The sequence below is a fragment of the Sphingomonas sp. genome, assembly GCF_026460985.1.
Classification (GTDB): domain Bacteria; phylum Pseudomonadota; class Alphaproteobacteria; order Sphingomonadales; family Sphingomonadaceae; genus Sphingomonas.
The window spans coordinates 1-51,725 of record NZ_JAPKNM010000077.1 but is presented as its reverse complement, the minus strand read 5'-3'; the positions used below and the strand labels follow the sequence as shown (position 1 = coordinate 51,725).

Genomic DNA, 51,725 nt, shown 5'->3' with positions numbered 1-51,725 from the left:
TCTATCGTCCGACAGTTCGCGTTCCCCTCCCTGCAAGGGAGGGGCCAGGGGTGGGTAGCGGCGGACGGGGCTCGATGCCCCGTTCGGTGCTTATGTCTGGGCGATTGAGTCTTGTGGGCGCGCAGACGCGCGCACCCACCCCCAGCCCCTCCCTGCAAGCAGGGAGGGGAGTTACGCGTCAGCCTACCAGGCGCTGGCTGGTGACCGCGACCGGCGTTTCGGCCGGCGTCGAATGGCGGAGCAGGCGGCGTTCGGCGAGCAGGCGGCGGACGCTCGCGGTCGAGAGCGGCTTGCCGTAATGCCAGCCCTGCGCCTTGGCGCAGCCGAGCGCGCGCAGCCGCGCCTCGATCTCCGCGTCCTCGACGCCCTCGGCGGTGATCGGCAGGTTGAGGCTCTCGCCCAGGCTGATGATCGCGTTGACGATCGCCGCGGAATCCGCGCTCTCGTTCAGCGACATGATGAAGCTCTTGTCGATCTTGATGCGATCGAAGGGCAAGGCGCGCAGGTGCGCCAGCGACGAATAGCCGGTGCCGAAATCGTCGAGCGCGAGCTGCACGCCCTGGTTCTTGAGGCTGCCGACGATCGACTGGGCGAGCGCGAGATTGTCGAACAATGCGCTCTCGGTGATCTCGACCTCGAGCCGATTGGCCGGGAAGCCCGTCTCGGTCAGCACCTTGATGATCTTCTGCGCCAGCCACGCGTCTCGCAGCTGCCAGGGCGAGATGTTGATCGAGACGTTGAGCGAGGGATCCCAGTCGCGCGCGGCGAGCAGCGCCTGGCGCATGATCGACAGCGAGAGGTCGCCGATCATGCCGGTCTCCTCGGCGATCGGGATGAACAGCTCGGGGCTGATCATGCCGCGCTGCGGATGCTCCCAGCGCGCGAGCACTTCGAAGCCGTGGAGGCGGCCGGTCGAGAGATCGATCTGCTGCTCGAAATAGGGGACGACTTCCTGCCGCGGGATGGCGAGGCGGAGGCCCGATTCGAGCTCGTTGCGGAGCTGGAGCTCGCGCTCCATCGAATGATCGAACCAGGCGAAGCGGTTCCGGCCGGCCTTCTTGGCCTGGTACATGGCGATGTCGGCGGCGCGCATCAGCGCGTCGATCCCGGCGCAGTCGAAGTCCGAGCGCGCGATGCCGAGCGAGCAGCTGATATGGAGCCGGAGCCCCTCCGCCTCGAAGGGCTGCGCCATGCGGCTGATCAGCTTCTCGGCGATGCGCTCGACCGTTCCCGGCTCGTCGGCGTCGAACAGGAAGCCGCAGGCGAACTCGTCGCCGCCCAGCCGGGCGGTGAGCGCGATCGGGGGCATGAAGTGCGCGATCTCGCTCGCCACCGCACGGAGCAGCGCGTCGCCCACGGCATGGCCGTGCATGTCGTTGATCGTCTTGAAGTGATCGAGGTCCAGCATCACCAAAGCCATCGCCTTGCGGCGGCGCTGGGCGCGGACGAACATCGCTGCGCCCTCTTCGGCGAGGCTGCGGCGGTTGAGGAAGCCGGTGAGCGGATCGCGGCTGGCGAGCTGCTGGGCGCGTTCCTCGGCGGCGGAGCGGATCTGGAGCTCGTGGCTCAGCTCCGAATGACGGCGCCAGCCGAACAGGATCAGCGCCACGTTGAGCAGCAATGCGATGACGAGCGGCTGGCTCGGCGGCTCCGCGCCCTGGAAATAATGCTGCAGCGACTGGGACAGCACCGAGCTGCCGATCCCGACGAACAGCAGGATGGCGGCGATGCTGATCGCGCCGGTGATCACGTTGGTGCGCGGACCCCGCCCCTGCATCATGTCTTCCTCGAGATCCAGCGACATGGCCGATGCCCGCCCCCTAATTGACAAGCGCGTGTTTTCGTCGGTGAGGGTGTAGATCGGGTTAAATGCGGAGCTTTCCGAAACCTTACCCGTCCGATGCGGACCCTTGGGTTGCGCGATCCGCCATCCGGCGCTATGTGCGGCTCCGACCGTTCCCGTGGAACGCGAACATTGTGCACCCCGAGGGGTGACGCCGGCCGACGAGGTTTCGTCCGCCGGCGTGTTTTGCGTTTGGCGGATCGGCTCGTGATTTTGGAGTGATCTTGGTCCCATGTTCGACAGTCTGAGCGATCGGCTAGGCGGCGTCTTCGAGCGTCTGCGCGGGCGTGGTGCGCTCAATGAGGGCGATGTCCGCACCGCGATGCGCGAAGTGCGGATCGCGCTGCTGGAGGCCGATGTCGCGCTTCCCGTGGCGCGCGACTTCGTCGACAAGGTGACCGAGCAGGCGATCGGCCAGCAGGTGCTGCGCTCGGTCACGCCGGGCCAGCAGGTCGTCAAGATCGTCCATGACGCGCTGATCGACATGCTCGGCAGCGACACCGCCGAGCTCGAGATCGGCGTCACGCCGCCCGCCGTGATCATGCTCGTCGGCCTTCAGGGCTCGGGCAAGACGACGACCACCGCCAAGCTGGCGAAGCTGCTGACCAAGGCGCAGGGCAAGAAGGTGATGATGGCGTCGCTCGACGTCAATCGCCCGGCCGCGCAGGAGCAGCTCGCCGTGCTCGGCACCCAGACCGAAGTGGCGACCCTGCCGATCGTCGCGGGCCAGACCCCGGTCGAGATCGCCAGGCGCGCGCTCAGCTCGGCGAAGCTCCAGGGCTTCGACGTGCTGATGCTCGACACCGCGGGTCGCCTCCACGTCGATCAGGCGCTGATGGACGAGATGAAGGCGGTGGCGGACATCGCCAACCCGGCCGAGATCCTGCTCGTCGTCGACAGCCTGACCGGCCAGGACGCGGTCAACGTCGCTTCCAGCTTCTCCGAGCAGGTGCCGCTCACCGGCGTGATCCTCACCCGCATGGACGGCGACGCCCGCGGCGGCGCGGCGCTATCGATGCGTGCGGTCACCGGCAAGCCGATCAAGTTCGCCGGCATGGGCGAGAAGCTCGACGCGATCGAGCCGTTCCATCCCAAGCGCGTCGCCGGTCGCATCCTCGGCATGGGCGACGTGGTGTCGCTGGTCGAGCGCGCTGCCGAATCGATCCAGCAGGAAGACGCCGAGCGCATGGCGAGCCGGCTCGCCAAGGGCCAGTTCGACATGAACGACCTGCGCAGCCAGCTCCAGCAGATGCGCCGCATGGGCGGGCTGGGCGCGCTGGCGGGGATGATCCCCGGCATGAAGAAGGCGCAGGCGGCGATGGCCTCGGGCGCGGTCGACGAGAAGATCCTGCTCCGCATGGACGCGATGATCGGATCGATGACGGTCAAGGAGCGCGCCAAGCCCGAACTGCTCAACGCCAAGCGCAAGATCCGCGTCGCCAAGGGCAGCGGCACCACCGTTCAGGACGTCAACAAGCTCCTGAAGATGCATCAGGAGATGCAGACGGCGATGAAGCGCTTGAAGAAGATGGGCGGCCTCAAGGGCATGCTGGGCATGCTCGGCAAGGGCGGCCCCGGCGGCGGGATGGCGGGCGTCGGCAACGCGCTCGGCGGTCCCGAGATGGGCGAGATGATGGGCAAGATGGGCGGCGGGCTTCCCGGCCTTCCTGGTGGCGCCAACCTCCCGCCCGGTTTCGAGAATTTCTTGAAGAAGAAGTGACGCCCCGCGTCATCCTGGCGAAGGCCGGGATCTCGTGAGGCAAGGATCAACAATTGGAAAGATCCCGGCTTTCGCCGGGATGACGATGAAGGAAGTGAAGTAATGGCTCTCTCTATGCGTCTTTCGCGCGGCGGTTCGAAGAAGCGTCCGTACTACCGGATCGTGATCGCCGATGCGCGCTCGCCCCGTGACGGCAAGTTCATCGAGAAGATCGGCACCTACAACCCGCTGCTCGCCAAGGACGACGAGAAGCGCATCGTGCTCGACGGCGACCGCGCCAAGCATTGGCTGAGCGTCGGCGCGCAGCCGACCGACCGCGTCGCCCGCTTCCTCGACGTCGCGGGCGTCAAGGAGCGTGCCGCGCGCAACAACCCGAAGAAGGCCGAGCCGGGCGAGAAGGCCAAGGAGCGCGCCGAGGAGCGTGCCGAGAAGCTGAAGGCCGCCGAGGAAGCCGCTGCCGAGGCAGCCGCCGCGCCCGCGCCCGAGCCGGTTGCCGAGGAAGTGACCGAGGAAGCGGCTCCGGCTGTCGAGGCTCCGGCCGCCGAAGCGACTGCGGAAGAGGCTCCGGCCGAAGCCGCCGCCGAAGAAGCCTCGGAAGGCTGAGGCACTTGCCGGCCATCGTGCGTCTCGCCGGACGCGATACGTCCCGAGCGCAGGATGGCCAGCAGACCCGATGCGCGGCATTGGCGCTGACGGGGCGGGGGGCATGAACGCCGACCGCCCCGTCACGCTCGCCGCGATCATCGGCGCGCACGGCATCGCCGGCGAAGTCCGCCTCAAGGTTTTCGCCGACGATCTCGCCAGCTACAAGAGCTTCAACCAGGGCGCGCTGACGCTCAGGAGCCTGCGCTCGGGCTCGAACGGTGCGATCGCGCGCTTCGCCGAGATTGCCGACCGCAACGCCGCCGAGGCGCTGCGCGGCACCCAGCTCACCGTCCCGCGCTCGGCGCTGCCGCCGCTCGGCGAGGGCGAATATTATCATGTCGACCTGCTCGGGCTCGCCGCGGTCTCAGACGCGGGAGATGTGCTGGGCATTGTGGTCGCGATCGACAATTACGGCGCCGGCGACGTGCTCGAGATCGAGCGCCCGAACGGCAAGCGCTTCATGGTGCCGATGCGCCCCGAGGCGGTTCCCGAATGGAATGACGAGCGGCTGGTGGTGGCCGCGGGCTTCGTCGAATGAGCCGCATCGCGGTTCTTTCGGACATCCATGGCAACCTGCCCGCCCTCGAAGCGGTCGTCGCCGACGCGGAGGCGCGGGGCTGCGCGCGCTTCCTGAACCTGGGCGACATCCTGTCCGGCCCGCTCTGGCCGGCGGAGACCGCGGCCTATCTGATGGCGCGCGACTGGCCGACGATCGCGGGCAATCATGAGCGGCAGCTGCTCCGCCTGGCGCCCGAGCGGATGAACGCTTCCGACGCTTTCACCCGGCCGCTGCTTTCGGACGCGCAACTCCGCTGGCTGGCGGCACTGCCGGAGATGCTGGCGCTCGAAGAGCTGTTCCTGTGCCACGGAACCCCCGGCAGCGACGTCGAGCATTTCCTCGAGACCGTCGAGCCCGCCGGGCTTCGCCGGGCCACGGAGGCCGAAGTCGCGGACCGGCTGGGCGGCCGGGCCGAGCCGCTCACGCTTTGCGGGCATTCGCATATTCCGGGATTCCGGCGGCTGGCGGACGGGCGCGGCGTGGCGAACCCCGGCAGCGTCGGCCTGCAGGGCTTTCACGACGACCACCCTTTTCCCCATGTCGTCGAAGGGGAAGACGCACGGGCGCGCTATGCGATCGTCGAGGGTGGGGAAATCGCTTTTCACGCAGTGGTTTACGATCACGCTGGCGCCGCCGTGAAGGCGGAGCGCGAGGGGCGGAGCGATTGGGCGCGGGCCCTGGCTACGGGGAAGCCGTAGACATCGCCGCTTGCGGCTGAATGTCCATTATGCTAATGGATATTCAGATGCGAAAGGCCCCTGGTCTTACCGCTGATGCCCCGGACCACCCGCTCTGGTCGGCGCTCTCCCATTACACTTTCGGCCCTCCCGACGCGGCACTGAGCTTCGCCGAGCGCCTTGCGCGCGAGAATGGCTGGCGCACCGCGCATGCCGAGCGGGTGATCGAGGAATATCGCCGCTTCTGCTTCCTCGCGGTCACCGCCGGCCACCCGGTCACGCCCTCGGACGCGGTCGACCAGGCCTGGCACCTCCATCTGACCTATAGCCGCGACTATTGGGAGCGCTTCTGCCCGGTGCTCGGGCGGCCGCTCCACCATGGTCCGACCGCGGGCGGCGCGGCCGAGCACGACCGCTATTTCCGCCAATATGCCGAGACGCTGCGGAGCTACGAGGCGGTATTCGGTACGCCGCCCGAGGATATGTGGCCGAGCGCCGCGCGCCGGCTGATCGAGGATCCCCGGGCGCGGCGCGTCCATCCGCGCGACGTCTTCATCATCCCCCGCCGCGCCGTCTGGGCGGCGCTGGCGGTCGTGGCGGGTGCATTGCTCGTCGCATCGTGGATCACTCTCTAGGAGGAGATAGGAGACCTTATGTCACTGGGACCATTCGACCTTACTGGCGGGCCCTTCCTGGCATTGTACGGGGTGCTGCTCGTCGTCACGATCGTATCGGGGTGGCTCATCCCCAACTGGCTGCGGCCCGATGGCGGGCGCGTCCGCGCCGTCGATCGCGACCAGCTCGCCATCCTGACGGGCGGGAAGGCGCGCTTCGTCGACACGGTCGTCGCGCGGCTGCTGGCCGGGGAACAGCTCAGGACCGGCGGCAAATATTTCTGGACGGGCGAGCGCGACGGGCGCAGCGAGGTCGAGCGGCAGGCCCTCGCGCTCACGTCGCCCATCAAATGGCAGACGCTGGAGGGAACGCTCGGCCGGGCCGCCGAGCCGGTGGAGCGCGGGCTGATCGATGCCGGGCTGCTGCTTGACGGGGCGACCAGACTGCAGCTGCGCTTCTGGCAGACCTCGCCCTATCTGCTGCTGTTCGCCTTCGGCGCCACCAAATGGATGATCGGCGTCGATCGCGAGCGGCCGGTGGGCTTCCTGACGGTCCTGCTCGCGGTGACGGCGGTCCTGGCGGTCATCCGCTTCGCCGCGGTAGACCGGCGGACCCGGGCGGGGCAGGCGGCGGTGGCGGAGGCGCAATCGGGGGGAAGCCGGTTGCGGCGCGCGCCCGCACCCGACGAGGCCGACCTGGCTGTGGCGCTGTTCGGCACCGCGGTGCTCGCCGGCTCGCCCTGGTCCGACTATCACGAGATGCGGAGGTCCAGCGGGGACGGAGGCTCGGGCGGCGGCGACAGCGGCGGCGGTGGAGACGGCGGCTGCGGCGGCGGGGGGTGCGGCGGCTGCGGGAGCTAGGATCCGGACTCCCGGATCACCTCCGCGCCTCAACGCACGCCGCGCCGTTTCAGGGCACCCGGCGGAGTCCGATAGACCTGCTGGAAGGCGGCGTTGAACGACCGCACGCTGCCGAAGCCCGCCGCCAGCGCGATTTCGGTCATGCCGAGATCGGTGGTGTCGAGAAGCCGCTTGGCGCGCTGGATCCGCGCGGTGCGCGCCGCGGCGAGCGGCGTGGTGTCCAGATAGCGCCGGAACAGCCGCGTGAGATGCCGCGCCCCCATGCCCAGCCGGCCGGCTAGCGCCTCGACTCCCGCTTCGTCGAGCGCGCCTTGCTCGATGAGCCGGAGCGCGCGGTCCACGGTCGCCCGCGTGCCGTTCCAGGCGGGCGAGTGCGGCGCGGTCTCGGGCCGGCAGCGGAGACAGGGGCGGAACCCTGCCGCCTCGGCCGCGGCTGCGCTCGGATAGTAATGGACGTTGCGGGTCAGCGGTTGCCGCACCGGGCAGACCGGGCGGCAATAGATCCGGGTCGACTTGACCGCGATGAAGATCACCCCGTCGAACGCCGGGTCGCGCGCATATCGCGCCTGCTCGCAGGTGGCGAAATCGAGTTGGGCCTCCGGATCGATCGGCTGCGTCATTCGCTGCATCATAAGTGCTTTCCTGGTGCTTGTCGTTCGGCGGCGATGATCGCGTCCGATTTCTGCCAGCGGCGGTGGTGGGCGGACGCTACGCCTGCTCGCGACATTTCAGCGGAGTGAAATTCATGGCATCGCTTCACCACGAGGTCTTCATCGCCGCCGACCCCGGCACCGTCTGGGGCGCCGCGCGCGAAGTCGATAGGCTGCACGACCGATTGGTCCCTGGCTTCGTCGCAGCCACCGAGATGCTGGACGTCGAGGGCGCGCCGGTGCGCCGGGTGACGTTCGTCAACGGCGCGGTGGCTGACGAGACGATCGTCTCCGTGGACGACGCCCGCCGCCGCTTGGTGTGGGCGATCAAGGCGTTCGAGCATCACAACGGCGCGCTCCAGGTCCTGGAGGCGCCGGAGGGCGCCCGGGTGGTCTGGACCGCCGACCTGCTGCCGGATTCGCTCGCCGATCGAGTCTCGCCGATGATGGCGCAGGGACTGGCGTGCATGAAGGCGCATCTGGAGAGCGGGGCCGGCCGCGGCTGACCGCTTGCCAAAGCGGCGCGCGGGCGCGAAACGCGCGCATGGCTTTCACCGCGACGATCCTGACGCTCTACCCTGAGATGTTTCCCGGGCCGCTGGGCATTTCGCTGGCCGGGCGGGCGCTGCGCGAGGGGCTGTGGAGCCTCGAGGCGGTGCAGATCCGCGATTTCGCCACCGACAAGCACCGCTCGGTCGACGATACGCCGGCCGGGGGCGGGGCGGGGATGGTGATGCGCGCCGACGTGCTCGCCGCCGCGCTCGACAGCGTTGCGCCGGGCCGGCCGGTGCTGGCGATGACGCCGCGCGGGCGCCCGCTCGCCCAGGAGCGCGTACGGGGGCTGGCGGACGGTCCCGGCGTGACGATCCTGTGCGGCCGCTTCGAGGGGATCGACGAGCGGCTGTTCGAAGGGCGCGAGATCGAGCAGGTCTCGATCGGCGACTATATCCTCTCCGGCGGCGAGATGGCGGCGCTGACCCTGCTCGACGCTTGCATTCGGCTGCTTCCCGGAGTAATGGGCGCGCCTTCCAGCGGCATGGACGAGAGCTTCGAGACGGGGCTGCTCGAATATCCGCAATATACCCGACCTGCTACATGGGAAGGGCGCACGATCCCCGAAGTGCTGCGATCGGGGGATCATGCGAGGATCGAAGCCTGGCGACGCGCTCAGGCCGAGACCGACACACGGCTAAGGAGGCCGGACCTTTGGGAGCGCCACGAGGGCGCTCGGGTCCAACCTCCCTCTGGCGCGCGGCGACGAAACAGGAACGACTAGTCATGAACGTCATCCAGACGCTCGAAGCCGAGCAGATCGCCAAGTTCAACGAGGCGAAGAAGATTCCGGAATTCCGCCCGGGCGACACTCTCCGCGTCGGCGTGAAGGTCGTCGAAGGCGAGCGCACCCGCGTCCAGAACTATGAGGGCGTGTGCATCGCCCGTGCCAACAAGGGCATGGGTTCGAGCTTCACCGTTCGCAAGATCTCGTTCGGCGAGGGCGTCGAGCGCGTCTTCCCGCTCTATTCGCCGAACATCGATTCGATCGAGGTCGTCCGCAAGGGCGTCGTCCGTCGCGCCAAGCTCTATTATCTGCGCGGCCGCACCGGCAAGTCGGCACGTATCGCCGAGCGCCGCGACGTGCGCCCGACCGAGGTTGCCGCCGCCGAGTAACAGCTTCGGTTCTTCCGAGACAAAGCGAAGGGCGCGGTGGCGATGGCCACCGCGCCCTTTTCTTTTGCGCATATGAGCTCCCCTCCCTGCAAGGGAGGGGCTGGGGGTGGGTGCGCGGCGCAAGCCGCGCTCCTGTCGCTGCAGCCGAGCCGAGGCATCGAGCCTCGTCTCGGCTCACCCACCCCTAACCCCTCCCTTGCAGGGAGGGGGATCTGTTGGCCGCCCGTGGCTACCCTCACGCGTAGCTGACGATCTCGAACTCGGTGCCGTCGTGGTCGAAGAAGTAGAAGCGCCGGCCGGGATCGTAATCGGCGTGCGCGAAGGGCACGAGCCCGGCGGCGATCACGCGCCGCTCGATATCGTCGAGATCGTCGACGAGGATGCCGACATGGTTGAGCGGGCGGCCCTTCTCGAAGACGCTGTCGTCGGGAGCTTCGGGCGGGGTGTAGACCGCGAGATAGGTGCGTTCGTCGCCGACATGGATCGTGCGGCCGTTGTCGCGCGCCGGGCCTTCCCAGCGGATATGCCAGTCGAACAGATCGGCAAGCAGTTGCGCGGTGCGCTCGGGGCTGCGGACGGTGAGGTTGACGTGCTCGATATAAGGCTGCGGCATGGGGTCCCTTTCCCGGTTGGAGGCCATGCGACAAGCAGCTACAACCTCAACCTAAGTTGAGGTCAAGCGTCAAAATCGGAGACGGGAATGAACCGCGGGAACGAGCTGCTGACGATCGGCGAGCTGGCGGCGCGCACGGGGCTGTCGGTGTCGGCGGTGCGCTTCTACGAGGGCAAGGGGCTGGTGCATCCGATCCGCACCGCGGGCAACCAGCGTCGTTTCCTGCGATCGGACATCCGCCGCGTCTCGTTCGCGCTGATCGCGCAGCAATTGGGCTTCACGCTGCCGCAGATCGCCGCCGAGCTCGGCAAATTGCCCGAGGGCAGGGCGCCGAGCGCCACCGACTGGAAACGGATCAGCCGCGGCTTCCGGCAAGTGATCGAGACGCGGGTGGCGCAGCTCCAGCGCACGCTCGACGATCTCGACGGCTGCATCGGCTGCGGCTGCCTGAGCCTGAAGAAGTGCGCGCTCTACAATCCGGACGACCGCGCGGCGCAGAACGGCACGGGGCCACGCTTCATCCTCGTCTCGCGCAAGGTCGCGCTCGATCTCGAATAGTAACAGGCTTTACCAAGCCCCCACGGCTCGCGATAAGGCGCGTTCGCCCGCGCTCGCCGGGTGCTGCCTCCGGAGAGAACGGGAATGCGTAAATGGTTGCTGGGACTGGCTTTGGTCGCGCTGGGAGCACCGCTGATGACCGGTGAGGCGGTCGCGCAGGGCAAGGACCTGACGCTCGAGCGCGTCTTCGCCAGCCCCGACCTGGCCGGCACCACGCCGCGCAAGCTGACGCTCTCGCCCGACGGCAAGTTCGTCACGCTGCTGCGCAACCGCGCCGACGAGAAGGAGCGCTTCGACCTCTGGGCGATGGACACGCGCACCGGCGAATGGCGGATGCTGGTCGATTCGAAGAAGCTCGGCACCGGCGCCGCGCTTTCCGAGGCCGAGAAGATGCAGCGCGAGCGCGCGCGCATCGGCGGGACCAAGGGCATCGTCTCCTATGACTGGTCGGCGGATTCGCAGTCGATCCTCGTGCCGCTCGACGGCGAGCTCTATCTCGCGCGGCTCGACGGCCAGGTGCGGAAGCTCGCCGCTGCGGCGGGCCCCAAGCTCAACGCCGTGGTGAGCCCGGCGGGCCGCTATGCGAGCTATGTCCAGGACCAGAACCTGTTCGTGATGGACCTCGCCACCGGTACGCCGAAGCGTGTCACCGAGGACGGCGCGGACACCGTCCATTGGGGCGAGGCCGAGTTCGTCGCGCAGGAGGAAATGGACCGGTTCACCGGCCATTGGTGGGCGCGCGACGACAGCCGCGTCGCGGTCGAGCGCTTCGACGAGGCGCCGGTGGGCATCGTCACCCGCACCGCGATCGGCGCCGAGAGCACCAGCATCTATCAGCAGCGTTATCCCAAGGCGGGCACGCCCAACGCGCTGGTGGAACTCCATGTGATGCGGCCCGACGGCAGCGAGAAGGTCAAGGTCGATCTCGGCACCGAGACCGACATCTATCTCGCGCGCGTCGACTGGTCGCGCGACGGCAAGACGCTCTACGTCCAGCGCCAGAATCGCGACCAGACGGTGCTCGACGTGCTCGCGGTCGATCCGGCGACGGGCAAGTCCGTGGTGCTGTTCAGCGAGAAGTCCGGGCCGAAGAGCTGGGTGAACCTTTCGAACGCGCTGACCCCGCTGGACGACGGCAGCCTGATCTGGTGGTCCGAGCGCGACGGTCACGGGCACCTCTATCGCTTCGCCAAGGGCAAATGGACCCAGCTGACCACGGGCGAGTGGGAAGTCACGCCCGACGTGGTCGGTGTCGACCAGAAAGCGGGCCGTGTCTTCTTCCTCGGCAACAAGGACGGGGTGCTCGAGCGGCATCTCTATGCGGCGAGCTATCGCAAGCCCGGCGCGGTCACGCGGTTGACCGAGACGGGTTGGTGGAACAGCGCGGTGATGGATCCCGAGGGCACACGTGCGATCGTCACCCGCTCCAACACCGGCCAGCCCACGCAGGTCTATCTCGCCGATACCGCGGGCAAGCGCATCGCCTGGGTGAACGAGAACGCCGTGACCGCGGCGGACCACCCCTACAACCCGTATCTCGCGAACCACCACGAGCGGACCTTCGGGACGATCAAGGGCCCCGACGGCAGCATTCTGCACTGGGAGATGGTCACGCCGAAGCGCGAGCCGGGCAAGCGCTATCCGGTGTTCTTCCAGCATTATGGCGGCCCGCACTCGCAGACGGTGAGCAAGGCCTGGGGCGGTGCGCTCCAGCAGTATATCGTCGATCGCGGCTATATCTGGTTCCAGATCGACAATCGCGGCTCGGCCAATCGCGGCAAGGCGTTCGAGGACGCGATCTGGCACGCGATGGGTTCGGTCGAGGTCGAGGATCAGGTCGCGGGCACCAATTATCTCAAGACGCTCGATTTCGTCGATCCGGCGAAGATCGTCACCTATGGCTGGTCGTATGGCGGCTATATGACGCTCAAGATGCTCGAGGCCGCGCCGGGCACCTTCGCGGCGGGCGTGGCCGGGGCGCCGGTAAGCAAGTGGGACCTCTACGACACCCATTATACCGAGCGCTACATGGGCGACCCGACCAAGGTGATCGAGGCGTACCGGCGTTCGGACACGATCGGCGATGCCGCGAAGATCGCCGATCCGCTGCTGATCGTCCACGGCATGGCCGACGACAATGTCGTGCTCGAGCACACCACCGCGATGGCGGCGACGCTCCAGCAGCGGAAGGTGCCGTTCGAGATGATGCTCTATCCCGGTCACACCCATAAGGTCGGCGGGCCGGGGGTGAGCGAGCATCTGTGGGGGACGATCTTCGACTTCCTCGACCGGCACACCGGGGCGGCTCCAGCCAAACCCTGACTCGACATATCGGCGCGTTGATATAGCTTTCCCTCGCTGAGCCAGCGGGGGAAAGACGGTGGAACAGGGGATCGGACTCGCGCCCGTGACGGGCAAGGCGCGGATCGACGTTCTGGACATGCTGCGGGGTTTCGCGATCCTCGGCATCTTCTTCCTGAACGTGCCTTTCATGGCGGTGCCGATCGCCAAATTGTTCCTCGATGCCGCCTCGGTCGGCTGGACGCCCGCCGACCAGGCGAGCTGGTGGACGCTGCAGGTGCTGCTCGAAGGCACCCAGCGTGGGTTGCTCCAATTGCTGTTCGGCGCGGGGATGATGGTGCTCGCGGCCAGGGCGATGACGCCCGACGGGCCGGTCGCGGTGGCCGACCTCTATCTGCGCCGCAATCTCTGGCTGCTCGGCTTCGGGCTGCTCGACATCTTCGTGCTGCTCTGGGCGGGCGATATCCTTCATGTCTACGCGCTCGCCGCTTTGCTGCTGTTTCCGTTCCGCAAGCTGGGGCCGAAGCTGCTGCTGGCGCTCGGATTGGGCTTTGCGCTGTTCGTGCTGATCGGCGGCGGGATGCGCTATGCCGAGCGCGCGGGCGTGGTCGAGCGATCGCAGGCGGTGGTCGCCAAGCAGGCGTCGGGCACCGCGCTCACCGCGGCCGAGAAGAAGACGCTCGACGATTGGAAAAAGCTGGTCGAGCGGCGGCGAACTGGCGGGCCCGAGATGAAAACGGTCGCCGAGCTCGAGAGGAAGGGGCATTCGGGCGGCCTGCTGGCCTATGCGGGTATGAACATCGGCTTCTACATGCAGTTCATCTATCCCCAGCTCCTCCCGACCATAGCCGAGGCATTCTGCGTGATGCTGATCGGTATCGCGCTGTGGAAATGGGGCGTGATCCAGGGCCAGCGCAGCGCGCGTTTCTATCTGCTGCTGATGCTCGCCTGCTACATTCCCGGCTTCGCGCTTCGGGCATGGGGGGCGTCGGAGCATCTGGTGATGATGCCGATGCCGCGGATATCCTGGTTCACCCAGGAGTTCGCGCGCATCGCGGTCTCGATCGGGCATCTCGCGATGATCAACCTGGCCGTGAAGTCGGCCGCGGGCCGCGCGGTGTTCGCGCCGTTCAAGGCGGCGGGGCGGACTGCCTTCTCGCTCTACTTCATGCAGCAGATCATCGGGCTCTGGATCCTGTTCGCGCCCTGGGGGCCTGGGCTGTGGGATCGCGTGGGCTGGGCGAGCATGGCCGGAATCGCGCTCGCGGTGATCGCGTTGCAGCTGGTGGTCGCGAATCTGTGGGTGCGCTATTTCGCCAACGGCCCGCTCGAATGGGCGTGGCGCTCGCTGGCCTATGTCCACTGGCAGCCCTTCCGGCGCCGCCGCGAACTGCCCGTATCCGCGACGCCCGAACCGGCATAGGCGGCGCTTTCGGATTTTTTCAAAAACGGGCCTCGCCACGCAGCTTTTGTTCTGTTAGGGGCGCGCCATGCTTCGAAAACCGCGAACTACCACGCGAATTACCAAACGCGCCTGAGCGTCAGGCGCGCAAAGCGCTGCTTTGTGTCGAAGCAACTGGAATGCGCTGGCATTCCGCCACATCTACCACCAATGAACCATTCGTCGCCGGACGTGCGACGATCCTGATGGAAGGACGAAAATGGGCTACCGTGTCGTGGTCGCAGGCGCCACCGGCAATGTCGGGCGTGAAATGCTGAACATCCTCGCCGAGCGGGAATTCCCGATCGACGAGATCGCCGTGCTCGCCTCCGCGCGCAGCCAGGGCGACGAGATCGATTTCGGCGATACCGGCAAGAAGCTCAAGGTCCAGAACATCGAGCATTTCGATCCCACGGGCTGGGACATCGCGCTGTTCGCGATCGGTTCGGACGGCAGCAAGACGTACGCGCCGAAGTTCGCCGCGGCGGGCTGCACGGTGATCGACAATGCGTCGCTCTACCGCATGGATCCGGACGTGCCGCTGATCGTCCCCGAAGTGAACCCCGAGGCGATCGACGGCTATACCAAGCGCAACATCATCGCGAACCCGAACTGCTCGACTGCGCAGATGGTGGTGGCGTTGAAGCCGCTGCACGATGCCGCGAAGATCAAGCGCGTCGTCGTCGCGACCTACCAGTCGGTGTCGGGCGCGGGCAAGGCGGGCATGGACGAGCTGTTCGAGCAGAGCCGCAACATCTTCGTCGGCGACCAGGCCGAGCCCAGGAAGTTCACCAAGCAGATCGCGTTCAACGTGATCCCGCACATCGACAGCTTCCTCGACGACGGTTCGACCAAGGAAGAATGGAAGATGGTGGTCGAGACCAAGAAGATCCTCGACCCGAAGATCAAGGTGACCGCCACCTGCGTGCGCGTCCCCGTGTTCGTCGGCCATTCCGAGGCGATCAACATCGAGTTCGAGGACGAGCTCTCGGCGGAGCAGGCGAAGAAGATCCTGCGCGAGGCGCCGGGGGTGATGCTCGTCGACAAGCATGAGGACGGCGGTTACGTCACGCCGATCGAATGCGTCGGCGAATATGCGACCTATATCAGCCGCGTCCGCGAGGATTCGACCGTCGACAACGGCCTGAGCCTGTGGTGCGTGAGCGACAATCTCCGCAAGGGCGCGGCGCTCAATGCCGTGCAGATCGCCGAGCTGCTCGGCCGGCGGCACCTGAAGAAGGCGGCCTGAGATCCCTGTTTCCCCTCCCTGCAAGGGAGGGGATCAAGGGGTGGGTTTGGGAAAGGTCGGGGCTCGATGCCCCGGCCTTTTCCTTTGCGGGGAGCGTGGAAGGGCTCGCTTCGCTCGCCACCCACCCCCGACCCCTCCCTTGCAGGGAGGGGAGTTCAGGCTATTGCGCCGTTGCTGGCCCCGCGACTTCGAAGGCGTTGCGGCGCGCGCTTCGGGCATCGCCCTGCACCCGGAACGCCCGGGCGTGCTCGGCGAGGCGCTCGACCTGATCGGAGAGGTTGCGCGCGGCCGCCGAGGTCTCTTCGACCATCGCGGCGTTCTGCTGGGTCGAGCGGTCCATCGCGCCGATCGCGGTGCTGATCTCGCCGATCGCGGTCGACTGGGCGGAATTGTCGGTGGCGATCGTCGCGAGCAGGCCATGGACCTCGCCCACGGTGCCGACGATCTCGGACAGCGCCGAATCGACCTTTTCGACCGCGTCCACCGCAGCGCCGATGTCGGTCTGGGTGGCGGTGAGCTGGTCGCGGGCGCGTCCGGCTTCCTCTTCGGCACGCATGGCCAAGGCCGAGACGAGGTCGGCCACGACTGCGAAGCCGCGGCCCGCCTCGCCGGCGCGGCCGGCCTCGACCGCGGCGTTCATCGCGAGGACGCGGGTCTGGAAGGCGATCTTGTCGAGGCCTTCGATGACCGCGTCGATGCCCTTGGTGCTCTCGGCGACGCGGCCCATTGCCTGCACCGCATCGTCGGCGACCGCGCGGCCGGTATCGACCACCGTGATCGCGCGATCGGCGCGCTCGACGGTGCGGGTCGCGGCCGAGGCAGTCTCGCCGACGCGGCCGTTCATCTGGGTGACGGCGGCGGCGGTCTGCTCGAGGCTGGCGGCGGCGCCTTCGGTGCGGCGGGCGAGGTCCTCTGAAGCGGTGGCGATCTCTGTCGACCCGCTGCGGATCGCATCGGTGCTCTCGAGCACGGTGCCGACCAATGTCGAGAGGTTGTCGAGCGCATCGTTGAAGTTGGTGCGTAGCTCGGCGTAGCTGGTGGGGAAGCGGGCATCGAGCGCCGCGCTCAGATCGCCCTGCGACACGCGGCGGAGCGACTCGTTGAGTATGGTCATCGCGGCCTGGCGCTCGGCATCGGCCTCGCGGCTGCTCGCCTCGATGCGCTGGCGGGCGATCGCGGCGTCACGGAAGGAGACGAGTGCCGCGGCCATGTGGCCGATCTCGTCGCGACGCTCGCGGCCGGGGATGTCGATCGTGGTCGAACCCTTGGCGAGATCCTGCATCACGGCATTCATGGTGCCGAGCGGACGGAACATCGCGCGGCTCAGCGCGAAGATCCCTGCCGCGATCACCAAAGTCGCGAGGAGCACGCCGATCGCCATCGACCAGCGCAGCGAGGAGACGGCGGCCAGCGCCTCGTCCTTGGGAATGCCGACATAGAGCACACCGATCACGTTGCCGGCCTTGTCCTTGATCGGATCGTAAGCGGTGAAGAAAGCGCGGCCGAGGATGTCGGCGTCGCCGCGGAAGGGCATGCCTTTGCCGAGCACGGCGTCGCGCGCCGGGCCGGCGGCGAGCGTCGTGCCCACTGCACGGCTGCCGTCGGGTTTGGTGACGTTGGTGGTGATGCGCTTGTCGCCGCGGAACACGGTGGCGGTGCCGCCGACCAGGGTCTTCACCAGATCGACGGGCTGGGTCCAGTCGTTGAGCTTCTTGTCGCCGACATAGAGCAGCTCGCCCTCGGCGCGGAACTCCTCACCATGGCCGCGCAGGACGTCCCAGGCGACGCGCATGTTGGTCTCCTGACGCTCGGCCGCCTGACGCTCGGCATCGGCGGTGATCGAGCGGTCGGCGATCACGAAGATGGTGAGCGCCAGCGTCAGCAGCGCGGCGATCGTGAGCGTGGTCGTCTTGGTGGCGAGCGACAGGGCGTTGAACCGGGCGAGCATGGGACTCCTCGAAAGAGAGCATCGCCGCAAGGGCGCAGGATATGCCCTTCTTATAGAGGATCGCAGGACGGGACGGCCTGTCGGAGGGTTCCTTCAGTGTCCCGCCGCCGACGGGTCCGGCTTCTCCGCCGGGCCCTTCGGCCGCCGGAGGAACAGCACCAAGGGCACCGACAGCGCGGTGACGATCGCCATGCCCCAGAAATCGTTGAGATAACCGATCATCATTGCCTGGCGATTGATCTCGGCATCGGCCATCGCATAGGCGGCCTGGCCGATCCCGCCTAGCGCCTGGAGGAAATAGGGATCGAGCCCGTCGAGCGTCTGCGCCGAGATGTTGGGCGCGAGCGCGGCATGGCTGGTCTGTATGCTGCGCGCGAGCATCGTGGTGACCAGCGAGATGCCCACCGACGCGCCGATGTTGCGCGTCAGGTTCATCAGGCTCGAGCCCTCGGTGCGGTATTGCGGGGGCAAAGTGGCGAAGGCCATGCCCTGGAGCGGCATGAAGATCATGCCCATGCCCAGCCCCTGGACGAAGCCCGAGAGGATGATCGGGGTGGAGCCCATCTCGAGCGACCAGTGCGTCATTTCCCACAGCGAGAAGGCGGCGATGAGGAAGCCGGTACCCACCAGCCAGCGCGGATCGAAGCCGCGCTGCACGAGCTGCGCCGAGATCGCCATGGTCAGCACCACCCCGAAGCCGCGCGGCATCAGCAGCACGCCGGTGTCGAACACCGAATGGCCGTAGAGCGTCTGGAGCATCGGCGGGAGCAGCGCCATCGTCGCCATCATCACCACGCCGATCACCAGCATGAAGAGCACGGCGGTGACGAGGTTGCGGTTCTTCCACAGGTCGCGCTCGAACATCGGGTTCTTCGCGGTGAACATGTGCACCGTGAACATCCAGAAGGCGATGATCGCGACGAGCATCTCGATCCACACCTCGGTCGACTGGAACCAGTCCTCGGTCTGGCCACGGTCGAGCATCAGCTGAAGCCCGGCGATGCCCAAGGAGAGCATCGAGAAGCCGAAGATGTCGAAGCGCCGCTTGCGGATCGGCCGCGAGGGCAGCAGCCACCACAGGATCGCGATGCAGATCACGCCGAGCGGCAGATTGACGTAGAACACCCAGCGCCAGTTGAAATTGTCGGTCAGCCAGCCGCCGATCACCGGGCCCATGATCGGGCCGACCATGATCCCCATGCCCCAGATCGACATCGCCTTGGCCTGCCGCTCGGGCGGGTTGATGTCGAGCATCACGGTCTGGCTGAGCGGATTCATGAACGCTGCGGAGACGCCCTGGAGCAGGCGGAAGGCCACCATCTCCTCGAGGCTCTGCGCCATGCCGCACAGCGCCGAGGCGATGATGAAGCCGACGGTGGAAATGAGGAACAGGTTACGCGAGCCGATCCGGTCCGAGAGCCAGCCGGTGATCGGGATCGCGATCGCCGAGGCGACGATATAGCTGGTCAGCACCCAGGTGACGGTGTCCGCAGTCGCGCCGAGCGAGGTCTGCATGTGCGGCAGCGCGACGTTGGCGATCGTCGTGTCGAGGATCTGCATGATCGTCGCCAGCATAACGCCGAAGGTGAGCAGCCCGCGATTGGTGACCGGAAGCGCGGCGACGCCCGGCTGCGGCGCGGGCGGCGTTGCGGTGGGCTGGGCAGGGCGGGCGGCGGTGGCCATGGGTTTCGCCTCTCTACACGTCATCCCGGCGAAAGCCGGGATCGCGAGCCGCATCGCGCCGCCGCTTGAGATCCTGGCTTTCGCCGGGATGACGTTTGGTCACCTGCACTGTGCCCGCAGATCGACCTCGACGTCCGATGACAGGCCCGCGATCAGCGGGCGCGGGCTCTGCTCGTCGATCGCGATGCGCACCGGCACGCGCTGGGTCACCTTCACCCAATTGCCGTTGGCGTTCTGTGCGGGCAGCACCGAGGATTCCGACCCGGTGAGCGCGCCGATCGATGCGACATGGCCCTTGAGCTTGAGCCCCGGATAGGCGTCGAGGCCGACTTCGGCGCACTGGCCGACGCGCATCTTGTTGAGGTCGGTTTCCTTGAAATTGGCCTCGACCCAGGAACGGTCGCTGGTCACGATGGTCACCGCGGGAAGACCGGTCATCATCTGCTGACCGACCTGCAGCCGATCGGCCTGGCTGACCACGCCGTCGGCGGGGGCGTAGACCTTGGTGCGGCTGAGGTTGAGCAGCGCCTGCTCGCGCTGGACGCGGGCGGCGGCGATCTGCGGGTTCTCGCCGGGCACCGCGGCGCCCGTGGCGAGCTTCGAGCGCGCCTCGGCGGCATCGGCATTGGCGCGCTGGAGCGTGGCACGCGCCTGTTCCAGCGCGTGCTCGGACTGCTGGAGCCGGGCGCGCGTGGTGAAGCCGCTGCGCATCAGCTCGGCCTGGCGGGTATAGTCTTCCTGCGCCGCCTGGATCGTGTCGCGCGCCGCCTGGATGTCGGCGCCGGTGCCGGCATAGCTGGTCTGGAGCGTCTTGAGCTCGACCTGCGCATTGGCGATCGCCGCGTCGGCCTGCGCCACCGCGATGCGATAGGGCGCGGGATCGATCTCGAAGAGCAGGTCGCCCTTCTTGACCCGCTGGTTCTCGCGCACCGCGACGTTGACGATGCGGCCGGCGACCTCGGCCGAGACCGAGACCTTGTCGTGCTGGACATAGGCATTGTCGGTCGACGCGACGCGACCCGAGGTCATCCAGAACCAGCCGGCGATGCCGAGGATGATCAGCGGCACGCCGAACATCAGCAACGGACGCAGCCAGCGGCGCTTCGCGCGGGGCTCGGCGGCCTCCGGCGCGGACGCTTCTTGGGCAGGCTCGATGATGATCGCCTCCGCGGGCGCCTTTTCGATCTTGGGATCGGCATCAGCCATTTGCGGCCTCTTTGCTCTCTTGGGTCTGGGTCACGTTCGACCGGATCACGTTGAGGGACGCGATCAGCGCGTCGCGCTCAGCTGCGCTCAACCCCTGAAGCGCCGTTTCGATCATCGCGTCGGCGATGTCGCGGAGCTCGGCGAGCACGGGGCGTGCCTTGTCGGTCAGGAAGATGCGCCACGCGCGGCGGTCGGCTGGGTCGCGCCGGCGCTCGACCAGCCCGGCTTCCTCGAGCCGGTCGATCATCCGGCAGCAGGTGATCGGCTCGACCTCGAGCAACTCGGCGATCTGTCCCTGGTTCAGTCCCTCGTGTCGTTCGAGGATCTTGAGCGTTCGCCATTGCGTGCCGGTCGCGCCGCTCTTGCGCGCGCGCTCGTCGAAGCGGCGCCGCATCGAACGTGCGACATCGGCGAGGAGGAAGCCTATATTCTCGGGCATAGTGTGCACATAGTAAGCAGGCTTATCGATTGCAATCGAGGACCTGATTGCGTTGTGCGAAGCGGCAATTGCAGGGAGAGCAACATGGCGGAGGAAATGACGGGCGGGTGCCAGTGCGGGCGCGTGCGCTACCGCGCGACGATGCGCGACGACGAGGCGTATCTGTGCCATTGTCGGATGTGCCAGCGCGCGACGGGCGGCGTCTCGATCGCGTTCAAGAGCATCCAAAAGGCGGACGTGGAATGGGAGCGCGAGCCCGATCTCTACCGTTCGTCGCCGATCGCCGAGCGCGGCTTCTGCTCGGCATGCGGCACCCCGCTGACCTTCTGGTTCCCGGAGGCGCCGCATATGGACCTGACCGTCGGCAGCTTCGACGATCCCTATCGCTTCAAGCCGACCTCGCACTCGGGCTGCGAGAGTTGGCACCGCGACTGGCTTGACACCAGCCACCTGCCCGCGACACGGACCGACGAGAACCAGAACCTCGTTCGCCGCTGGATGGAAAAAGTTGGCAAGCTTCCCGACTGAGACGCACCGCTTCACGAGTTTCGACGGCGTCGAGCTCGCCTGGACCGAGATGGGAGAGGGCAGGCCGGTGGTGCTGATCCACGGCTATTTCTCCACCGCCGAGGTCAATTGGATCAAGTACGGCCATGCGGCGAAACTCGCCGCGCGCGGCTTCCGCGTGATCATGCCCGATCTGCGCGGGCATGGCCTCAGCGATCGGCCGCACGATCCCGCCGCCTATCCGCCCGACGTGCTGATGCGCGACGGGTTCGCTCTGATCGAGCATCTCGGGCTGACCGACTACGACCTTGGCGGCTATTCGCTCGGCGGGCGGACGACTTTGCGCATGCTCGTCCATGGCGCGAAGCCGCGGCGCGCGGTGCTGTGCGGCATGGGGCTGGCGGGTTTGACCGACACCGGGGGGCGGGGGACCTATTTCCGGCGGGTGCTCACCAATCTCGGCAGCTTCGAGCGCGGCAGCTCGGAATGGTTGACCGAGGCGTTCCTCAAGACCGTCAAGGGCGATCCCGAGGCGCTACTGCTGATCCTCCAGACCTTCGTCGACACGTCCGAGGCGGAGATCGCCGCGATCGACCTGCCGACCCTGGTCGTCACCGGGGCCGAGGATTTCGACAACGGGTCGGCGCAGGAAGTGGCGGACCTGCTGCCGCAGGGGCGCTTCGTCGAGATTCCGGGCAACCACATGAGCGCGGTGATGAAGCCCGAACTGGGCGATGCGATCGTGGCGTTTCTGGCCGCTTGACGCCCGCCGGACGGCGCGCGACTGTCGCGTCATCCAAGGTCCTCAGGGGTTCCTCACATCATGATCCGTACCGGCATTTCGATGCTCGCGCTCGCCGCGTTCCTGGCGGCGCCGGCGGTCTCGCAGACTGCGCCCACAACGACGCAATCCACGCCCACCGCCGCCGAGGCGCAGGCCTTTCTCGATCGCGCCCAGAAGGAAGTGACCGAGTTCAACCTGATCAGCCAGCGCGTCCAATGGGTCAACGCGACCTTCATCACCGACGATACCGACGCGCTGGCCGCCGAATATGGCGCACGGGGTACCGAGATGTCGGTGCGCTATGCGACCGAGGCGGCGCGCTTCCAGAAGGCGCCGGGGCTCTCGGCCGAGCAGAGGCGCCAGCTCGACATGCTGCGCACCGCGATCACCTTGCCGGCGCCGACCACGCCGGGCGCCGCGAACACGCTTGCCGAGCTGTCGACGCGCCTCGGCTCGATGTACGGCAAGGGCAAGGGTACGCTGAACGGCAAGCCGATCAGCGGCAGCGACATCGAGGCGGCGATGGGCGAGAGCCGCGATCCCGCGGCGCTCAAGGAGATGTGGGTCAGCTGGCACGATCAGGTCGGCGCGCCGATGCGCGGCGACTATGCGAAGATCGTCGGCATCGCCAATCAGGGCGCGACCGATCTCGGCTTCGCCGACACGGGCACGATGTGGCGTTCGGCCTATGACATGCCGCCCGAGGAGTTCGCCAAGCTCACCGATAAGCTCTGGGCCGATGTGAAGCCGCTCTATGTGGCGCTCCACACCTATGTCCGGCGCAAGCTCAACGAGAAATATGGCGACGCCGTCCAGGCGAAGACGGGGCCGATCCGCGCCGACCTGCTCGGCAACATGTGGGCGCAGGAATGGGGCAATATCTACGATGTCGTCGCGCCGCCCGGCGCGGGCGACCTCGGCTTCGACACCGGCGAGCTGCTCAAGGCCAAGGGCTATGACTGGAAGAAGATGGTCCAGACCGGCGAGGGCTTCTATTCCTCGCTCGGCTTCGCGCCTTTGCCCGAGACCTTCTGGACGCGCTCGCAGTTCCTGAAGCCGCAGGATCGCGAGGTCCTGTGCCACGCCTCGGCGTGGAACGTGGACGAGAAGGACGATTTGCGCATCAAGATGTGCATCAAGGTCAATTCCGACGACTTCGTCACGATCCATCACGAGCTGGGGCACAATTACTATCAGCGCGCCTACAAGGATCTGCCGCAGCTCTACCGCAACGGCGCGAACGACGGCTTCCACGAGGCGATCGGCGACTTCGTAGCGCTTTCGATCACGCCCGAATATCTCGTCCAGATCGGGCTGCTCGACCGCGCGCAGGTGCCGAGCGCCGACAAGGATATCGGGCTGTTGCTGCGCCAGGCGATGGACAAGGTCGCCTTCCTGCCGTTCGGGCTGCTGATCGACAAATGGCGCTGGGCGGTGTTCGACGGATCGATCCCGGCGGGCAGCTACCAGGCTGGCTGGGACAAGCTCCGCCGCGACTATCAGGGCGTGGCGGCGCCGGTCGCGCGCGACGAGACGCGGTTCGATCCGGGCGCGAAATACCATATCCCCGGCAACGTGCCCTATACGCGCTATTTCCTCGCGCGGCTGCTCCAGTTCCAGTTCTTCAAGGCGGCATGCGACCAGGCCGGCTGGAAGGGGCCGCTCCACCGCTGCTCCTTCTACGGCAACAAGGAAGTCGGCGCGCGGCTGAACAAGATGCTCGAGATGGGCGCCTCCAAGCCCTGGCCCGACGCGCTCCAGGTCTTCACCGGCACGCGTGAGATCTCGGGCAAGCCGATGATGGAATATTTCGCGCCGCTCAGGAAGTGGCTCGACCAGCAGAACAAGGGCCAGCCGCAAGGCTGGTGACCGACTCAAAAAGGGGAAACGGAATGATGAGATACGCAATCGCGCTGGGAATTCTGGCGGCCCCGCTGGCGGCGCAGGCACAGACGGCCACCGGGCCGGTCTCGGTCGAGATCGTCAGCAACGGACAGGTTCAGGTGCCGGCGCAGCGCTACCGCCTTTCGGTGACGCTCACCGCCAAGGGCAAGGACGAGGCGGCAGCCGGCGCGACGCTTGCCGCGAACAAGACGAAGCTGATTCAGGCGCTGGCAGGGCTCAATGTCCGCGAGGCGCAGGGCGAAGTCAGCACGACCAATTCGTTGATGGGCCTGCTCATGAGCTTCGGGAGCATGAAGTCGAAACCCAGCTTCACTCTCGACACGCCCGAGGAGGATAGCGACGAGACTCCGCAATCGACCGCGACCGAGACCCTGACCTTCGACGCGCCGACGCGCGCCGCGGTCGAGAGCGTCCGCGCGCCGATCGAGGCGAATGGCGGCAAGCTGGACGACGACGTGATTCCGCTGCTCACCGACTATGTCGGTCCGACGCGCCAGGCCAAGGCGGCGGCGATCAAGAAGGCGCAGGGCGAGGCCGACGCCTATGCCGCGACGCTGGGGCTGCGGAAGTCTGCGATCACCAAGGTCAGCGAGAAGCAGGATCCGACCGCCGGGGCGCTCGCGCTGATCGGCGAGGTCGTATCGATCGTCGCGCCCAAGAAGGACGGTGCCGCCGACACTGTCACGGTGAATGCCAGCCTCGTGGTGGAGTTCCAGCTCAGCCGCTGAGGCGGCACCCCGCCAATTCCGTCATCCCGGCGCAAGCCGAGATCTCGTGCCGTCGGCCGTTCGCTTGCTGCCTGGGATCCCGGCTTTCGCCGGGATGACGATCAGCGGAACGGCGGCTCGTTGAATGCGCGGAGTTTCCGGGAGTGCAGCTTCGCGCCCTCGCGGCGGAGTTCCTCGACGGTCTCGATGCCGATGCGGAGATGCTCGTTGATCGCGCGCTCGTAGAAGCGGTTGGCCTGGCCGGGCAGCTTCAATTCGCCGTGGAGCGGCTTGTCCGAGACGCAGAGCAGGGTCCCGTAGGGCACGCGGAAGCGATAGCCCTGCGCGGCGAGCGTGGCGGACTCCATGTCGACCCCGACCGCGCGGCTCAGCGAGAAGCGCAAGGCCGTGCGGGAATAGCGCAGCTCCCAGTTGCGGTCGTCGGTGGTGACGATCGTGCCGGTGCGCAGGCGCTGCTTGAGTTCGTCTCCCGACTGGCCCGAGACGGTCTCGGCGGCGCGGGCGAGCGCGAGCTGGACCTCGGCGATCGCTGGGATCGGGATCTCGGGCGGGAGCACGTCGTCCATGATGTGATCGTCGCGCAGATAGGCGTGGGCGAGGACATAGTCGCCGATCCGCTGGCTGGGGCGCAGTCCGCCGCAATGGCCGATCATCAGCCACGCCTCGGGGCGCAGCACCGCGAGATGGTCGGTGATCGTCTTGGCGTTGGACGGGCCGACGCCGATATTGACCAGGGTGATGCCGGTGCGGCCCGGCGCCATCAGGTGATAGGCAGGCATCTGGTGGCGGCGCCACGCGCTGTCCGAGATCAGCCGGTCCATCTCCTCGGCGCGCTCGACGACGATCCCGCCCGCGCCCGAGACGCCGGTGAAGCGGCTCGGTTCACCCTGTTCATTGGGGCCGAGCTGCGAACAGGCCCAGCGGACGAACTCGTCGACATAGCGGTGATAGTTGGTGAACAGGATGTACTGCTGGACATGCTCGGTCGGCGTGCCGGTATAGTGGCGGAGACGCGCCAGCGAGAAATCGGTGCGCAGCCCGTCGAACAGCGCCAGCGGGCGGGTGCCGTCGTGCGACATCCACAGGCCGTCGGCGATCTCGTCGCCGATATGCGCGAGCTCGGTCGCGGGGAAGTGGCGGGCGAGCTCGGTCGCCGAGACTTCGTCGAGGCTGAGCGCGTGGCCGGGATCGAGCACATAGGCGAAGGGGATCTCCTGCCGCCCGGTGGTCGCGTCGACCTCGACGTCGTAATCCTCCATCAGGAAGGTGAGCTGCTCGACCAGATAGTCGGAGAACATCGCCGGCTTGGTGACGCTGATGCGATATTCGCCGGGATCGACCAGCCGGCCGAACGAGCGGCGCGGGGCGGGGCGATCATGGCCGCCGCGATAGGTAAGCCGGATCTCGGGATAGGCGAAGGAGCCGTCGGTGCGGCTCGAGGGGGCCGGCGGCGTGCCGTCGGTCAGATAGCGGGTGAGGGCGGCCTGAAGGCGTTCCACCGAGGCGCGATAGAGGCGGTCCAGCTCGGCGACGATATCGGATGCTTGAGTCATCTTCGATCGCTAATGCGCGAAGATGACTCTGGCAAGACCACCGGCTCCCTTCCCCGTGGAAAGGAGCCGATCGGCTTATTCCTTGGCCTGCGCGCCCTTGTCGCCGCCCAATTGGGTAGCCGCATAGACCGCGCCGCCGACCGCGGCGGCTGCACTGGCGGCGACCGCGGCCGCGGCAACCGGATGATCCTTCACGGCCTGCACCGTGGCATCGACCGCGCCGGCGACCGTTTCCTGCGCGCTGGCGAGGAACGACTTCTCCGATGCCTGGCCCTGGCTCGCGCTCTCGTTGCCGGAACCGTTGGTGCTGTTGCTGCTATCGCTGTTGGCCATGACGCTTCCCTTTCAAAGAAGTTACAGGGAACAACTCACGCACCCGCACGCCAGTTCCGTTACGGGCCCGGCGCTTACAGCCGGGCGAGCAGATAATCGGCCGAGCTGACCTCGAACTGGCCGGGCGCCTCGACATGGAGCTGCTCGACGACGCCGTCGTTCACCAGCATCGAATAGCGCTTGCCGCGGATGCCGAGGCCGAAGCCACTGCCGTCCATCTCGAGATCCACTGCCTTGGCGAAAGTGCCGTTGCCGTCGGCGAGCATCGTCACCTTGCCGTCGACGCCTGAGGCCTTGCCCCAGGCACCCATCACGAAGGCGTCGTTGACCGCGGTGCAGGCGATCTCGTCGACGCCCTTGGCCTTCAATTCGTCGGCCTTCTCGACGAAGCCGGGAAGGTGCTTGGCCGAGCAGGTCGGCGTGAAGGCGCCGGGCACCGAGAAGAGCGCGACCTTGCGGCCGGCGAAGAACTCGTCCGAGCCGATCTGCTCGGGGCCGGCTTCGGTCACCTTGACGAACTGAGTGGTGGGGATGCGGTCGCCAACCTGGATGGTCATGGTCTTTCTCCTGCTTCCGTTCGGCCTGAGCTTGTCGAAGGCCCGTACTGGTTCGGGCTGGGCGGTAGAAGAAGAACGCCCCTTCGACAAGCCGGGGCGAACAGCCCCTCGACGAGCTCGGGACAGGTTTCCACCATTCGATTTTCAAGCGTGGCGGACCCGAAACCCAGGCGATAAGTTGTCGGGGCATGGATTCGACGCCTTATCTCACCGGCCAGTTCCTCCTCGCGATGCCGGGGATCGGCGATCCGCGCTTCGAGCGCGCGGTGATCGCGATGTGCGCGCATGACGACGAAGGCGCGCTCGGCATCGGGATCGGCGAGACGATCGAGGGGCTGGGGCTCCACGAATTGCTCCGGCAATTCGAGATCGATCCGGGCGACGTGCCTGACGCCCCGGTCCATTTCGGCGGCCCGGTCGAGCCGCGGCGCGGCTTCGTGCTCCACTCGACCGACTGGGGCGGGCAGGACACGATCGACGTCGGCGGGCGCTGGGCGCTCTCGGGCACGATCGACGTGCTCAAGGCGATCGCCGAGGGGACGGGGCCGAGCCGCTGGCTGGTCGCGCTCGGCTATGCCGGCTGGGGCGAAGGGCAGCTCGACGAGGAGATGACCCGGCACGGCTGGTTCAGCACCAGCGGCGACACGCGGCTGCTCTATGAAGTCGATGCCGGGCGGCGCTGGGCGAAGGGCTTCGAAGCCGCGGGGGTCGATCCGCGGCTGCTGGCGAACAGCACCGGGACGGCGTGAGTCGCCGCCGCGCGGAACAGGGCAGCGAAAGGGTTTCGCTTTGGCGATGGTTAGCGTTAACATGCGCTCGCGACCGAACCTGATTTCGGCGAAGCGAGAGGGGCGGAGGATGCGGCACTTCCTGATCGCATGCGCGATGGCGCTGTGCGCGTCCCCGGCGGCGGCGCAGAGCGTCGGGATCTTCGCGAACCATGCCGATATCGGCGAGACCGCCACTCCGGGCAGCGTTGCCCATGATGCGGGCCGCTACCGGATGACCGCTGGCGGTGCGAACATCTGGGGCGAGAAGGACGCGTTCCATTATGCCTGGACGCAGCGCTCCGGCGACCTCCACATCGCCGCCGACATCGCCTGGGAAGGCAAGGGCAAGGATCCGCACCGCAAGGCGGGGCTGATGATCCGGCAGAACCGTACGCCCGGATCGCCCTATGCCGATGTGATGGTGCATGGCGACGGGATGGTCTCGCTCCAATATCGCGAGGTGCAGGACGGGCCGACGCGGCAGATCGTTTCGGCCGTCTGGCATCCTCGGCGGGTGCGGCTCGAGCGCGAGGGGGACTTCGTCTACTTCTCGGTCGCGGGCGCGGACGGTAGGCTTGCCCATGCCGGAGGCAGCTACCGGATCGCGTTCCAGGCTCCCTATCTGGTCGGGCTCGCGCTGTCGGCGCACGACGACAGCGTCACCGAGACCGCGACCTTCTCCAATGTCGAGATCGACGTGCCGCGGCTCGCTTATGTGCCCGACACGGGGTACGCCGCGAAGGTCGAGAGCACGCTCGAGGTGATCGAAGTGGGCGGCGTCCAGAGCCGCCGCGTCGTCCGCCATTTCCCCGGCAAGATCGAGGCGCCCAACTGGACGCGCGACGGCAAGGCGTTGGTGTACAACGCCGATGGACGGATCTGGCGGATCCCGGTGGAGGGCGGCGAGCCGGCGGGGATCGCGACGGGGCGCAACATCCGCAACAACAACGATCACGGCATCTCGCCCGATGGCAACAGCCTCGTGATCTCGGACCAGTCCGAGCCCGACAATCTCTCGCGCATCTACGTGCTGCCGCTCGCCGGATCGGAGCACCCGCGCGAAGTGGTGAGCGATCCCAGGGCGCGGTCCTACTGGCATGGCTGGAGCCCGGACGGGAAGACGCTTGCCTATGTCCGGGTCGGCACCGGGGATGAGAGCTACGACATATGGGCAAAGGACCTGGCCGGCGGGCCGGCACGGCCGCTGATCGTCGGGCCGGGGGTGGACGACGGACCCGAATATTCGCCCGACGGCAAGCATCTCTACTTCAACTCGACCCGCAGCGGGGCGATGGCGATCTGGCGCGCGAACGCCGACGGCAGCGATCCGGTGCAGCTCACCAAGGATCCAGAGCGGCGCGACTGGTTCCCGCACGTCTCTCCCGACGGGAAGTGGATCGTCTTCGTGTCGTTCGGGCTCGATGTCGCGCTGAGCGACCATCCGCCCAATCGCGAGGACGTGGTCCTCAAGATCATGCCCGCCGACGGCAGCGCGCCGCCAAAGGTGCTGACACGGCTGTTCGGCGGGCAGGGGACGATCAACGTGCCGAGCTGGTCGCCCGACGCGAAGCAGGTGGCGTTTGTGAGCTACCGGCTGGTGCGGTGAGCGCGGACTTCGATCTCGAACGGTTCGTGGCGGCCCAGGCGCCGGTGTATGCGGATGCGCTTACGGAGCTGCGGGCGGGGCGCAAGCGGACGCATTGGATGTGGTTCGTGTTCCCGCAGCTCGCCGGGCTGGGGGCGAGCCCGACCTCGCAATATTTCGCGATACGATCGCGGAAGGAGGCCGAGGCCTATCTCCGCCATCCGATTCTGGGACCTCGGCTGCGGGAGGCCAGCGCGGCGGCACTCACCAGCGGGCGGACGGCGGAGGCCGTGTTCGGTTATCCCGATCATCTAAAGTTCCGCTCGTCGATGACGCTGTTCGCCGAGATCGATCCGCCGGAGTTGGTCTTCGGCGAGGCGTTGCGGCGGCTGTGCGGCGGAGAGGCGGATCCGCGGACGATCGAGGGCTTGCAGCGCCTGGCCTAGCCGATCGGCGTGAAGCCCGTATCGCCCAGCTGCAGTCGGCGCAGGTCGATCCCCATCTCGCCCCGGAAGCGGGCGACCGCGGCATCGCCCAGCCGGCGCATCATCGCCTGGTCGCCGCGCTTGAACGCGTCGCCATAGGCGGCGTGCTGGACCAGGAAGTTGAGCATCAGGGTCTCGGCCATTTCCTGGCGCTGCGCCTCGCTCAACGCGGCATGGCGCGGGTTGGAAACGAGGATCGCGTGGACCTGATCGCGGACGGCAAGCACCTGGGTCTGATTGCCCTCTTTGCCGTTGGCCATGGTCCAGTTCAGGAGCCAATAGGCTGCCAATGCGTCCGCTACGTCGCCGCTACGCAAGCCGTCGCTCGTAACGATCCGCGACCAGCTGGCGATTGGATCGCCGCGCTCCATCACGGCGGCGAGCTGGCGGGCATTGGCGGCACCGACCCTTTCGCCCATCGTCGTGACGAACTGCCGGCGAACGCGCGCGCTCACGGCGGGCGAGGGGCGGTAGCCGGTCGTCGTGTCCGGGGCCTGGGAACGGACCGGCCTGCTCTTCCTGCTCGTGGACGCCGCGGGCAGCGTCGCCCGGGGCTGCCGCGTGCCGATCGACGCTTCGATCCGCTGCTTGTTGAGGATGTCGAGCAGCTCGTAATTGGAAGGGAGGACGGTCGGCATGTCCTGCGCGGCGGCGGGCGTGGCGAGGCTGGCGACGAGAGCAAGGAGCACGATGCGGGCGGGCATGGGGTCGAGTCCTCCGGACGGGCTACGTAGCGCCGGCCTATCGGAAACGCTGCGGACGATCGACGGTGTTCGGCGCATTTCCGGGGCGGCCCATCCCCGAAGATGCGGTGTAGCGGCGCTTTCGCGGGACGGGATGCGGCCGACCGCGGCTGGTCCGAACGGCGTCGCGACGGCATCATCGTGCTTCCCCTGGCCGGTCGATCGGAGAAAGTTCGGGATGCGATATCGCCTTGCAGCCATGCTCGCGGTCCTGTCTTCCGCCGGGGCGCCGGTGGGCGCGCAGGACTTCCCGGCGATCGGCAGCCAATATGTCGATTTCGGTGCCTCGATGGCGTCGGTCGGGCAGATGAACAACGTGCTCGGCGCGACGGTGCGGAGTCGGGGTGCCGATCGCTCGACAAGCCGACCGACCCGGACGGCGGCGGTCGCCAGCACAGGCTATCGTGGGTCGCCAGCGGTTTCCGCCAAGGTTCGCGGGCAATTCGCGGACTTCGTGGCGCGGGTCGACCCGGCCAATGCGGATCGCCTGCGCAAGGCCGTCCAGCAGCAGGACCTGTTGGGCATGTGGGAAAGGCATGTCGCCGTGGACGGGCTGCGGCGCGGCGACGTGGCGGACGCGATGGCGGCCTATTGGGTGCAGAACTGGCAGATCGCGAACAAGGTGTCCTTCGCCAGCCGCGCGCAGGTGCAGGCGGTGCGGGGGCAAGTGGCGCGGGCGCTCGGCGCGAGCCCGGCCTTCGCGAAGATGGCCGACGCCGATCGGCAGGCGTTGGCGGAGACGTTCATGCTCAACTTCGTGGCGCAGGGATCGGCTTATTCGGATGCGGCGCGGCGCGATGCTGGTGCGGCCGCGCGGCTCTCCGACGCGGCGGCGGCGCGCTTCCGCAAGGACATGAACCTCGATCTGCGCCGGCTCAGGCTCACCGAAGCGGGGTTGGTTGGTTGACGGGACATATAAAGATATCTTTATATCTGACTTGCGCATTCCCACCTGACGCGGTAGGGCGCGCCAATCGCGGCCGGCGATTCCGGCGCGCCAAACCTTTCACATGCTGGAGATGCAGCCCGTGGCTACCGTGCTCGACAAGAACGACTATGTCATCAAGGACATCGAACTCGCCGATTTCGGCCGCAAGGAGATCGAGATCGCCGAGACCGAGATGCCGGGCCTGATGGCGCTGCGCGAGGAATTCGGCGCGTCGCAGCCGCTCAAGGGCGCGCGCATCACCGGTTCGCTCCACATGACGATCCAGACCGCGGTGCTGATCGAGACGCTGACCGCGCTCGGCGCCGACGTCCGCTGGGCGACCTGCAACATCTTCTCGACGCAGGACCATGCCGCTGCCGCCATCGCCGCCGCGGGCATCCCCGTCTTCGCGGTGAAGGGCGAGAGCCTGGCCGAATATTGGGACTATGTCGGCGACATCTTCAACTGGGGCGCGGACGGCGACGGCACCACCGCCAACATCATCCTGGACGACGGCGGCGACGCGACGATGTTCGCTTTGTGGGGTGCCAAGCTCGAGGCCGGCGCGACGCTCGGCGAGCCGGAGAATGACGAGGAAGTCGAGTTCCAGCGCGCGCTCAAGGCGTTCATCGCCAAGTATCCGGGCTACCTGACCGAGACGGTCAAGAACCTGAAGGGCGTCTCGGAAGAGACCACCACCGGCGTCCACCGCCTGTACGAGATCGCCAAGAAGGGCGAGCTGCCCTTCCCGGCGATCAACGTGAATGACAGCGTCACCAAGTCGAAGTTCGACAACCTTTATGGCTGCAAGGAATCGCTGGTCGACGCGATCCGCCGCGCCACCGACGTGATGCTCGCCGGCAAGGTCGCTTGCGTCGCCGGCTTCGGCGACGTCGGCAAGGGCTCGGCCCAGTCGCTCCGCAACGGCGGCGCGCGCGTGCTCGTCACCGAGATCGACCCGATCTGCGCGCTGCAGGCGGCGATGGAGGGCTTCGAGGTCGTGACGATGGAAGAGGCGGTCAAGCGCGCCGACATCTTCTGCACCGCGACGGGCAATGCCGACGTGATCACCGCCGATCACATGAAGGCGATGAAGCCGATGTCGATCGTCTGCAACATCGGCCACTTCGACAGCGAGATCCAGATCGCGGCGCTCAGCAACTATGAGTGGACCGAAGTGAAGCCGGGCACCGACCTGGTCAAGTTCCCCGACGGCAAGCAGATCATCGTGCTCGCCAAGGGCCGCCTGGTGAACCTGGGCTGCGCGACCGGCCACCCGTCGTTCGTTATGTCGTCGTCCTTCACCAACCAGACGCTCGCGCAGATCGAGCTGTGGACCAAGGGCGACCAGTACAAGAACGAAGTCTATGTGCTGCCGAAGCATCTCGACGAGAAGGTCGCGGCGCTGCACCTCGAGAAGCTCGGCGTAAAGCTTTCGAAGCTCACCCAGAAGCAGGCCAACTATATCGGCGTGCCGGTGGAAGGGCCGTTCAAGCCGGATCACTACCGCTACTAAGTCCTTGCCAGCAGGTTCGGAAAAGGCCGCGTCTCCCTCCCGGAGGCGCGGCCTTTTTTGTTTGAGCGGATATCGGTGTGTTGCAACAATGCTACACTTTTGCGGGAACCGTACCAACATTGCGCCGGAACAAGGATCGGAATCACGCCGGAAGCGTAACGGAAGGAGGCGTTAGCCATAACCGTAAAAGGGGATAATGATGGCGTACCGTGTTTTCCGCTCGCGCGGACTGCTTACCGTTTCCGCTGCCGCGCTCTCGCTGGCATGTCTTTCCGCAAACGCGCAGACCGCCGCGCCCGGCCAGGCAGAGGACAGTGCTCCCGAAACCGCCGCCGCGCAGGATGCACCGCAGGAACCCGAAGCGACCGAGGTGGTGGTCACCGGCTCGCGCATCCGCCAGACGCCGGGCTTCGATACGCCCAATCCGGTGGTGTCGATCGGTTCCGAGACGCTCCAGGCCTCCGGCACGACCAACCTGACCGATTTCCTGACCGGCTATCCGGCGTTGCAGGGTTCGTCGACTTCGGGCGACAATTCAGGCGACCGCGCGGGCATCGGCTTTACCGGTCTCAACCTGCTCGACCTGCGCAATCTCGGTACCCAGCGCACGCTGGTGCTGGTCGACGGCCGCCGCCACGTCGCGGGCGTGCCCGGCAGCGCGGCGATCGACATCAACACGATCCCGAACGACCTGGTCGAGCGCATCGAGGTGCTCACCGGTGGCGCGTCGGCGATCTACGGCGCCGACGGCGTGACCGGCGTCGTCAACTTCATCCTCAAGAAGGATTTCGACGGTATCACCGCGCGCGCCCAGGCGGGCATCTCCGAATATGGCGATGCGGGCCAGCGGCTCTTCTCGATCACTGCCGGCAAGAACTTCGCCGGAGGGCGCGGCAATTTCGCCGTCTCCTATGAATATGGCATCGACGATCGGCTCCAGACGCGCGATCGCGCCAATCTGCGCGGCACCGATGCGATCGGCTTCTATCGCAATCCCAATGGCACCAGCCCGACCTATGTGCCGCTGAACAACATCCGTTATTTCGATACCAACCGCGAGGGCGGCATCGACATCGATCAGGATGGCTTCCCCGATTATCTGGTGAATGCGAGCGGTGCGGTCGTTCCGTTCGATCCGGGCACGTTCGTCCCGAATTTCTACCAGCAGGGCGGCAACGCCACGCTCGTCTCCGACTATCGCAACGACCTGCTTCCCAAGGTCGAGCGGCACGTGGTCAACGCGCTCGCGCACTTCGACGTTTCGGACGCAGTGACGATCTTCGCGGAGGCCAAATACGCCAATACGCGCAGCTTCTCGCTCGCTCAGCCGACCTTCGACTATTATCTGGTGATCCCCGAGGACAATCCCTTCATCCCGGCATCGCTGCAGCCGCTGGTCGCCGCCGAGGGCCTGGGGAGCGTGCTCGTCAACCGCGACAATTTCGACTTCGGCCAGCGTGGCGAGGACATTCGCCGCGAGACGTGGCGCGGCGTCATCGGCGTGCGCGGCGAGCTGAGCAGCCACCTCAACTACGAAGCATCGTACACCTATGGCCGCACCGATGTGCGCAACCGCTACGTCAACGACATCCTCGACGATCGCTTCTATGCGGCGATCGACGCGGTGCAGGGGCCGAACGGCCCCACCTGCCGCGTCAATATCGACCCGACCTGGACGCCGACCCAACCCTATAACTATACGCGCGAAGAACACGCGCCGACGACGTTCCAACCGGGCCAGTGCATTCCGATCAATCTGTTCGGCGAAGGGCTGAACAGCCAGGCCGCGCTCGACTGGATCCTCACCGACACGGTCGATCGGTCGCGCATCGAGCAGCATGTCGCCTCGGCCTATCTGAGCGGCGACCTGGGCGGGCTCTTCACGTTGCCGGGGGGCGCCGTCGGCTTCTCGGTCGGCGCGGAATATCGCAAGGAAAAGAGCCGTTTCACGCCCGACCCGCTGGCCGCGCAGGGGCTGACCTTCACCAACGCGCTGACCACCGACGCGGGCGAGTATGACGTCAAGGAAGTGTTCGGCGAGTTGCGCGTGCCGCTGCTCAAGGACCGCTTCATCCATCGGCTCGAGATCGGCGGCGCGGTGCGCTATTCGGATTATTCGACCATCGGCACCACGACGTCGTGGAAAGTCGACGGTGCTTTCGCGCCGATCCGCGACATCACCTTCACCGGTACCTACTCGAAGGCGGTACGCGCGCCGAACATCGGCGAGCTCTTCTCGGGCAATTCGCAGACGTTCGAGTTCATCACCGATCCGTGTTTGCCCGACGAGATCCAGTTCGGCACGCAGTATCGCGCGGCGAACTGCCAGGCGCTGCTGACCTCGCTTGGTGCCGACCCGGCGACTTATGAAGATGTGCGCTCGACCAACATCCCGGGCTTCGCAGGGGGCAACCCCAACCTCTCCGAGGAAGAGGCGACGACCTGGACCGCGGGTGCGATCATCCAGCCGAGCTTCATCCCGGGGCTGTCGCTGCGCGCCGACTGGTATGACATCAAGCTGAAGAATGCGATCAATACGGTGACGTCCGAGCAGCTCGCGCAGCTCTGCGTCGATCAGCCGACCCTCGACAATCCGTTCTGCCCCGGAATCGTCCGTCAGAATGGCGCCGCGGGCACGGCTCTCGCGGGCAATATCGTGGGCTTCACGGTGCTTCCGCAGAACGTCGCGAACTTCAGCACCGCGGGCCTCGACGTGAACTTCAACTACCGTCTGCGCACCGACAATCTCGGTACGTTCAACCTGTCGATAGTCGGCAACTATCTCGACCGGCTGGAGTTCATCGGCACCCCTGGTGCCGATGTGACCAACCGCCGCCAGGAAGCGCTGTTCCGGGCCCCGAAATATACGGTGAATGCCGATCTGACGTGGCAGAAGGGCGGCCTGACGGTGAATTATGGCATCCTGTGGTTCAGCAAGACGCTGCGCTACAGCAATCAGGAGGTGGCGGGCGACCCCGACATCGTCGCGCCTGAGTATCTGTGGCTCAAGGAACGCTGGCAGCACGACATCTATGCCAGCTACGACGTGAACGACAAATTCCAGATCTATGGTGGCGTCCGCAACCTCTGGGGCCAGAAGCCCGACCTCGGGACCAGCATCTATCCGGTCAACTCGATAGGCCGATTCGGTTTCGTCGGCGCGCGGGTGAAGCTGCCGAGCTTCTGAAGCCGGGTAGATTGCAGGAAAAGGGGGCCGGTGCGAGCCGGCCCCCTTTTCTTTGGTCTCGACACACTTCGAGTCGGCCGATCCGGTGTTTGCGTCAGATCGTCGCGAGACCGTGCTGGAGATTGCGGCCGGGCGGGCGCTGCTTCGTTTCACTCCCGGATCGTGAGTAACAACGAAGCAAATCCCGAAGCCGGGGCTGCACGTGAGAGGATCGGCGAGATCCTGCGTTCGGCCTTGGGCGCGCCCGAGGAAGAGGCGCTGGAAGACGAGACGCGGCGGCTCATGCTGCAGCTCTCGATCGAGCCGCTCGACAATGCGGGCGTGGATTTCCGGGCCGCGACGACGGTGTCGCAGGCGCGTCACCCATTGCTGCGCCGGCTGCTCGGCAAGAATGGCGGGGCGCCTCACGCCTAGCCGGTGCGCAAGCCGCTTTCCGATCGGCGGCGCTTTGCCTAAGGATTGCGCCATGATGGCGCAGCGAAGCCGCGGAGAGGCGGCTTGATCGAGATTCCGCAATCGGCGGCGATAGGGGCGGGGGCGGTGCTCGCGCTGCTGGTGCTCGGCGCGACCTGGATGCTGTTCGCGGGGCTGCGGCTCCGCGCCGAAGCCAGGGAAACCGCCGATCGCGACGCGCGGCTGGCGGCCCTGGTCGCCGGATCGCCCGCGCAGGCGATGATCGTGCGCGCCGACGGCCGCGTCGAGGTGCCGCGACGGCTGGCCGACTGGCTCGGCCTCGACCTGCTCCCGCGCGAGCTCGCCGACCTTGCCGGGATCGAGAGCGGGCTGGTCGCGGACGATGCGACTGCGCTCGAGGCCTATGTGATCGCGGCGCAGAAGGCCGGCCAGCCGTTCAGCCTGTCGGTGCGGGCGCAGGGCTCCGAGCGCGCGTTGCTGGTGATCGGCGAGCGCGCGAGCGACAGCATGCGCGCGCCGGGCGGCGTGGTGCTGTGGTTCCTCGACGCGACCGAGAGCCAGAGCGAGATCAACCGGCTGCAGCGCGAGGCATCGCGGCTGCGCGCGGCGTTCGACGCGCTCACCGCGTTGATCGAGGCGGCGCCGATGCCGATGTGGTATCGCGGGCCCGATCTCAAGCTGCTGATGGTCAATTCGGCCTATGTCCGCGCGGTCGAGGGCGGCGACAGCGAGGATGTCGTCGCGCACGGGCTCGAGCTGGTCGAGGGCGCCGGGCTCGGCGGTCCGCTCGCCAACGCCGCGATCGCGCGCGATACCGGCGAGCCGCAGACTGCCGCGATGCCCGCGACGATCGGCGGCGCGCGGCGGATGCTGCGGCTCCACGACGTACCGTTGCCGACCGGCGGCGTGGCGGGCTTCGCGATCGACATCGAGGAATTCGAGCAGCTGCGCGGCGGGCTCAAGCGCTTCGGCGAGGCGCAGCGCGCGATGCTCGACCGGCTCTCCGCGGGCGTCGCCCAGTTCGCGCCGGACCGCAGTATGGCGTTCTGCAACCAGCCCTTCCGCCGCATGTTCGCGATGCGGAACGAATGGCTGGCGGATCGCCCCGAGTTCGACCGCGTGCTCGATCGCATGCGCGAGGCGAACCGGTTGCCCGAGGTGCGCGACTATCCGGCGTGGAAGGCCGAGCGCCGCGAATGGTTCACGTCGCCCGATGCGGTCGAGGAGACGTGGAGCGTCGCGGGCACGCATCTGCGCGTGGTCGCGCAGCCGCTTCCCGAGGGCGGGCTGCTGCTGATCTTCGAGGACCGCACCCAGCAGTTCGAGCTCCAGCGCGAGCATGGCGAGATGCAGCAGGTGCGCACCGCGACGCTCGAGAGCCTCGCCGAGGCGGTGGCGGTGTTCGGCAAGGGGCGGCTGCAGCTGTGGAACCGCAAGTTCCGCCAGGTCTGGGGCTTCGAGGACAGCTTCCTCGACGGGCATCCGCAGATCGGGCAATTGGTGAAGGCGGCGGGCCCCAAGCTCACTAATCCGGGGCGCGCCGACGTGCTGGGCGACCTGATCCGGCTGGCCGCCAAGGACCGGCAGACGCGCGGCAGCACCATCGCCTTCGCCGACGGGCGCCATTTCGACCTCACCGCGGTTCCGCTCCCCGACGGCAACGCGCTGGTGACGATGCTCGACACCACTGATCATCACCGGGCCGAGCGTGCGCTTCGGGATCGCAACGAGGCGCTGGAAGCGGCGGACCGGGTCAAGACCGCCTTCGTCGCCAATATGAGCTACGAGCTGCGCACGCCGCTCACCTCGATCAAGGGCTTCACCGAGATGCTGCACGGCGGGTTCGCCGGCAAGCTGACCAAGAGCGCGGTCGAATATACCGAGGCGATCCTCACCTCGGTCGACCGGCTGAGCGCGCTGGTCGACGACGTGCTCGATCTGACCCAGAGCGAAGGCACGCCGATGGACCGGGTGCCGGTCGATCTCGAGCTGGCGGCGAATACTGCGGCCGAGGCGATCGCGCCGCTCGCCAAGGCCAAGAGGATCGAATTGGTGGTGGAGGATGCCGGCACCGCGGGGAGCGTGACGGGCGACCTCAGGCGGCTGCGGCAAGTGATCGAGCATCTGCTGCGCCACGCGGTGGCGTGCACGCCCGAGGACGGCCGCGTGCTGCTCCACCTCGACGGCAACGCCAAGGTCGCGCGGGTGATCGTATCGGACAATGGGCCTGGGATGAGCGCGGAGGCAGTGGCCAGGGCGTTCGACAGCTTCGCCCAGCACGGCATATCGCGCAGCGGCGAGCGCGCGCTGGGACTGGGCATGCCGCTCGCCAAGCAGTTCGTCGAAGCGCATGGCGGGCGGATCGAGCTGATCTCCGAGCCGGGCGAGGGGACGCTGGTGACGGTGGAGCTGCCGCGGTGAGGGGGGACTTTGACGAAATCCTCCCCCGGAGGGGGAGGGGGACCAGCGAAGCTGGTGGAGGGGTAGTCTCCACGGGCGATGTCGCTTGGGGCGCGCTACCCCTCCACCGCCTTCGGCGGTCCCCCTCCCCCTCCGGGGGAGGATTCTGATGCGGCTCGCTTCTCCCGAAGATTCGCTGGCGCTGGGCGCGTGGCTCGCGGAAATCGCCCGGCCCGGCGACGTGATCGCGCTTTCCGGCCCGCTCGGCGCGGGCAAGACGAGCATCGCGCGGGGGCTGCTCGCTGCGTTGGGGCTGGAGGAGGAGGCGCCGAGCCCGAGCTTCGCGATCGTCCAGCCCTATGCGCCGCCCGAGGTGCGCTTTCCGGTCCTGCACGTCGATCTCTATCGCATCGAGGATCCCGACGAGGCGGAGGAACTTGGGCTCGACGATGCGCGCGGCGATTCGCTGCTGCTCGTCGAATGGCCGGAGCGCCTGGGCATGGATTACTGGCGCGATGCGCTGTGGCTCACCCTGGAACCGACGCCGGACGGCGCGCGTGCCTTGACAGCGCAGGTCCCGGAGGCATGGAGAGGCCGATGGCCCCAAATCCTATAGCTGACATGAATCCGCCCCCCGCGGCGCCCGACTTCCTGATCGCCGCCGGATGGGACGGGGCCGAGATCCGGCCGCTCGCCGGCGACGCCTCGTTCCGCCGCTATTTCCGCGTCGTCCACCACGACCGCAGCGCGATTCTGATGGACGCGCCGCCCCCGCACGAGGACCCGCGCCCGTTCATCTCGATCGCGCGCTGGCTCACCGGCAACGGCTTCGCGGCACCGGCGATCCTCGCCGAGAACCTCGACCACGGCCTCGTGCTGCTCGAGGATTTCGGCGACGCGCGGCTGCGCGAGACCGTGGACGCCGCGCCCGAGAGCGAGCTCCGTTTCTATGAGGAGGCGGTCGACCTGCTGATCCGGCTGGGCCAGCATCAGGCGGCGGACATCCGCCCCTACACCCTGGCCGAATATCAGCGCGAGGCGGCTTTGCTGCCCGAATGGTACACGCCCGCGGTGGGGCTCAGCGTCGACATGCAGGGCTATGCCGATGCCTGGGATCAGGTGCTCGCGCCGGTGCTGACGGGTCATACACCGGTCACGGTGCTGCGCGATTACCACGCCGAGAACATCATGCTGATCGAAGGCAGCGAGAGCTTGGGCCTGCTCGACTTCCAGGACGCGCTGGCGGGGCATCCCGCCTATGACCTCGTCTCGCTGCTGCAGGATGCGCGGCGCGACGTGGCGCCCGATCTCGAGACCGCGATGCTCGACCGCTACAAGAGGATCACCGGAGCGGGCGATAGCTTCGACGTGGCCTATCACGTGCTCGGCGCGCAGCGGAACGCCAAGATCATCGGCATCTTCACCCGGCTGTGGAAGCGCGACGGCAAGCCGCGCTACCCGGGGCTCTGCCCGCGCGTCTGGGGCTATCTGGAGCGCGACCTGAAGCATCCGGCATTGAAGCCTGTAGCCGACTGGTTCGACGCGCATGTGCCGGCCGCGCTGCGCGGCGACCCGCTGGCGATCGTCGGCGAATGAGTACCAGCGCGGTCTATTCGCTGCGGCCGCAGCCTACGGCGCCCGTGCCCGAGACGGCGATGGTGATGGCCGCCGGGCTCGGCAAAAGGATGCGGCCGCTGACAGCGACGCGACCCAAGCCGCTGGTCGAAGTCCAGGGCAAGACGTTGATCGACTACACCTTTGATCATCTCCGCGTGGCGGGGGTGAGGCGTGCGATCGTCAACGTCCATTATCTCGCCGACCAGATGGAGGCGCATCTCAAGGCGCGAGTGACCGATATCGAGCTGCTGATCTCCGACGAGCGCAGGCAGTTGATGGAGACCGGCGGCGGGATCGTCCAGGCGCGGGAGATGATCGGCGACCAGCCGTTCCTCTGCGTCAACAGCGACAATCTGTGGGTCGACGGGCCGATCGACGCGATCCGTGGGCTCGCGGCGCAGTGGGATGACGACCGGATGGACGCGCTGCTGCTGCTGGTGCCGCTGGCGCGGGCGCACAGCCATCGCGGGCAGGGCGACTTCCGTCTCGACGCGCTCGGGCGGATCACCGAACGCAGGAAGCCCGGCCGACTCGCGCCCTTCGTCTATACCGGCGTGCAGATCCTCTCGCCGCGGGTGATCCGGGACTGGCCCGAGGGGCCGTTCTCGACCAATTTGTTCTGGAACCGCGCGCTGGAGGCGGGGCGGCTGTGGGGCGTGGTGCACCAGGGGCTGTGGTTCGACGTCGGCACCCCGGCGGCGATCGGCGCGGCGGAGGCAGTGCTGGCGGAGATGTGACGGCGCAGCTAGGCTCGCTCGACCAATGCCCGAACGCCTGCATCTCTACACCATCCCGCCGCACCGCGCCTTTGCCGATGCGCTGGCGATCGGGCTGATCCGGCGGTTCGGGAGCGACCCGCTCAAGCTGGCGCGCGGGCTGGTGCTGCTGCCCAACAACCGTGCCAAGCGGGCGATCCACGACGCGTTCGTGCGCGAGAGCGAGAACGGGCTGTTGTTGCCGCGGCTGGTCGCGGTGGGCGATCCCGAGCTCGACGAGGCGGTGTTCGACGCCGCCGACGATGCCGAGCCGATCCCGGCGGCGGTCGATCCGCTCCAGCGGCGGATGATCCTCGCGCGGCTGATCCAGGAGGCGGGCGCGCCGGTCGACGCCGCCGAGGCAGTGCGGCTGGCGGGCGACCTCGCCAACACGCTCGATCAGCTGCTGATCGAGGAAGTCGCGCCGCGCGCGCTCAAGGAGATCGAGCTCAGCCAGGAGCTTTCGGCGCATTGGGAGCGCTCGCTCGCGCTGTTCGAAGTGGTGCTGACGCGCTGGCCGAAGGCGCTCGAACGGCTCGGGCGGATCGATCTCGCCGAGCGGCGGCGGCGGCTGGTCGACAAGGTGGCGAGAAGCTGGCGGAGCGCGCCGCCTGCTGGGTTCGTCTGCGCGGCGGGGGTGACCGCCTCGGCGCCGGCGTTCGCGCGGCTGCTGCGCACCGTGGCGGGGCTGCCGCGTGGGATGGTGGTGCTGCCCGGGCTCGCCACCGGGATCAGCGATACCGAATGGGATGCGCTCGGGCCGCACAAGCCCGATCCCGTGACCGGGCGGCGGCGGCGCAGTCTCGAAAGCCACCCGCAATATCATCTCAAGCTGCTGCTCGACCGGATGGGCGTGCACCGCAGCGAGTTCGACCCATGGCGCGCGGCGAGCGAGCATGACGCGCCGCCGGCACGAAGCAAGGCGATCGCCTCGGCGATGGCGCCGCCCGAGCTGACGCATGGCTGGACCGCGCTTCCGGCGGCCGAGCGGCGGCTCGACGGGGTGCGCGCGCTCGACGTGGCGACGCCGGCCGAGGAGGCGCAGGGGATCGCGCTGGCGCTGCGTGAAGTGCTCGAGGCGCCGGGGCGGACCGCGGCGCTGGTGACACCGGATCGCGCGCTGGCGCGGCGGGTGGCGGCGCATTGCGCGCGCTGGGGGATCGTGGTCGACGATTCCGCCGGCCAGCCATTGTCGATCCTGCCGCCGGGGACCTTGCTGCTCGCGCTCGCCGATGCCGCGGCACAGGGCTTTGCGCCGCTGCCGCTGCTGACCCTGCTCAAGCATCCGCTGGTGATGGCCGAGCGGCGCGGCGAATGGCTCGAAGGCGTGCGGCTGCTCGACCGCGCGCTGCGCGGGCCGCGCCCCGCGCCGGGGCTTGCGGGGATCGACCGGCATCTGGCCGAGCAGGAGGGGCGGGACGGGCATCTGCGTCGCGCGGCGCTGCGTTGGTGGCCCGAGGCGCGAGGCCTGCTGGCACCGCTGGAGAATGTGTTCGCGAGTGGGGCGCGGCCGTTGCCGGCGTTGCTCGCGGCGTTGCGCGAGACGGCGCAGGCCTTGGGCGGCGATGCGCTCTGGGTGCGGGCCGAGGGACGTGCCGCCGCCGATCTGCTCGATGCGGCGGAGCGCGAGGCGGCCAACGGCCCGCCGAGCGCCGAGCCCGAGGCGCTGGCGCCGATGCTGCGCACGCTGATGGACGAGCAAGCGGTGCGGCCGCCGCAGGGCGGACATCCGCGGCTGGCGATCCTCGGTTTGATCGAGGCGCGGCTGCAGACCGCCGACCTGATGATCCTCGGCGGATTGAACGAAGGCGTGTGGCCCGGGCTGCCCGCGCCCGATCCGTGGCTGGCGCCGCGGATTCGCGCCGAGCTGGGCCTGCCGGGCCTCGAGCGACGGATCGGGCTTTCGGCGCATGATCTGGCGGGGGCGCTCGGGGCACCGCAAGTGCTGCTCACCCGGGCGCGGCGCGATGCGAGCGCGCCGACGATCGCATCGCGCTTCTGGCTGCGGTTGGAGGCGCTGTCGGGCGGGCTCGACCGGGCGCGCGAAGTCGAGGCGTGGCTGCGGGCGATCGATGATCCGGGCGAGCACCAGCCGGCCGAGCGGCCTGCGCCGCAGCCTGCGGTGGAATTGCGGCCCAAGGCGTTGTCGGTGACCGAGGTCGATCGGCTCAAGGCCGATCCCTATGCCTTCTACGCGCGGCGGATGTTGCGGCTGATGCCGCTCGATCCGGTCGACGCCGATCCGAGCGCGGCGTGGCGTGGCACCGCGGTGCATGCGGTGCTCGAGCGCTGGTTCGCCGAGGATGATTGCGCGCCCGAGAAGCTCCGCGCGCGCGCCGAGGCGATGCTCGCCGACGAGCGGACGCATCCGATGATGCGCGCGCTCTGGGCACCGCGGCTGATGGAGGCAGTCGGCTGGATCGCCGCGCAGATCGCTGTCGATCCTTCGCGCAAGGTGATCGCGGTCGAGAAGCGCGGGATGATCCCGTTCGCAGGCGTGGAATTGAGCGGCACCTTCGATCGCATCGACCGGATGGACGACGGCAGCCTCGCGATCGTCGACTACAAGACCGGCAAGCCGCCGAGCCTCGCCGCGGTGCGCGAGGGGTTCAGCCTGCAATTGGGGCTGCTCGGGCTGATCGCCGAGCGGGGCGGGTTCGAGGGGATCGCGGGGCGAGCCAAGCATTTCGAATATTGGTCGCTGTCGCGCAATCGCGGAGGCGGGTTCGGCTATGTCGAGAGCCCATGCGACACGCGGCGGCGGGACTATCTGCCGGCGGATGAGTTCATCGATCGCGCGGTGGATCAGTTCGAGGGCGCGGCGCGGATGTGGCTCACCGGGGACGAGCCGTTCACTGCCAAGCTGCACCCGGATTACGCGCCCTATGCCGAGTACGACCAGCTGATGCGGCGGGATGAGTGGTATGGGCGTGAGTGAAGTCCGTCCCCTGCACCGCCTCAAGGGCAATCAGCGCCGCGCGAGCGATCCGGCGCGGCATATCTGGCTGTCGGCTTCGGCCGGGACCGGCAAGACGCAGGTGCTTGCGGCGCGGGTGTGGCGGCTGCTGCTCGCGGGGGTCGATCCAGGGGCGATCCTGTGCCTGACCTTCACCAAGGCGGGCGCGGCCGAGATGTCCGAGCGTATAACCAGCCGGCTGGCGCGCTGGGTGCGGGCGAGCGATGCCGAGCTGGTCGCCGATCTCGAGGCGCTGGGCGAGAGCATCGCGCCCGAGGGGCGTGCGCGGGCGCGGACGCTGTTCGCCAAGGTGCTCGACGCGCCGGGGGGCGGGATCCGCATCCAGACGATCCACAGCTTTTGCCAGTCGCTGCTAGCGGCCTTTCCGGTCGAGGCAGGGCTCGTCCCCGGTTTCCGCCCGCTCGACCAGCGCGAGGAGGCGGTGCTCGCGCGCGAGGCGCTGGCCGAGATGCTGATCGATGCCGGGCGCGAGGGGCGGACGGCGCTGATCGACTCGGTGGGCGCGCTGAGCCTCAGGCTGGGCGAGGGCAAGGCCGAGGCGTTCCTGAAGATGTGCGCGGCCAATGCCGAGGCGATGGCGGGGCTGCCGAGCGGGATCCAACCTTTCCTGCGTAGGGCGATGGACTTGCCGTCGGGCGATATCGACGCCGAGATCGAGACGAGTTGCGGCGACGATGCGTTCGATCTGGCTGCCTTGCGCGAAGTCGCCGCGATGAACGCGGCCTGGGGGACCAAGTCGGGGCTGGCACGCGCCGAGGAGATCGCGATGTGGCTCACGCTGCCCCCGGGCAAGCGCGCGCTGCGGCTGGCCGATCTCCACTCGGTCTGGGCCACCGCCAAGGGCGAGCCGCGCTCGTTCGGCAAGGGACAGGCGTCGCAGGAGCCCGGCTATGCCGATCTGGCGATGCGGCTGCATGGGCGCTGTAGCGAGCTGATCGGGATGAAGGTCCAGGCCGATTTCGCCGACCTGCTCGCGCGCGGGCTCGAGGCGGGGCGCGCCTATGCCGACACCTATGCCCGGGCGAAGCGACGGGTGGGTGCGGTCGATTTCAACGATCTGATCCGCAAGACCGTGGCGCTGCTCGCCGAGCCGGGCATGGGCGAATGGGTGCGCTACAAGCTCGATCAGGTGACCGAGCATGTGCTGATCGACGAGGCGCAGGACACCAATCCGCAGCAATGGGCGATCGTCAGCGCGATCGCCGACGAGTTCTTCGCGGGCGAGGGCGCGCGCGGAGAGGCGGTGCGCACGCTGTTCACCGTCGGCGACTACAAGCAGGCGATCTTCGGCTTCCAGGGCACCGACCCGATCTATTTCCGCGCGGCGTTCGAGCGCTTCTGGCGAGCCTCGCGGGTGCAGGCGGAGTACGACGTCGAGGCGGCCGAGCTGGAATCGCTGTCGCTGACGCACAGCTTCCGCTCGACCCGGCCGGTGCTCGAATTCGTCGATGCGGCACTGGGGACGCTGCCCGCGCCGGGAATGGGCGATCTCAGTGACGCCGAGCCGCATGCCAGCGAAGTGCCGGGGCCGGGGACGGTCACGCTCTGGCCGGCGACCGTCGAGGGCGGGAGCGAGGCCGACGAGGAGGAATGGGTCGGCGACGCGACCCGCAAGCTCGCCGGCGATATCGCGCGGGCGATCAAGGCATGGCTGGCACAAGGGCTGATGCTCGAGAGCAAGGGCAGGGCACTGCGGCCCGAGGATGTGATGATCCTCGTCAAGCGGCGCGGCGAGCTGGCCTCGCTGATCGTCGCGCGGCTCTATGCCGAGGGCGTGCCGGTGGCCGGGGTCGACCGGCTGCGGCTCAACGCGCCGCTGGCGGTGCAGGACCTGCTCGCGGCGGTGCGCTTCGTGCTCCAGCCCGAGGACGATCTGTCGCTGGCGTCGCTGCTGGTCTCTCCGCTGATCGGGTGGAGCCAGGACGCGCTGATGGAAGCGGCGCTGCGGCCGAAGGGCGCGTCGCTCTGGGCGCATCTGCGCGCGACCGGCGGCGAACGGATCGCGCCGCTCGAGGCTTTGCTCAACCGCGCCGATTTCACCACGCCCTATCGTTTCCTGGAGGAGATCCTCTCGGGTCCGCTCGACGGGCGGCGCAAGCTGGTGCTGCGCCTGGGCGAGGAAGCGCGCGATCCGATCGAGGAACTGCTCAATGCCGCGCTCAATTTCGAGAATCTGGCGACGCCGTCGCTCCAGCGCTTCCTCGACTGGTTCGATCGTGGCGATGTCGAGATCGTCCGCGACGCGGCGCAGCCGGCGGGGGCGGTGCGGGTGATGACCGCGCATGGCGCCAAGGGGCTGCAGGCGCCGTTGGTGATCCTCGCCGACGCGACGGTCGATCCGACGCGGAGTCCGCGCGACTTCCTGCTCTGGGGTCCTGAGGATCATGAAGGCGCACCCTTCCCGATCTTCCGGCCGCGTGCGGCGGAGCGGGGCGGGGCGCTCGATGCGGTGCTTTCGCTCGCCGATGCGCGCGAGCTGCAGGAGCATTGGCGGCTGTTCTACGTCGCGGCGACGCGCGCCGAGGAGCGGCTGGTGATCGCGGGGGCGCTGGGGCCGATGGCCAAGGGCGTGCCGCCCGAGGCGAGCTGGTATGCGGCGTGTTCGCGGGCGTTCGACGCGCTTGAGGTGCCGGAGGGCGAACTGCGGATGTTCCGCGGGATCGCGCCCGCGGCACCGCTTCCGGTCGCGGCGAAGCAGAGCGGCGAGGTGGCGGAGCCATCGGCGCTGCCGGGCTGGATCGCAAAGCCTGCCCCGGCCGAGGCGCGGCCGCCGCGACCGCTTGCGCCCTCGTCGCTGGGCGAAGACCTTGCCGCCGATCCGCCGCCGACGCCGGCAATGCGCGTGGCGGCCGAGCGCGGGCGGTTGCTCCACGCGCTGTTCGAGCGATTGCCGGCGCTGGGAGCCGATGCGCGCGCGGAAGCGGCGGAGCGCTGGCTGGCGGGGCCGGGCGGAGTCGCGGACGCCGATGCGCGGACCGAGATCGCCGCGGCGGCGCTGACGGTGATCGGGGACCCGCGTTTCGCCGAATGGTTCGTGCCCGAGGCGCTGGCCGAGGCGCCGATCGCGGCGGTGGTCGAGGGGCTGGTGGTTTCGGGGACGGTCGACCGGCTGATCGTGACGCCGGACAGCGTGCGCGTCGTCGACTTCAAGACCGCACGGCGGGCACCGGCGAGCGTGGACGCGATCCCACCCTATCATTTGCGCCAGATGGCCGCCTATGCGGGGGCACTGGGGGTGATCTTTCCCGGCCGTCGGATCGAGGCTGCGTTGCTCTACACCGCGGGGCCGACGCTCCACCTGCTGCCGCCGGAGCTGCTCGCGGCGCAAAAGGCGGACTTGGTGGCCATGGAGCAAAGCTTGGCTTCGCGCGCTTGAGCCGGAACGATCGCGCACATAGATAAGACGCCAAGACGCTATCAGGAGAAGTTTCCATGGCCACTCAGGCTACCACCGACGCCAGCTTCGACACCGATGTCCTCCAGGCCGACAAGCCTGTCCTCGTCGATTTTTGGGCCGAATGGTGCGGGCCGTGCCGGATGATCGCGCCGGCGCTCGAGGAACTGGCCGACGAGCTCGGCGAGAAGGTCAATATCGTCAAGCTCGACATCGACGAGAATCCCGACGCGCCGACCAAGTATGGCGTGCGCGGCATCCCGACGATGATCCTGTTCAAGAACGGCCAGCCGGCCGCCACCCAGGTCGGTGCGATGCCCAAGAGCGGCATCAAGCAGTGGATCGAGCGCGAGCTCTGATCGCACGCCACTGACGAAGATTACCCCCGTCGTCCGATCGTGGACGGCGGGGGTTTTCGTATCTGCGTCAGCCCGCCGCCTTGGCGAGCCCGCGCGAGAGCTGCAGCGCGCCGTGGAGCCGCGCGGCCGGATCGGCCCAGGCGCGGTTGATCACCAGCCGCATGTCGGGGCGCAGCCGTGCGGTCTCGCCGAGCTTGTCGACATAGGCGAGCAGGCCAGGGACGTTGGGGAACTTGTCCTCGTGGAAGGTCACCAGCGCGCCCTTGGGGCCGACGTCGATCTTGGCGATGCACGCCTTCTTGGCGTTGAGCTTGGCCTCGATCAGGCGGAGCAGATTGTCGGTAGGCTCGGGGAGCTTGCCGAAGCGGTCGATCAATTCGGCGGCGAAGGCCTCGATGCCCTGCTTGTCCTCGACTTCGTTGAGGCGGCGATAGAGCCCCATGCGCAGGTCGAGATCGGGGACATAGTCCTCGGGGATCATGATCGGCGCGTCGACGGTGATCTGCGGCGACAGGTCCTTGGGGCGGATGTCGTCGCGCAGGCCGCCGGCCTTGGCGTCGAGGATCGCCTCCTCGAGCATCGACTGGTAGAGTTCGTAGCCGACTTCCTTGATGTGCCCCGACTGCTCGTCGCCGAGCAGATTGCCTGCGCCGCGAATGTCGAGATCATGGGAGGCGAGCTGGAAGCCTGCCCCCAGCGTCTCGAGGTCTGAAAGGACCTTCAGGCGCTTCTCCGCCGCCTCGGTCATCAGCCGCTCGGACGGGGTGGTGAGATAGGCATAAGCGCGGGTCTTGGAGCGTCCGACACGACCGCGGATTTGGTAGAGCTGCGCGAGGCCGAACTTGTCGGCGCGGTTGACGATCAGCGTGTTGGCGCTGGGGATGTCGAGCCCGGATTCGATGATCGTGGTCGAGACGAGCAGGTCGTAGCGGCGGTCGTAAAAGGCCGACATGCGCTCCTCGACTTCGGTCGGCGCCATCTGGCCGTGCGCGATGACGTAGCTGATCTCGGGGACGTCGTTGCGGAGGAACTCCTCGATCTCCGGCAGGTCCGAGATGCGCGGCGTGACGAAATAGGCCTGGCCGCCGCGATAATGTTCGCGCAGCAGCGCTTCGCGGAGGACGACCGGGTCCCAGGGCATGACATAGGTGCGCACCGCGAGGCGATCGACCGGCGGGGTCTGGATCACGGACAACTCGCGCAGGCCCGACATCGCCATCTGGAGGGTGCGCGGGATCGGCGTGGCGGTGAGGGTGAGGACATGGACGTCCGCCTTCATCGCCTTCAGCCGCTCCTTGTGCGTCACGCCGAAGCGCTGCTCCTCGTCGACGATGACGAGGCCGAGCCGCTTGAAGTCGATCGTCTTGGCGAGAATCGCATGCGTGCCGACGACCACGTCGATCTTGCCCTCGGCGAGCTTCTCGCGCGTCGCCTTGGCCTCGGCGGCAGGGACGAGGCGGGAGAGGCGGCCGATCTCGATCGGGAAGCCCTGGAAGCGCTCGACGAAATTGCGGTGGTGCTGGCGGGCGAGGAGGGTGGTCGGGCAGACCACCGCGACCTGCATCCCCGCCATCGCCGCGACGAAGGCGGCGCGCAGCGCGACCTCGGTCTTGCCGAAGCCGACATCGCCGACGATGAGCCGGTCCATCGGGCGGCCCGCGGCGAGATCCTCGAGCACGTCGCCGATCGCGCGGTCCTGGTCGTCGGTCTCCTCATAGGGAAAGCGGTCGACGAAGGCGGGGTAGCCGCCATGATCGGGCTCGGCGACTTCGGCGGGGCGGGTGGCGCGCTTGGCGGCAGTGGCGATGAGCTCGCCCGCGATCTCGCGGATCCGCTCCTTCATGCGCGACTTGCGGCGCTGCCACGCCTCGCCGCCGAGCCGGTCGAGCGTCGCGCCGTCCTCGCCCGCGCCGTAGCGGCTGAGCACCTCGAGATTCTCGACGGGGACGTAGAGCTTGTCGCCGCCGGCATATTCGAGCGCGACGCAATCGTGCGGAGCCTTCTGCACCGGGATCTGGGTCAGCCCGTCATAGCGGCCGATGCCGTGCTCGATATGCACGACGAGATCGCCCGGCGAGAGCGTGGCGAGCTCCTGGAGGAAGGCGTCGGTGTTCTTGCGGCGCTTCGAGCGGCGGACGAGACGGTCGCCGAGCATGTCCTGCTCGGTGAGCACCGCGACATCGGGCGCGGTGAAGCCATGATCGAGCGGCAGGACGATCAGGGCCACGCCCTTGTCGGCGGCGCCGAGCGCTTCCTGCCAGCTCTCCGCATTGCGCGCGCCCTTGAGGCCGTGATCGCCGAGCAGGCCGGCGAGGCGCTCGCGCGCGCCGTTCGAATAGCTGGCGAGGATCGGCTTCCTGCCGTCTTTCCGCACCTTGGCGAGGTGTGCGACCACCGCTTCGTAGACGTTCGATCCGGCGGCGCGTTCGGGTGCGAAATCGCGGGGACCGTCGACAAGGAAGTCGAGCACGGTGGCGGACTCAGGTTCGTGGAAGGACGTGGCGATATGGACCGGGCCATGATCGAGCGCGCGGGCCCATTCGTCGGGCGAGAGATAGAGTGTATCGGCGGCGAGCGGGCGATAGCTGCCCGGCGCGGTCGATTCGGCGCGGACGCGGTTCTGCTGATAGTCGGCGATCGCCTCGAAGCGCTGTTCGCCCGCACCCGCGGTGGCGGTGTCGCGGACGATCACCGCTTCGTCGGGCAAATGCGCGAACAGCGTATCGAGCCGTTCCTCGAACAAGGGCAGCCAATGCTCCATGCCGGCGAGGCGGCGGCCGTCGCTGATCGCCTGGTAGAGCGGATCGCCGGTCGCGGTGGCGCCGAACTGCTCGCGATAGCGGGTGCGGAAGCGCTTGATCGACTCCTCGTCGAGCAGCGCTTCGGAGGCGGGGAGCAAGGTGAAGCCGTCGACGCGGCCGATGGTGCGCTGGTCCTCGGGCGAGAAGGTGCGCAGGCTCTCGATCTCGTCGCCGAAGAAATCGAGGCGGAGCGCCTGCTCGGAACCTGAGGGGAAGAGGTCGACGAGGCCGCCGCGCACCGCGAACTCGCCCGAGTCGCTCACCGTGTCGACGCGGACATAGCCGTTCGCCTGGAGCAGCGCCGAGAGCTTGTCGAGGCCGATCCGCTCGCCCGGGGCGAGGCGCGCGACGAGCTGGCGGATGCGGAAGGGGGTGAGGGTGCGCTGGGTGGCGGCATTGACGGTGGTGACGAGCAGGCGCGGCTTGCCGGATTTGGACTGGAGCGCCTGGAGCGTGGCGAGGCGCTCGGCCATGACGCGCAGCGTGGGGCTGGCGCGGTCGTAGGGAAGGCAGTCCCAGGCCGGATAGGCGAGGATGTCGAGCTCGGGGGCGAAATAGGGCGCGGTAGACGCGATCGCGCGCATCGCCGCCTCGTCGGGCGCGATGAACACGGCCATGCTCCCCGCGCGGGCGAGGTCGGCCAGCATCCAGGGGAGAAAGCCGGTCGGGGCGCCCGCGAGGGTGAGGGGGCGGGTGGCGGAGAGGATGGTCTTGAGGTCGGGCATTCTATTCCTCTAGCCCCTCCCCTTCAG

Annotated in this window: 43 protein-coding genes; 31 read left to right on the top strand and 12 right to left on the bottom strand. The window is 67.9% G+C overall.

Translation table 11 applies throughout. The features are described from left to right. Positions 1-178: 178 nt before the first annotated feature. Positions 179-1,804: an EAL domain-containing protein gene (locus MT490_RS13025; protein WP_297388311.1), complete on the bottom strand. Its 1,626-nt coding sequence runs from the start codon at positions 1,802-1,804 to the stop codon at positions 179-181. A 271-nt stretch (positions 1,805-2,075) separates the two neighbouring features. Here MT490_RS13025 and ffh point away from each other — a divergent pair, with 271 nt between their 5' ends. The 6 genes from ffh to MT490_RS12995 all read left to right on the top strand — a co-directional run bounded on the left by ffh (position 2,076) and on the right by MT490_RS12995 (position 6,919). Further along, on the top strand, positions 2,076-3,563 hold the full coding sequence (gene ffh, locus MT490_RS13020) for a signal recognition particle protein (protein WP_297388309.1): 1,488 nt from the start codon (positions 2,076-2,078) through the stop codon (positions 3,561-3,563). Positions 3,564-3,665: 102 nt separating this feature from the next. Further along, positions 3,666-4,166: a 30S ribosomal protein S16 gene (rpsP, locus tag MT490_RS13015; protein WP_297388306.1), complete on the top strand. Its 501-nt coding sequence runs from the start codon at positions 3,666-3,668 to the stop codon at positions 4,164-4,166. A 103-nt stretch (positions 4,167-4,269) separates the two neighbouring features. Continuing rightward, the gene (gene rimM / locus MT490_RS13010; RefSeq protein ID WP_297388303.1) at positions 4,270-4,746 is read left to right on the top strand and encodes a ribosome maturation factor RimM; all 477 of its coding nucleotides are present in this window, start codon (positions 4,270-4,272) and stop codon (positions 4,744-4,746) included. After that, entirely contained in the window at positions 4,743-5,465 is a 723-nt protein-coding gene (locus tag MT490_RS13005; RefSeq protein WP_297388298.1) for a metallophosphoesterase family protein, read from the top strand. The genes rimM and MT490_RS13005 overlap by 4 nt, the downstream gene beginning before the upstream one ends. A 47-nt stretch (positions 5,466-5,512) precedes the next feature. Beyond that, positions 5,513-6,079: a hypothetical protein gene (locus MT490_RS13000; RefSeq protein WP_297388295.1), complete on the top strand. Its 567-nt coding sequence runs from the start codon at positions 5,513-5,515 to the stop codon at positions 6,077-6,079. A gap of 18 nt (positions 6,080-6,097) precedes the next feature. Beyond that, entirely contained in the window at positions 6,098-6,919 is an 822-nt protein-coding gene (locus MT490_RS12995; protein ID WP_297388291.1) for a TIGR04222 domain-containing membrane protein, read from the top strand. 29 nt (positions 6,920-6,948) lie between these two features. Here the strand turns inward: MT490_RS12995 and MT490_RS12990 are convergent, their stop codons facing one another. Next, positions 6,949-7,551, bottom strand: coding sequence for an Ada metal-binding domain-containing protein (locus tag MT490_RS12990; RefSeq protein WP_297388288.1), 603 nt, complete (start codon positions 7,549-7,551; stop codon positions 6,949-6,951). 113 nt (positions 7,552-7,664) lie between these two features. Here MT490_RS12990 and MT490_RS12985 point away from each other — a divergent pair, with 113 nt between their 5' ends. Genes MT490_RS12985 through rplS form a run of 3 tightly spaced genes read left to right on the top strand, consistent with a single transcriptional unit; the run spans position 7,665 to position 9,237 of the window. Beyond that, complete coding sequence (locus tag MT490_RS12985; protein WP_297388286.1) at positions 7,665-8,075, top strand: SRPBCC family protein; 411 nt, start codon at positions 7,665-7,667, stop codon at positions 8,073-8,075. Between the two features lie 38 nt (positions 8,076-8,113). Then, positions 8,114-8,845 carry a tRNA (guanosine(37)-N1)-methyltransferase TrmD gene (gene trmD / locus MT490_RS12980; protein WP_297388283.1) on the top strand — a complete coding sequence of 244 codons (732 nt, stop codon included), beginning with the start codon at positions 8,114-8,116 and terminating at the stop codon, positions 8,843-8,845. Positions 8,846-8,847: 2 nt separating this feature from the next. Next, entirely contained in the window at positions 8,848-9,237 is a 390-nt protein-coding gene (gene rplS, locus MT490_RS12975; protein WP_297388280.1) for a 50S ribosomal protein L19, read from the top strand. Between the two features lie 235 nt (positions 9,238-9,472). On the opposite strand, the gene MT490_RS12970 is transcribed toward rplS, so the two are convergent. Then, a complete protein-coding gene (locus tag MT490_RS12970; protein WP_297388277.1) occupies positions 9,473-9,850 on the bottom strand; it encodes a VOC family protein in 378 nt (125 codons plus the stop codon). Between the two features lie 87 nt (positions 9,851-9,937). Here MT490_RS12970 and soxR point away from each other — a divergent pair, with 87 nt between their 5' ends. The 4 genes from soxR (at position 9,938) to MT490_RS12950 (ending at position 15,399) form a co-directional block, all read left to right on the top strand. Then, the gene (gene soxR, locus MT490_RS12965; RefSeq protein WP_297388274.1) at positions 9,938-10,408 is read left to right on the top strand and encodes a redox-sensitive transcriptional activator SoxR; all 471 of its coding nucleotides are present in this window, start codon (positions 9,938-9,940) and stop codon (positions 10,406-10,408) included. A gap of 135 nt (positions 10,409-10,543) precedes the next feature. Next, positions 10,544-12,730, top strand: coding sequence for a S9 family peptidase (locus MT490_RS12960; protein WP_297388318.1), 2,187 nt, complete (start codon positions 10,544-10,546; stop codon positions 12,728-12,730). Between the two features lie 58 nt (positions 12,731-12,788). After that, positions 12,789-14,132, top strand: a complete 1,344-nt coding sequence (locus MT490_RS12955; RefSeq protein ID WP_297388271.1) for a DUF418 domain-containing protein — start codon at positions 12,789-12,791, stop codon at positions 14,130-14,132. 238 nt (positions 14,133-14,370) lie between these two features. Next, positions 14,371-15,399 carry an aspartate-semialdehyde dehydrogenase gene (locus MT490_RS12950; protein ID WP_297388268.1) on the top strand — a complete coding sequence of 343 codons (1,029 nt, stop codon included), beginning with the start codon at positions 14,371-14,373 and terminating at the stop codon, positions 15,397-15,399. 160 nt (positions 15,400-15,559) lie between these two features. Here MT490_RS12950 and MT490_RS12945 read toward each other — a convergent pair whose 3' ends face one another. From MT490_RS12945 to MT490_RS12930, 4 genes are all read right to left on the bottom strand, one after another. After that, positions 15,560-17,347: a cache domain-containing protein gene (locus MT490_RS12945; protein WP_297388265.1), complete on the bottom strand. Its 1,788-nt coding sequence runs from the start codon at positions 17,345-17,347 to the stop codon at positions 15,560-15,562. A 93-nt stretch (positions 17,348-17,440) separates the two neighbouring features. Further along, positions 17,441-19,030 carry a DHA2 family efflux MFS transporter permease subunit gene (locus MT490_RS12940; RefSeq protein WP_297388263.1) on the bottom strand — a complete coding sequence of 530 codons (1,590 nt, stop codon included), beginning with the start codon at positions 19,028-19,030 and terminating at the stop codon, positions 17,441-17,443. Positions 19,031-19,129: 99 nt separating this feature from the next. After that, complete coding sequence (locus MT490_RS12935) at positions 19,130-20,236, bottom strand: HlyD family secretion protein (RefSeq protein WP_297388260.1); 1,107 nt, start codon at positions 20,234-20,236, stop codon at positions 19,130-19,132. Next, on the bottom strand, positions 20,229-20,675 hold the full coding sequence (locus MT490_RS12930; protein ID WP_297388257.1) for a MarR family transcriptional regulator: 447 nt from the start codon (positions 20,673-20,675) through the stop codon (positions 20,229-20,231). Before MT490_RS12930 ends, MT490_RS12935 begins: the two co-directional genes overlap by 8 nt. Positions 20,676-20,759: 84 nt before the next feature. Here MT490_RS12930 and MT490_RS12925 point away from each other — a divergent pair, with 84 nt between their 5' ends. Genes MT490_RS12925 through MT490_RS12910 form a run of 4 tightly spaced genes read left to right on the top strand, consistent with a single transcriptional unit; the run spans position 20,760 to position 24,599 of the window. Next, on the top strand, positions 20,760-21,203 hold the full coding sequence (locus tag MT490_RS12925) for a GFA family protein (protein ID WP_297388253.1): 444 nt from the start codon (positions 20,760-20,762) through the stop codon (positions 21,201-21,203). After that, entirely contained in the window at positions 21,184-21,945 is a 762-nt protein-coding gene (locus MT490_RS12920) for an alpha/beta hydrolase (RefSeq protein WP_297388250.1), read from the top strand. Before MT490_RS12925 ends, MT490_RS12920 begins: the two co-directional genes overlap by 20 nt. Positions 21,946-22,005: 60 nt before the next feature. Continuing rightward, on the top strand, positions 22,006-23,835 hold the full coding sequence (locus tag MT490_RS12915; RefSeq protein ID WP_297388246.1) for a M2 family metallopeptidase: 1,830 nt from the start codon (positions 22,006-22,008) through the stop codon (positions 23,833-23,835). Between the two features lie 23 nt (positions 23,836-23,858). Next, positions 23,859-24,599: an SIMPL domain-containing protein gene (locus MT490_RS12910; RefSeq protein WP_297388244.1), complete on the top strand. Its 741-nt coding sequence runs from the start codon at positions 23,859-23,861 to the stop codon at positions 24,597-24,599. Between the two features lie 101 nt (positions 24,600-24,700). Here MT490_RS12910 and MT490_RS12905 read toward each other — a convergent pair whose 3' ends face one another. The 3 genes from MT490_RS12905 to MT490_RS12895 form a co-directional block, all read right to left on the bottom strand. Next, positions 24,701-26,152, bottom strand: a complete 1,452-nt coding sequence (locus tag MT490_RS12905; protein WP_297388240.1) for an AMP nucleosidase — start codon at positions 26,150-26,152, stop codon at positions 24,701-24,703. Positions 26,153-26,227: 75 nt separating this feature from the next. Further along, positions 26,228-26,485 (bottom strand): hypothetical protein, encoded by a 258-nt coding sequence (locus MT490_RS12900; protein ID WP_297388237.1) that lies wholly within the window; start codon positions 26,483-26,485, stop codon positions 26,228-26,230. 74 nt (positions 26,486-26,559) lie between these two features. Next, positions 26,560-27,042 carry a peroxiredoxin gene (locus MT490_RS12895; RefSeq protein ID WP_297388235.1) on the bottom strand — a complete coding sequence of 161 codons (483 nt, stop codon included), beginning with the start codon at positions 27,040-27,042 and terminating at the stop codon, positions 26,560-26,562. A 188-nt stretch (positions 27,043-27,230) separates the two neighbouring features. Between MT490_RS12895 and MT490_RS12890 the strand changes: the two genes are divergently transcribed. The 3 genes from MT490_RS12890 to MT490_RS12880 all read left to right on the top strand — a co-directional run bounded on the left by MT490_RS12890 (position 27,231) and on the right by MT490_RS12880 (position 29,843). Then, positions 27,231-27,791: a YqgE/AlgH family protein gene (locus tag MT490_RS12890; protein ID WP_297388231.1), complete on the top strand. Its 561-nt coding sequence runs from the start codon at positions 27,231-27,233 to the stop codon at positions 27,789-27,791. Between the two features lie 109 nt (positions 27,792-27,900). After that, positions 27,901-29,418, top strand: a complete 1,518-nt coding sequence (locus MT490_RS12885) for a hypothetical protein (RefSeq protein WP_297388229.1) — start codon at positions 27,901-27,903, stop codon at positions 29,416-29,418. Then, positions 29,415-29,843 (top strand): DUF1810 domain-containing protein, encoded by a 429-nt coding sequence (locus MT490_RS12880; RefSeq protein WP_297388226.1) that lies wholly within the window; start codon positions 29,415-29,417, stop codon positions 29,841-29,843. The genes MT490_RS12885 and MT490_RS12880 overlap by 4 nt, the downstream gene beginning before the upstream one ends. Here MT490_RS12880 and MT490_RS12875 read toward each other — a convergent pair. Next, positions 29,840-30,586 carry a DUF6683 family protein gene (locus tag MT490_RS12875; RefSeq protein ID WP_297388223.1) on the bottom strand — a complete coding sequence of 249 codons (747 nt, stop codon included), beginning with the start codon at positions 30,584-30,586 and terminating at the stop codon, positions 29,840-29,842. The two genes, MT490_RS12880 and MT490_RS12875, sit on opposite strands and share 4 nt — an antisense overlap. 238 nt (positions 30,587-30,824) lie before the next feature. On the opposite strand from MT490_RS12875, the gene MT490_RS12870 reads away from it, so the two are divergent. The 11 genes from MT490_RS12870 to trxA all read left to right on the top strand — a co-directional run bounded on the left by MT490_RS12870 (position 30,825) and on the right by trxA (position 48,172). Then, complete coding sequence (locus MT490_RS12870; protein ID WP_297388220.1) at positions 30,825-31,532, top strand: DUF6683 family protein; 708 nt, start codon at positions 30,825-30,827, stop codon at positions 31,530-31,532. A 121-nt stretch (positions 31,533-31,653) separates the two neighbouring features. After that, positions 31,654-33,069 (top strand): adenosylhomocysteinase, encoded by a 1,416-nt coding sequence (ahcY, locus tag MT490_RS12865; protein WP_297388314.1) that lies wholly within the window; start codon positions 31,654-31,656, stop codon positions 33,067-33,069. A 199-nt stretch (positions 33,070-33,268) separates the two neighbouring features. Further along, positions 33,269-36,256: a TonB-dependent receptor gene (locus MT490_RS12860; protein WP_297388217.1), complete on the top strand. Its 2,988-nt coding sequence runs from the start codon at positions 33,269-33,271 to the stop codon at positions 36,254-36,256. 162 nt (positions 36,257-36,418) lie between these two features. Then, positions 36,419-36,670 (top strand): hypothetical protein, encoded by a 252-nt coding sequence (locus MT490_RS12855; protein ID WP_297388214.1) that lies wholly within the window; start codon positions 36,419-36,421, stop codon positions 36,668-36,670. 84 nt (positions 36,671-36,754) lie between these two features. Beyond that, positions 36,755-39,091, top strand: coding sequence for a PAS domain-containing sensor histidine kinase (locus tag MT490_RS12850; protein ID WP_297388211.1), 2,337 nt, complete (start codon positions 36,755-36,757; stop codon positions 39,089-39,091). A gap of 148 nt (positions 39,092-39,239) precedes the next feature. Then, on the top strand, positions 39,240-39,686 hold the full coding sequence (tsaE, locus tag MT490_RS12845) for a tRNA (adenosine(37)-N6)-threonylcarbamoyltransferase complex ATPase subunit type 1 TsaE (protein WP_297388208.1): 447 nt from the start codon (positions 39,240-39,242) through the stop codon (positions 39,684-39,686). Between the two features lie 5 nt (positions 39,687-39,691). Next, positions 39,692-40,666 (top strand): phosphotransferase, encoded by a 975-nt coding sequence (locus MT490_RS12840; RefSeq protein ID WP_297388205.1) that lies wholly within the window; start codon positions 39,692-39,694, stop codon positions 40,664-40,666. Continuing rightward, positions 40,663-41,424: a nucleotidyltransferase family protein gene (locus tag MT490_RS12835; protein WP_297388203.1), complete on the top strand. Its 762-nt coding sequence runs from the start codon at positions 40,663-40,665 to the stop codon at positions 41,422-41,424. The genes MT490_RS12840 and MT490_RS12835 overlap by 4 nt, the downstream gene beginning before the upstream one ends. 25 nt (positions 41,425-41,449) lie before the next feature. After that, the gene (gene addB / locus MT490_RS12830) at positions 41,450-44,380 is read left to right on the top strand and encodes a double-strand break repair protein AddB (RefSeq protein ID WP_297388200.1); all 2,931 of its coding nucleotides are present in this window, start codon (positions 41,450-41,452) and stop codon (positions 44,378-44,380) included. After that, entirely contained in the window at positions 44,367-47,795 is a 3,429-nt protein-coding gene (addA, locus tag MT490_RS12825; RefSeq protein ID WP_297388197.1) for a double-strand break repair helicase AddA, read from the top strand. Before addB ends, addA begins: the two co-directional genes overlap by 14 nt. A gap of 56 nt (positions 47,796-47,851) precedes the next feature. Continuing rightward, positions 47,852-48,172 carry a thioredoxin TrxA gene (gene trxA, locus MT490_RS12820; RefSeq protein WP_297388194.1) on the top strand — a complete coding sequence of 107 codons (321 nt, stop codon included), beginning with the start codon at positions 47,852-47,854 and terminating at the stop codon, positions 48,170-48,172. 67 nt (positions 48,173-48,239) lie between these two features. On the opposite strand, the gene mfd is transcribed toward trxA, so the two are convergent. Beyond that, a complete protein-coding gene (gene mfd, locus MT490_RS12815) occupies positions 48,240-51,698 on the bottom strand; it encodes a transcription-repair coupling factor (RefSeq protein ID WP_297388191.1) in 3,459 nt (1,152 codons plus the stop codon). Between the last annotated feature and the right edge of the window lie 27 nt (positions 51,699-51,725).

Excerpts from the sequence above, each read along its gene's own strand:
- MT490_RS13025 (WP_297388311.1), bottom strand. The coding sequence starts at position 1,804 with ATGTCGCTGGATCTCGAGGAAGACATGATGCAGGGGCGGGGTCCGCGC.
- ffh (WP_297388309.1), top strand. The coding sequence starts at position 2,076 with ATGTTCGACAGTCTGAGCGATCGGCTAGGCGGCGTCTTCGAGCGTCTG.
- rpsP (WP_297388306.1), top strand. The coding sequence starts at position 3,666 with ATGGCTCTCTCTATGCGTCTTTCGCGCGGCGGTTCGAAGAAGCGTCCG.
- rimM (WP_297388303.1), top strand. The coding sequence starts at position 4,270 with ATGAACGCCGACCGCCCCGTCACGCTCGCCGCGATCATCGGCGCGCAC.
- MT490_RS13005 (WP_297388298.1), top strand. The coding sequence starts at position 4,743 with ATGAGCCGCATCGCGGTTCTTTCGGACATCCATGGCAACCTGCCCGCC.
- MT490_RS13000 (WP_297388295.1), top strand. The coding sequence starts at position 5,513 with ATGCGAAAGGCCCCTGGTCTTACCGCTGATGCCCCGGACCACCCGCTC.
- MT490_RS12995 (WP_297388291.1), top strand. The coding sequence starts at position 6,098 with ATGTCACTGGGACCATTCGACCTTACTGGCGGGCCCTTCCTGGCATTG.
- MT490_RS12990 (WP_297388288.1), bottom strand. The coding sequence starts at position 7,551 with ATGATGCAGCGAATGACGCAGCCGATCGATCCGGAGGCCCAACTCGAT.
- MT490_RS12985 (WP_297388286.1), top strand. The coding sequence starts at position 7,665 with ATGGCATCGCTTCACCACGAGGTCTTCATCGCCGCCGACCCCGGCACC.
- trmD (WP_297388283.1), top strand. The coding sequence starts at position 8,114 with ATGGCTTTCACCGCGACGATCCTGACGCTCTACCCTGAGATGTTTCCC.
- rplS (WP_297388280.1), top strand. The coding sequence starts at position 8,848 with ATGAACGTCATCCAGACGCTCGAAGCCGAGCAGATCGCCAAGTTCAAC.
- MT490_RS12970 (WP_297388277.1), bottom strand. The coding sequence starts at position 9,850 with ATGCCGCAGCCTTATATCGAGCACGTCAACCTCACCGTCCGCAGCCCC.
- soxR (WP_297388274.1), top strand. The coding sequence starts at position 9,938 with ATGAACCGCGGGAACGAGCTGCTGACGATCGGCGAGCTGGCGGCGCGC.
- MT490_RS12960 (WP_297388318.1), top strand. The coding sequence starts at position 10,544 with ATGACCGGTGAGGCGGTCGCGCAGGGCAAGGACCTGACGCTCGAGCGC.
- MT490_RS12950 (WP_297388268.1), top strand. The coding sequence starts at position 14,371 with ATGGGCTACCGTGTCGTGGTCGCAGGCGCCACCGGCAATGTCGGGCGT.
- MT490_RS12945 (WP_297388265.1), bottom strand. The coding sequence starts at position 17,347 with ATGCTCGCCCGGTTCAACGCCCTGTCGCTCGCCACCAAGACGACCACG.
- MT490_RS12940 (WP_297388263.1), bottom strand. The coding sequence starts at position 19,030 with ATGGCCACCGCCGCCCGCCCTGCCCAGCCCACCGCAACGCCGCCCGCG.
- MT490_RS12935 (WP_297388260.1), bottom strand. The coding sequence starts at position 20,236 with ATGGCTGATGCCGATCCCAAGATCGAAAAGGCGCCCGCGGAGGCGATC.
- MT490_RS12930 (WP_297388257.1), bottom strand. The coding sequence starts at position 20,675 with ATGCCCGAGAATATAGGCTTCCTCCTCGCCGATGTCGCACGTTCGATG.
- MT490_RS12925 (WP_297388253.1), top strand. The coding sequence starts at position 20,760 with ATGGCGGAGGAAATGACGGGCGGGTGCCAGTGCGGGCGCGTGCGCTAC.
- MT490_RS12915 (WP_297388246.1), top strand. The coding sequence starts at position 22,006 with ATGATCCGTACCGGCATTTCGATGCTCGCGCTCGCCGCGTTCCTGGCG.
- MT490_RS12910 (WP_297388244.1), top strand. The coding sequence starts at position 23,859 with ATGATGAGATACGCAATCGCGCTGGGAATTCTGGCGGCCCCGCTGGCG.
- MT490_RS12905 (WP_297388240.1), bottom strand. The coding sequence starts at position 26,152 with ATGACTCAAGCATCCGATATCGTCGCCGAGCTGGACCGCCTCTATCGC.
- MT490_RS12900 (WP_297388237.1), bottom strand. The coding sequence starts at position 26,485 with ATGGCCAACAGCGATAGCAGCAACAGCACCAACGGTTCCGGCAACGAG.
- MT490_RS12895 (WP_297388235.1), bottom strand. The coding sequence starts at position 27,042 with ATGACCATCCAGGTTGGCGACCGCATCCCCACCACTCAGTTCGTCAAG.
- MT490_RS12890 (WP_297388231.1), top strand. The coding sequence starts at position 27,231 with ATGGATTCGACGCCTTATCTCACCGGCCAGTTCCTCCTCGCGATGCCG.
- MT490_RS12885 (WP_297388229.1), top strand. The coding sequence starts at position 27,901 with ATGCGGCACTTCCTGATCGCATGCGCGATGGCGCTGTGCGCGTCCCCG.
- MT490_RS12875 (WP_297388223.1), bottom strand. The coding sequence starts at position 30,586 with ATGCCCGCCCGCATCGTGCTCCTTGCTCTCGTCGCCAGCCTCGCCACG.
- MT490_RS12870 (WP_297388220.1), top strand. The coding sequence starts at position 30,825 with ATGCTCGCGGTCCTGTCTTCCGCCGGGGCGCCGGTGGGCGCGCAGGAC.
- MT490_RS12860 (WP_297388217.1), top strand. The coding sequence starts at position 33,269 with ATGGCGTACCGTGTTTTCCGCTCGCGCGGACTGCTTACCGTTTCCGCT.
- tsaE (WP_297388208.1), top strand. The coding sequence starts at position 39,240 with ATGCGGCTCGCTTCTCCCGAAGATTCGCTGGCGCTGGGCGCGTGGCTC.
- MT490_RS12840 (WP_297388205.1), top strand. The coding sequence starts at position 39,692 with ATGAATCCGCCCCCCGCGGCGCCCGACTTCCTGATCGCCGCCGGATGG.
- MT490_RS12835 (WP_297388203.1), top strand. The coding sequence starts at position 40,663 with ATGAGTACCAGCGCGGTCTATTCGCTGCGGCCGCAGCCTACGGCGCCC.
- addB (WP_297388200.1), top strand. The coding sequence starts at position 41,450 with ATGCCCGAACGCCTGCATCTCTACACCATCCCGCCGCACCGCGCCTTT.
- addA (WP_297388197.1), top strand. The coding sequence starts at position 44,367 with ATGGGCGTGAGTGAAGTCCGTCCCCTGCACCGCCTCAAGGGCAATCAG.
- trxA (WP_297388194.1), top strand. The coding sequence starts at position 47,852 with ATGGCCACTCAGGCTACCACCGACGCCAGCTTCGACACCGATGTCCTC.
- mfd (WP_297388191.1), bottom strand. The coding sequence starts at position 51,698 with ATGCCCGACCTCAAGACCATCCTCTCCGCCACCCGCCCCCTCACCCTC.